This is a genomic window from Streptomyces sp. AMJ-169 (genome assembly GCF_055597585.1).
Genome location: NZ_JBVLTJ010000011.1, coordinates 1 through 57,161, shown reverse-complemented (window position 1 = coordinate 57,161; position 57,161 = coordinate 1). Strand labels below are relative to the sequence as shown.

General features: G+C 71.2%; 48 protein-coding genes, 1 tRNA gene and 2 pseudogenes (1 of these 51 running past the window's edge). 10 read left to right on the top strand and 41 right to left on the bottom strand.

Translation table 11 applies throughout. The annotated features are described in order from the left end of the window. Nucleotides 1-1,482 carry the 5' portion of a phage tail sheath family protein gene (locus tag ACYUD3_RS25905; protein ID WP_470974352.1) on the bottom strand. Its footprint begins 54 nt before the window's first position, so only the first 1,482 of its 1,536 coding nucleotides appear in the window; the start codon lies at nucleotides 1,480-1,482; its stop codon lies beyond the left edge, outside the window. A gap of 443 nt (nucleotides 1,483-1,925) precedes the next feature. Here ACYUD3_RS25905 and ACYUD3_RS25900 point away from each other — a divergent pair. After that, nucleotides 1,926-2,430: pseudogene (locus ACYUD3_RS25900) on the top strand (eCIS core domain-containing protein); the annotation flags it as partial. Nucleotides 2,431-4,340: 1,910 nt separating this feature from the next. Here the strand turns inward: ACYUD3_RS25900 and ACYUD3_RS25895 are convergent. The 4 genes from ACYUD3_RS25895 to ACYUD3_RS25880 all read right to left on the bottom strand — a co-directional run bounded on the left by ACYUD3_RS25895 (nucleotide 4,341) and on the right by ACYUD3_RS25880 (nucleotide 11,180). Then, the gene (locus ACYUD3_RS25895; protein WP_470974349.1) at nucleotides 4,341-6,437 is read right to left on the bottom strand and encodes an ATP-binding protein; all 2,097 of its coding nucleotides are present in this window, start codon (nucleotides 6,435-6,437) and stop codon (nucleotides 4,341-4,343) included. Between the two features lie 128 nt (nucleotides 6,438-6,565). Continuing rightward, nucleotides 6,566-7,255: a Pvc16 family protein gene (locus tag ACYUD3_RS25890; protein ID WP_470974346.1), complete on the bottom strand. Its 690-nt coding sequence runs from the start codon at nucleotides 7,253-7,255 to the stop codon at nucleotides 6,566-6,568. Next, nucleotides 7,252-10,329: a hypothetical protein gene (locus ACYUD3_RS25885; protein ID WP_470974954.1), complete on the bottom strand. Its 3,078-nt coding sequence runs from the start codon at nucleotides 10,327-10,329 to the stop codon at nucleotides 7,252-7,254. The genes ACYUD3_RS25890 and ACYUD3_RS25885 overlap by 4 nt, the downstream gene beginning before the upstream one ends. 194 nt (nucleotides 10,330-10,523) lie before the next feature. Continuing rightward, nucleotides 10,524-11,180 carry a helix-turn-helix transcriptional regulator gene (locus ACYUD3_RS25880; RefSeq protein ID WP_470974343.1) on the bottom strand — a complete coding sequence of 219 codons (657 nt, stop codon included), beginning with the start codon at nucleotides 11,178-11,180 and terminating at the stop codon, nucleotides 10,524-10,526. A gap of 254 nt (nucleotides 11,181-11,434) precedes the next feature. On the opposite strand from ACYUD3_RS25880, the gene ACYUD3_RS25875 reads away from it, so the two are divergent. Next, the gene (locus tag ACYUD3_RS25875; protein WP_470974340.1) at nucleotides 11,435-12,778 is read left to right on the top strand and encodes a COG1470 family protein; all 1,344 of its coding nucleotides are present in this window, start codon (nucleotides 11,435-11,437) and stop codon (nucleotides 12,776-12,778) included. A gap of 290 nt (nucleotides 12,779-13,068) precedes the next feature. On the opposite strand, the gene nucS is transcribed toward ACYUD3_RS25875, so the two are convergent. Next, a complete protein-coding gene (nucS, locus tag ACYUD3_RS25870) occupies nucleotides 13,069-13,740 on the bottom strand; it encodes an endonuclease NucS (protein WP_470974337.1) in 672 nt (223 codons plus the stop codon). Nucleotides 13,741-14,080: 340 nt separating this feature from the next. On the opposite strand from nucS, the gene ACYUD3_RS25865 reads away from it, so the two are divergent. Beyond that, entirely contained in the window at nucleotides 14,081-14,473 is a 393-nt protein-coding gene (locus tag ACYUD3_RS25865; protein ID WP_470974334.1) for an SCO5389 family protein, read from the top strand. 124 nt (nucleotides 14,474-14,597) lie between these two features. Here the strand turns inward: ACYUD3_RS25865 and ACYUD3_RS25860 are convergent, their stop codons facing one another. Next, complete coding sequence (locus ACYUD3_RS25860) at nucleotides 14,598-15,626, bottom strand: LLM class flavin-dependent oxidoreductase (protein ID WP_470974331.1); 1,029 nt, start codon at nucleotides 15,624-15,626, stop codon at nucleotides 14,598-14,600. A 391-nt stretch (nucleotides 15,627-16,017) separates the two neighbouring features. Here ACYUD3_RS25860 and ACYUD3_RS25855 point away from each other — a divergent pair, with 391 nt between their 5' ends. Next, nucleotides 16,018-16,350 carry an ATP/GTP-binding protein gene (locus ACYUD3_RS25855; RefSeq protein ID WP_470974329.1) on the top strand — a complete coding sequence of 111 codons (333 nt, stop codon included), beginning with the start codon at nucleotides 16,018-16,020 and terminating at the stop codon, nucleotides 16,348-16,350. 59 nt (nucleotides 16,351-16,409) lie between these two features. Here ACYUD3_RS25855 and ACYUD3_RS25850 read toward each other — a convergent pair whose 3' ends face one another. The 6 genes from ACYUD3_RS25850 to ACYUD3_RS25825 form a co-directional block, all read right to left on the bottom strand. After that, a complete protein-coding gene (locus ACYUD3_RS25850; protein WP_470974327.1) occupies nucleotides 16,410-17,291 on the bottom strand; it encodes an ABC transporter permease in 882 nt (293 codons plus the stop codon). Beyond that, nucleotides 17,288-18,475: an ABC transporter ATP-binding protein gene (locus tag ACYUD3_RS25845; protein ID WP_470974325.1), complete on the bottom strand. Its 1,188-nt coding sequence runs from the start codon at nucleotides 18,473-18,475 to the stop codon at nucleotides 17,288-17,290. The genes ACYUD3_RS25850 and ACYUD3_RS25845 overlap by 4 nt, the downstream gene beginning before the upstream one ends. A gap of 141 nt (nucleotides 18,476-18,616) precedes the next feature. After that, a complete protein-coding gene (locus tag ACYUD3_RS25840) occupies nucleotides 18,617-19,387 on the bottom strand; it encodes an ABC transporter permease (protein WP_470974322.1) in 771 nt (256 codons plus the stop codon). Between the two features lies 1 nt (nucleotide 19,388). Beyond that, a complete protein-coding gene (locus tag ACYUD3_RS25835) occupies nucleotides 19,389-20,351 on the bottom strand; it encodes an ABC transporter ATP-binding protein (protein ID WP_470974319.1) in 963 nt (320 codons plus the stop codon). A 77-nt stretch (nucleotides 20,352-20,428) separates the two neighbouring features. Further along, on the bottom strand, nucleotides 20,429-22,888 hold the full coding sequence (locus tag ACYUD3_RS25830; protein WP_470974951.1) for an ATP-binding protein: 2,460 nt from the start codon (nucleotides 22,886-22,888) through the stop codon (nucleotides 20,429-20,431). Between the two features lie 161 nt (nucleotides 22,889-23,049). Further along, a complete protein-coding gene (locus ACYUD3_RS25825; RefSeq protein WP_470974316.1) occupies nucleotides 23,050-23,373 on the bottom strand; it encodes an STAS domain-containing protein in 324 nt (107 codons plus the stop codon). A gap of 341 nt (nucleotides 23,374-23,714) precedes the next feature. On the opposite strand from ACYUD3_RS25825, the gene ACYUD3_RS25820 reads away from it, so the two are divergent. Continuing rightward, complete coding sequence (locus ACYUD3_RS25820) at nucleotides 23,715-24,287, top strand: cob(I)yrinic acid a,c-diamide adenosyltransferase (RefSeq protein ID WP_470974313.1); 573 nt, start codon at nucleotides 23,715-23,717, stop codon at nucleotides 24,285-24,287. Here ACYUD3_RS25820 and ACYUD3_RS25815 read toward each other — a convergent pair whose 3' ends face one another. Continuing rightward, on the bottom strand, nucleotides 24,288-24,857 hold the full coding sequence (locus ACYUD3_RS25815) for a hypothetical protein (RefSeq protein ID WP_470974310.1): 570 nt from the start codon (nucleotides 24,855-24,857) through the stop codon (nucleotides 24,288-24,290). Between the two features lie 157 nt (nucleotides 24,858-25,014). On the opposite strand from ACYUD3_RS25815, the gene ACYUD3_RS25810 reads away from it, so the two are divergent. The 3 genes from ACYUD3_RS25810 (at nucleotide 25,015) to ACYUD3_RS25800 (ending at nucleotide 28,609) form a co-directional block, all read left to right on the top strand. Continuing rightward, nucleotides 25,015-26,190: a sensor histidine kinase gene (locus tag ACYUD3_RS25810; protein WP_470974307.1), complete on the top strand. Its 1,176-nt coding sequence runs from the start codon at nucleotides 25,015-25,017 to the stop codon at nucleotides 26,188-26,190. 13 nt (nucleotides 26,191-26,203) lie between these two features. Beyond that, complete coding sequence (locus ACYUD3_RS25805) at nucleotides 26,204-26,845, top strand: response regulator (protein WP_470974305.1); 642 nt, start codon at nucleotides 26,204-26,206, stop codon at nucleotides 26,843-26,845. A gap of 99 nt (nucleotides 26,846-26,944) precedes the next feature. Beyond that, on the top strand, nucleotides 26,945-28,609 hold the full coding sequence (locus ACYUD3_RS25800) for a glycosyl hydrolase family 18 protein (protein WP_470974302.1): 1,665 nt from the start codon (nucleotides 26,945-26,947) through the stop codon (nucleotides 28,607-28,609). 28 nt (nucleotides 28,610-28,637) lie between these two features. Here the strand turns inward: ACYUD3_RS25800 and ACYUD3_RS25795 are convergent, their stop codons facing one another. From ACYUD3_RS25795 to ACYUD3_RS25675, 25 genes are all read right to left on the bottom strand, one after another. Beyond that, on the bottom strand, nucleotides 28,638-29,084 hold the full coding sequence (locus ACYUD3_RS25795; RefSeq protein WP_470974299.1) for a DUF2550 domain-containing protein: 447 nt from the start codon (nucleotides 29,082-29,084) through the stop codon (nucleotides 28,638-28,640). A gap of 141 nt (nucleotides 29,085-29,225) precedes the next feature. After that, complete coding sequence (locus tag ACYUD3_RS25790; protein WP_470974296.1) at nucleotides 29,226-29,600, bottom strand: F0F1 ATP synthase subunit epsilon; 375 nt, start codon at nucleotides 29,598-29,600, stop codon at nucleotides 29,226-29,228. Nucleotides 29,601-29,718: 118 nt separating this feature from the next. After that, on the bottom strand, nucleotides 29,719-31,155 hold the full coding sequence (gene atpD / locus ACYUD3_RS25785) for a F0F1 ATP synthase subunit beta (protein WP_470974293.1): 1,437 nt from the start codon (nucleotides 31,153-31,155) through the stop codon (nucleotides 29,719-29,721). Continuing rightward, nucleotides 31,155-32,072: a F0F1 ATP synthase subunit gamma gene (locus tag ACYUD3_RS25780; RefSeq protein WP_470974290.1), complete on the bottom strand. Its 918-nt coding sequence runs from the start codon at nucleotides 32,070-32,072 to the stop codon at nucleotides 31,155-31,157. The genes atpD and ACYUD3_RS25780 overlap by 1 nt, the downstream gene beginning before the upstream one ends. Nucleotides 32,073-32,093: 21 nt before the next feature. Next, nucleotides 32,094-33,683: a F0F1 ATP synthase subunit alpha gene (gene atpA / locus ACYUD3_RS25775; protein ID WP_470974288.1), complete on the bottom strand. Its 1,590-nt coding sequence runs from the start codon at nucleotides 33,681-33,683 to the stop codon at nucleotides 32,094-32,096. 124 nt (nucleotides 33,684-33,807) lie between these two features. Continuing rightward, a complete protein-coding gene (locus ACYUD3_RS25770) occupies nucleotides 33,808-34,623 on the bottom strand; it encodes a F0F1 ATP synthase subunit delta (RefSeq protein ID WP_470974285.1) in 816 nt (271 codons plus the stop codon). Beyond that, nucleotides 34,620-35,168 carry a F0F1 ATP synthase subunit B gene (locus ACYUD3_RS25765; protein ID WP_470974282.1) on the bottom strand — a complete coding sequence of 183 codons (549 nt, stop codon included), beginning with the start codon at nucleotides 35,166-35,168 and terminating at the stop codon, nucleotides 34,620-34,622. The genes ACYUD3_RS25770 and ACYUD3_RS25765 overlap by 4 nt, the downstream gene beginning before the upstream one ends. A gap of 46 nt (nucleotides 35,169-35,214) precedes the next feature. After that, nucleotides 35,215-35,445 carry an ATP synthase F0 subunit C gene (atpE, locus tag ACYUD3_RS25760; protein WP_073889576.1) on the bottom strand — a complete coding sequence of 77 codons (231 nt, stop codon included), beginning with the start codon at nucleotides 35,443-35,445 and terminating at the stop codon, nucleotides 35,215-35,217. Between the two features lie 74 nt (nucleotides 35,446-35,519). Further along, nucleotides 35,520-36,341, bottom strand: coding sequence for a F0F1 ATP synthase subunit A (gene atpB / locus ACYUD3_RS25755; protein WP_470974279.1), 822 nt, complete (start codon nucleotides 36,339-36,341; stop codon nucleotides 35,520-35,522). Between the two features lie 225 nt (nucleotides 36,342-36,566). Continuing rightward, complete coding sequence (locus ACYUD3_RS25750) at nucleotides 36,567-36,980, bottom strand: hypothetical protein (RefSeq protein WP_470974276.1); 414 nt, start codon at nucleotides 36,978-36,980, stop codon at nucleotides 36,567-36,569. 319 nt (nucleotides 36,981-37,299) lie between these two features. Next, nucleotides 37,300-38,586, bottom strand: a complete 1,287-nt coding sequence (locus ACYUD3_RS25745; RefSeq protein WP_470974273.1) for an MraY family glycosyltransferase — start codon at nucleotides 38,584-38,586, stop codon at nucleotides 37,300-37,302. Between the two features lie 148 nt (nucleotides 38,587-38,734). Beyond that, complete coding sequence (locus ACYUD3_RS25740) at nucleotides 38,735-39,985, bottom strand: serine hydroxymethyltransferase (protein WP_470974269.1); 1,251 nt, start codon at nucleotides 39,983-39,985, stop codon at nucleotides 38,735-38,737. A gap of 58 nt (nucleotides 39,986-40,043) precedes the next feature. After that, on the bottom strand, nucleotides 40,044-40,703 hold the full coding sequence (locus tag ACYUD3_RS25735; RefSeq protein WP_470974267.1) for an arsenate reductase/protein-tyrosine-phosphatase family protein: 660 nt from the start codon (nucleotides 40,701-40,703) through the stop codon (nucleotides 40,044-40,046). A gap of 43 nt (nucleotides 40,704-40,746) precedes the next feature. Beyond that, nucleotides 40,747-41,394 (bottom strand): L-threonylcarbamoyladenylate synthase, encoded by a 648-nt coding sequence (locus ACYUD3_RS25730; RefSeq protein WP_470974264.1) that lies wholly within the window; start codon nucleotides 41,392-41,394, stop codon nucleotides 40,747-40,749. A gap of 40 nt (nucleotides 41,395-41,434) precedes the next feature. Further along, the gene (prmC, locus tag ACYUD3_RS25725) at nucleotides 41,435-42,274 is read right to left on the bottom strand and encodes a peptide chain release factor N(5)-glutamine methyltransferase (RefSeq protein WP_470974948.1); all 840 of its coding nucleotides are present in this window, start codon (nucleotides 42,272-42,274) and stop codon (nucleotides 41,435-41,437) included. A gap of 78 nt (nucleotides 42,275-42,352) precedes the next feature. After that, nucleotides 42,353-43,429 carry a peptide chain release factor 1 gene (gene prfA, locus ACYUD3_RS25720; RefSeq protein WP_470974261.1) on the bottom strand — a complete coding sequence of 359 codons (1,077 nt, stop codon included), beginning with the start codon at nucleotides 43,427-43,429 and terminating at the stop codon, nucleotides 42,353-42,355. A gap of 105 nt (nucleotides 43,430-43,534) precedes the next feature. Then, nucleotides 43,535-43,759: a 50S ribosomal protein L31 gene (rpmE, locus tag ACYUD3_RS25715; protein ID WP_079659527.1), complete on the bottom strand. Its 225-nt coding sequence runs from the start codon at nucleotides 43,757-43,759 to the stop codon at nucleotides 43,535-43,537. Nucleotides 43,760-43,907: 148 nt separating this feature from the next. Further along, nucleotides 43,908-44,972 (bottom strand): LCP family protein, encoded by a 1,065-nt coding sequence (locus tag ACYUD3_RS25710; protein WP_470974258.1) that lies wholly within the window; start codon nucleotides 44,970-44,972, stop codon nucleotides 43,908-43,910. 129 nt (nucleotides 44,973-45,101) lie between these two features. Further along, nucleotides 45,102-47,123, bottom strand: coding sequence for a transcription termination factor Rho (rho, locus tag ACYUD3_RS25705; protein ID WP_470974256.1), 2,022 nt, complete (start codon nucleotides 47,121-47,123; stop codon nucleotides 45,102-45,104). A gap of 451 nt (nucleotides 47,124-47,574) precedes the next feature. Next, entirely contained in the window at nucleotides 47,575-48,504 is a 930-nt protein-coding gene (thrB, locus tag ACYUD3_RS25700) for a homoserine kinase (RefSeq protein ID WP_470974253.1), read from the bottom strand. A gap of 241 nt (nucleotides 48,505-48,745) precedes the next feature. Further along, entirely contained in the window at nucleotides 48,746-49,804 is a 1,059-nt protein-coding gene (gene thrC / locus ACYUD3_RS25695; protein ID WP_470974251.1) for a threonine synthase, read from the bottom strand. Between the two features lie 6 nt (nucleotides 49,805-49,810). After that, on the bottom strand, nucleotides 49,811-51,103 hold the full coding sequence (locus ACYUD3_RS25690) for a homoserine dehydrogenase (protein ID WP_470974249.1): 1,293 nt from the start codon (nucleotides 51,101-51,103) through the stop codon (nucleotides 49,811-49,813). A 146-nt stretch (nucleotides 51,104-51,249) separates the two neighbouring features. Continuing rightward, a complete protein-coding gene (gene lysA, locus ACYUD3_RS25685; RefSeq protein WP_470974246.1) occupies nucleotides 51,250-52,641 on the bottom strand; it encodes a diaminopimelate decarboxylase in 1,392 nt (463 codons plus the stop codon). A gap of 346 nt (nucleotides 52,642-52,987) precedes the next feature. Further along, on the bottom strand, nucleotides 52,988-54,313 hold the full coding sequence (gene nrtL, locus ACYUD3_RS25680) for an ArgS-related anticodon-binding protein NrtL (RefSeq protein ID WP_470974243.1): 1,326 nt from the start codon (nucleotides 54,311-54,313) through the stop codon (nucleotides 52,988-52,990). Between the two features lie 123 nt (nucleotides 54,314-54,436). Then, nucleotides 54,437-54,943, bottom strand: a complete 507-nt coding sequence (locus ACYUD3_RS25675) for a response regulator (RefSeq protein ID WP_470974241.1) — start codon at nucleotides 54,941-54,943, stop codon at nucleotides 54,437-54,439. 108 nt (nucleotides 54,944-55,051) lie between these two features. On the opposite strand from ACYUD3_RS25675, the gene ACYUD3_RS25670 reads away from it, so the two are divergent. Then, a tRNA-Arg gene (locus tag ACYUD3_RS25670) sits at nucleotides 55,052-55,123 on the top strand. Between the two features lie 133 nt (nucleotides 55,124-55,256). On the opposite strand, the gene ACYUD3_RS25665 is transcribed toward ACYUD3_RS25670, so the two are convergent. After that, on the bottom strand, nucleotides 55,257-55,712 hold the full coding sequence (locus tag ACYUD3_RS25665) for a hypothetical protein (protein WP_470974239.1): 456 nt from the start codon (nucleotides 55,710-55,712) through the stop codon (nucleotides 55,257-55,259). A gap of 14 nt (nucleotides 55,713-55,726) precedes the next feature. Between ACYUD3_RS25665 and ACYUD3_RS25660 the strand changes: the two genes are divergently transcribed. Continuing rightward, nucleotides 55,727-56,122 (top strand): contact-dependent growth inhibition system immunity protein, encoded by a 396-nt coding sequence (locus ACYUD3_RS25660; protein ID WP_470974236.1) that lies wholly within the window; start codon nucleotides 55,727-55,729, stop codon nucleotides 56,120-56,122. A 97-nt stretch (nucleotides 56,123-56,219) separates the two neighbouring features. Here ACYUD3_RS25660 and ACYUD3_RS25655 read toward each other — a convergent pair. Next, nucleotides 56,220-56,808, bottom strand: a pseudogene (locus ACYUD3_RS25655) (transposase); the annotation flags it as partial. Nucleotides 56,809-57,161: the final 353 nt, after the last annotated feature.

Genomic DNA, 57,161 nt, shown 5'->3' with positions numbered 1-57,161 from the left:
GAACTCCGCAGGCTTCACCGGCGAAACCCCGATCTCACAGACGACCCGCCCCTGATCGATGGACTCCTGCGGATTGTTGCTGCGATCACACTTCACATAGAAAGCCTCTTCGGCGGTCCGCCCGAACAGCGCCCCCCGCCGCCACTCCTCGGTGAGAAACGCGGTGACATTGCGCCGGATACTGGACCACAACCGGTCGTCGTTCGGCTCGAACACCACCCACTGGGTCCCCAACAGAATGGATTCCTCAAGGTAATTGAAAAGCCGCCGCACATTGAGATAGCGCCACGCCGGATCCGAGGAGAGCGTCCGCGCACCCCAGATCCGGATCCCCCGCCCGGGAAACGCCCGGACGCAGTTCACCCCGATCGGGTTCAGCAGATCCTGCTCCCCTTTGCTGAGCCGCAGTTCGAGATCGACGGCCCCCCGGATCACCTCGTTCGCCGGCGCCTTGTGCACCCCGCGCTCGGCGTCGCTGCGCGCCCACACCCCGGCGACATGCCCGCTCGGCGGCACGGTCGTATTGCGCCCGACGGCCGGATCGAAGACCCGCACCCACGGGTAGTAGAGGGCCGCGTACCGGGAGTCGTACCCCGCCTCGTCGTTGCGCCAGGCGCGTACCTGCTGGGCGTTGAGGCCCGGCGGGGTGTCGAGGACGGCGACCCGGTCACCCATCTGCTCGCAGTGCGAGATCACCGCCAGCTGCACGGTCCGCACCCCCTCGGCGTCGATGTCCCCGCGCTGATAGGCGCTCATCAGATCCGGTACGGCGACCATGGTGATCTCGTCGATCGCCTCCAGCCCCCCGAACCCCGTCCGCGCGCCCGCGTCCCCGACGTACTCCGCCGGATCGAGGCGTACGACCGTCCCGGCGGCGGGCGCGGCCGGGGCGTCGGGGACCGCCAGGGTCTGGCTCGCGGGCCGGGTCTGCGGGGCGCCGCGCTGTTCGGTGACCTCGATCAGCGCGGAGGTACGGGCCTGGGTGACGAGGTAGCCCTTGACGTTGCGGCGCGCGGAGGCCTCGTACGTCTCCGTCACCTGGTCGCCCTGGCGGACCAGCAGTTTGAAGCGGTCCTCGGGCGGGTTCTCGCCGTCCGCGTCGGCGACCTCCACCGAGACCCCGCTCACCCCGGGCTTGGCTGCGACCAGGAAGCCGCCGACCTCGACGGGGGCAACGGCCTTCGGCGCGGCGGGAGTTGATGTATCGGCCGCCTCCGCCGCGCCGCCGATGCGGACGACGTACGCGGCGGCGCCGCCGTTGGAGAAGTAGCCGAAGACCGCGAGGGCCAGGTACGTCCCGTCGGTGAAGCCGCCGAAGAGCTGGGTGTACTGGTCCCAGCTGGTGACCAGCGTCGGCGTGTGGAAGGGGCCCTGTCCGGCGAATCCGACGAACGCGGCGACGGCAGTGCCGACCCCTTCGATGGGCCGGGCACCGGACTGCACCTCCTCCACGTACACGCCCGGGGTGAGGTACGTCGGCATGCTCGCTCCTTCGCGTCCTGCGGGGCACCTGTGTCCAGGCCGAGTCTGCGGCTGGGGCGGGTGGGACGGCAGGGACGCCGGGCCATGCCCGGGGGCAGACCCGACTGCCTTTCCGTACGCCCCCGATGCCCTCCCGTCCTGACCCCGCAACTGCCCTCCCGCCCCTGGACGCCCCCGCCCGCACGCGTTCCACTGGGGGCCGGCCGGAACAGGGGCGCGGCGAGGGGGCAGCGAGGATGGGGAGTTCTGCGGCGCGTGCCGGGCGGGCGGAGGAGCTGGGGGCGGCACGGACGCCCGCGCGGGGGGTGGCGGGCGCGGCGGGTGGTGCCCAGGGGGCGTACGCGGCGGGCGGCGATCAGGGGGCGTACGCCGTCGGCGCTCGGCAGGAGTCGTACGAGGGCGGCGCGCGGGGGGAGTCGTACGAGAGCCCTGCCGGAGCCGCCGTGCCTCCGCCGCTCAGCGTCGGTGGGCTGCGGGCCGCGCAGAGCGGGGTCGGGAACGCGGCCGTGAGCGCGATGATCGCCCGTCGGATGCGGCCGGCCGAGCCTGTCGTGGAGGAGCCGGCGCCGGATCACGAGGTGCACAAGGAACCCGGCGTGCACAAAGTGCTCAGCTCCCCCGGTCGGCCGCTGGACGCGCCCCTCCGGTCCGAGATGGAGACCCGGCTCGGGGCGGACTTCGGGGACGTCCGGGTGCATTCGGGGGCCGCCGCCCGGCGTTCGGCGGCGGAGATCGGCGCGCGGGCGTACACCTCGGGGAGTCATGTGGTGATCGGCGCGGGGGGCACGGACAAGCACACCCTCGCGCATGAGCTGACCCATGTCGTGCAGCAACGGCAGGGCCCGGTCGCGGGCACCGACGACGGATCGGGGCTACGACTGTCCGACCCGTCGGACCGCTTCGAGCGAGCGGCGGAGGAGAACGCGCGACGGGTGATGGCGGGGCCGGTGGCGGGGCGGGAGGAGAGCGAGGGGGCGGGGGGAGGGGGTGCGCGGCGGGCGGGGGCGGTGCAGCGGGCGGAAGAAGCAGTGCAGCGGGCGGGGACCGTGCAGCGGGCGGAAGCCGCACAGCGAACGGAAGCCGTACATCAGGCGGGGACCGTGCAGCGGGCAGGAGCAGTGCAACAGGCGGAGGCGGTACAGCGAGCGGAGGCCGTGCAACAGACGGAAGCCGTACAGCGAGCGGAAGCCGTGCAACAGACAGAAGCCGTATATCAGGCGGAAGCCGTCCAGCAGACGGAATCGGTACAGCGGGCGGAAGCCGTGCAGCGGATGGTGTCGGAAGAGGAGGAGGCCGTGGCGGAGGCGGCGCCCGTACCGGCGCCTGCGCCCGGGCCCTCGCTCGCCTCCACATCCGCGTCCGTAGAAGCACCGGCACCCGCACCGGCGCCCGCGCCCTCACTCACGTCCGCATCCGTAGAAGCACCGGCGGAAGCGTCGGCGTCAGCCACTCCCGCCCCCGCCCCAACCACCGCGCCCGCCCCAACCACCGGCCCACCCCAACCCGCCCAGATCGCGAACGCCAAACGTGTCGGTCTGGAGATCGAGATCACCGTCAAGCTGGAGGAGACGGCCGCGAGCGGGCCCACGAACCGGGCGACCCGGAATCAGACCGTCCGGAACGGGGACCTGCTGGCCGAGTCGGCGGCGAGGGAGCTGGAGCTGCCCGTGGTGAAGCTGGAAGTCGAGGGCATGGACCGGGGCGGCGGGGAGCCCACGGCGGAGGTGATCTACGGTCCGCTGCCGCGCGACGAGTACACGACCCCCGCGTTCGTCATGGCCCGCAAGAGCCTGATCGACCAGTTCAGCGCGGTGGCGGGGAAGTCGGTGCCGTTCGCCGAGGTCATCGCCGCGTACAACAGGTCCCTCAAGGGGGCCGCGAGACGCTACCAGTTGACGGTGCGGGACATGGGCAACCGGATGCGGACGCTGCGCTCGGGGCGGATCAACGAGAACACGCAGACCAACGTCTCCCTGCCGTACGCGAAGGTCGGCGACGCGCCGCCCCTCCCGGTGCGGGGCGCTCCCTCGGCGCGCGGCGGCCGGCTCGCGGCCGGCGGGCGGGGCGGGCGGGCCCGGGGCGGGGCCACGCGCGGGGGGTTCACCGGGCGGCAGCCGGCGGGGTGGCCCGAGGGGCGGGACTTCGCCGATCTGTTCCGGGACAACCAGCAGAAGATGTTCACGACCGCCCGCGCGACGGCGGGTGCCGTCGCGGACGCCAGGGTCAGCGGCCGGCGCCGCGTCGTCTCGCTGCTCACCCAGGTCGTCTTCCAGGAGGCGATGTACGCGGCCCACAACATCACGCGGGGCAGCGAGGGTGAGGTGGCCAAGCAGCACTTCCACGTGATGATGAAGACGAGCCCCCAGGACGTCGTGATGACCGTCCTCACCGACGAGGAGGCGGTGGATCTGCTGGCGTGGCTGGAGGACGCCGGGGCCGGGGCGGCGGCGGAGCTGAACACGGGGGCGACGGCCGCCGCCGCGCAGCACGGCGGGGCGCGGCAGGAGGTCACGGTCGACGTGGAGGACCTGAAGACGGCCCTGCGCAAGCGGGTCAGCGCGGGCAAGCAGCGGCTGGGGGTGCGGAGGAAGGGCACCGAGAACGACCACTCCTCCCCGGTGTTCGACCGCGACAACAACCCTGCCGGCGAGCTGCGGCACTTCCACCCGAGGGCCAGCAACCGGCTGCCGATCACGGAACAGGACGGGGAGGCGCACTTCGTGGTGGAGGAGCGGTCGTCGAAACACCTGCTGAACGATCCGAGTGTGGGGGCGGCGGAGAAGCAGAGGTATGTGCGGGAGTTGCAGGAGGGGTAGGGCCTGTCCGGCGGATCTTGCCGGGGTCGCGGGCCCTGGCCCCTACGCCCGTACCGCCACCCCCACATGCACCCCGAACTCGCTCTCCAGCACCAGCCGCCCCAGCTTCCGGTACTCCCGGGCCACCGCCGTCACGACCTGGGTCATCCCCAGCGGTTCGGCCGACTCCGCCGCGAGGTAGGCCGCCGTCACCGCGCACGCCCGGATCGAACCGCCGGCCAGCTCGAACCGCTCGGCGCAGAACGGGAGGTCGAGGTCGCCGGCCCGGGGCAGCCGGGTCCCCAGGCACCGTTCCCACAGCGCGAGCCGCTGCCCGGCGTCGGGCAGCGGGAAGTCGGCGACCACGTCCAGCCGGCGGGTGAACGCCTCGTCGAGGTTGGCGCGGAGATTGGTGGTCAGTACGGCGATCCCGTCGAAGGACTCCATCCGCTGGAGCAGGTACGCGGACTCGATGTTGGCGTGCCGGTCGTGCGCGTCCTTGACCTCGGACCGCTTGCCGAAGATGGCGTCGGCCTCGTCGAAGAGGAGCACGGCGTTGACGGCGGAGGCCTCGGTGAAGATGCGTTCCAGGTTCTTCTCGGTCTCGCCGATGTACTTGTCGACGACGGTGGACAGGTCGACGACGTACAGATCCATCCCCAGATCGGCGGCGACGACTTCGGCGGACATGGTCTTCCCGGTCCCCGACTCCCCGGCGAACAGCGCGATGACCCCCCGCCCGCGCCCGCCCCCCGGCCGCATCCCCCACTCCCCCAGCACCTGCTGCCGATGCCGCGCCCGCACGGCCAGCTCCCGCAACCGCCGAGAGGTCCCGTCCGGCAACACGAGATCCTCCCACCCGACCCCGGGCTCAACTCTCCGCGCCAGCCGCTCCAGCCCGGCCCCGTTCTGCGCCCGCACGGCACGACGCAGATCATCGGGCCCGACGGCACGCCCGTCGAGCGCGGCGGTACGTACGGCGACGTCGGCGGCGCGCCGGAGTTGCCCGGCGTCGAGGCGGTGGGCGGATACGGCGTGGGCCAGGGAGGTGAGGTCGGGGGTGCTGGGGGTGAGGTCGGGGGTGTTCGGGGCGAGGGGGGCGAGGTCAAGGGGGGCGCCGAAGGGACCGACTCCCCGCACCGCCCCCTCCAACGCCCCCCTCCACCGCTCCACCTGCCGCTCCACCCCCGCCGCAGGCACCTCCAGCACAACAGGCGTGTCCGCAGCCCACCCCGGGTCCCAGCCCCCGCTGCCGTGCACCAACACCGGCACCCCCCGCAGCGCCCCGCACAACTCCCGCAGTACACGCGTCCGTTCGGCGGGCTCGTCAGGAAGGGACTCCAGGGGGCCGAGTACTACGCCCGACCCTGTCAGCCGTGCCTCGCGGGCCAGCACCCGGGCCAGGTCCCGTACCTCCCCGGTCCGCCGGCCCAGCGCCCCCGCGTCGACTACCAGCACCCCCAACTCGGCCGCACTCAGCGCGGAAACGGCCAGCCCCTGCGCATCCCCGCCCCGACTGCGCAGCTGTACGAGCCCAGTTCGGACCGCATCCGCAGCGCGCCGCACCAAGTCCCGGTCAGCGGTGGGATCTTCGGCCGCCTCCTCCAGCACCCCACCCAGCCGCACATCAGGCACCGAACTCCCCAGCAGATGCCCGGTGACCCGGTCGGGCACCACCAACACCCGTGACAGCGGCGGTCGTTCAGCCTCCCGTACCTCCACCAACCCGCCCTCGACCAACGGCGCTCCCGGCCCCAGCCGGAACCGCGCGGCCGACGCCCCCGGCAACCCGCACAGCTCCAGCGCGAGCCCGACGGTCGGCCGGCGCCGGGTCAGATCGTCGTTGAGATACCCGTACAGCCGCTCGAACCGCGCGTCGAGATCAGGCGCGACGGCGACGAGCAGCAGATCGAGATCCAGCGCGGACAGCCCGAACGCCGAGGCGAGCCCCCCGAGCACGGACCCCCGGTCAGGCACCCACGCCTCATGCCCGACCGCCCCGAGCCCCCCACCCCCGTCAAGAATCCGCCCCACGGCCTCGGGCGTGAGGTACTGCCCCCGATACGGATCACCAGGATCAGGATCAGCCCCCCGCCGCACAGCGACAGCCTCCCGAACCCGCCCCTCAACAAGCCGCAGCCGTGACCACAACTCCGGCACGGCCGGGGAAAGTTCACGCCCAAAGCCACCGGAACCACCGAAGCCCTCGGATGCCCCGGCACCCTCGAAGCCGACACCCCCCTCACCCCTCTCCAACCCCCCACCCTCCCGCTCCCCCAACACATACCTCACGGCTGCCGATCCCCCCTCCGACGCCGCCCCGGCGCACCCCCCCGCTCCCGCGGCCCGGAGAACCCCTCGCTCCCCGCATCCCCCACCTCCCGATACCGCAGCCGCCTCCCCGGCACCCCCTCAGCAGCCGACCGCACGACCAACCCCTCCGTCACCGGCGGCGCCGACGCCCGTACCGCCCCCGCCAGCGGCGCCTGTACCCGCAGTCCGAGGGACGCCTTCATCTCGCCCCCGAACGCCGACCAGACATCCGACACCGACGGCCCGTCGGTCCAAGTCCCCGCCGTCTCGAGGCTGATCGTCAGGCCCAGCTCCGCCAGCGTCCCCGTGAGCAGCCGGGACGGCAGCACATCGGTGGCCGCGAGAGTCGTCAACACCTGTGACAGCAACCGGTGTTCATCGGTGGGACGGCTCGCCCAGGCCGTCACGAGGTACGTCAGGTCGAACCACCGCGCGGGCGAGCGCCGAGCGACCAGGTGGCCCTCGTCGTCGTACATCTCCCCCGCCCCCGTCCCCCGCCGCGCCGCGTCCTCGCGGATGTCGTAGAGGAAGACGCAGACGGTGGGGGCGCTGCGGCGGGCGGCCCAGTCGCGGGTGGGGGCGTCGAAGGCGACCTCGACGCCGGACGTCTCCAGGCCGGACTCGGTGAGCAGCCGCCGCAGGCCCTCGTCGACTTCGTGGATCACCGGCGGTACACCTCGTCGGGCGGCTGGATGGTGCCGAGGACGACGAGGAAGCCGGTCGTCACCGGCGAGAACCCGGGCCCGCTCGCGGTGATGATCCGGGGGCCGGTCTGATCCTTGGGGAGGATCAGCAGCTGCCCGGTGAAGGTGCCGTCGGGCAGCGGGACGGTCGGCGCGGCGGCGGCCGTGATCCCCGGTTTCCAGGTGAGCTTCACCGGCGCCCCGGGCGGAAAGTCCGTACCCCGCACCGAAGTCACGAACCCCGGCTTGCCGATGTCCGGTACGGCCACGATCTTCGGCTGGAGGATCCGCAGCCGCTGCCGCGCGAAGTTGTCGTTCGGGTTCGCGTCCGTCCCGGTGGTGGTCAGCGTCCCGGTGAGGGTCGCGGTGAGCGCCTTGTCGGGACTGAGGACCACCGTGACGACCGTACGCGCGCCCTGCGCCAGATCGGGCAGCGCACAGCTCCAGTTGGCGTCGCACCCGGCCGGCGGTCCGTTGTTCGGTATCCCGGCGGGCAGCCCGATCCGCAGCCGCAGCCCGGTCGCGAGGGCGTTGCGCCCGTTGCGGACGGTGTAGGTCACCACGACCCGCCCGCCGACGTACCCGGGGTTGGGCTGCGCGGTCAGGCTCAGCCCGGGTCCGGCCTGGGGCGCGGGAGGTGTGGGTGGAACAGGGGGAGCAGAAGAAGCCGGCGGCGCAGGGGGCGAACTCGTAGGCGTCGGCGTCCCAGAGGGAGAAGGAGACGGCGACGACGCCTCCCCCACCGGCACCACCGTCCGCCCCGTATTGTCGCTGGGCTGCGGATCCACGACCGCCCCCGCCACCGACCAGTCAATAGCCGTGTCCCCGACCGTCACCCCCACCACAGTGACCGTCACCGGCACCGTCTCCCCCGCCTGCACCACCCCCACATCGCACTGGAGCGAGGCGGCGTCACAACTCCCCCCGGGATACGTCAGCCCCGTGATCCGCACCCCCGGCGACGGCGCGACCGTGAGAGTCGTCCCCGGCGAGGCGGCGGGCCCGTTGTTCACCACGTCGACGCGGATCGTCGTGGACGTCCCGACGGTCACCGTGGGAACGCTCCCCGGCGCCCGCACCGCGAGATCCACCGACTGCTGGACGCTCGGCTCCTTCTGCCGCCCCGCCAACTCGGCGGTCAGCGGCGTGACTTCACCGGTCGCGACGTCCACCGTGCGCAGTTTCTCCGGGCTGTTGGCGGCGACCGCCTCGCGTGAGGAGAAGACGATGCTCTTGCCGTCCGCCGACCAGGCCGCGTCGCGCGGCTGGAACGGGCCGGTGAGGGTGGTGTCGGGGAGCTGGGCGGCGCAGCCCCCGGCGCCGGCCGGCAGCAGGACACGGCAGCCGGCGCCCGAAAGGGACGTCAGCAGCAGGCCGTTGCGCTGGTCCACCGCGCCGCCGCCGTTCTTGCGGTTGAAGGCGATGGTGAGGCCGTCGGGGGAGAACGCGGGGCTGTCGTCGATGACTTGGCAGTTGCCGGGGCAGCTGGCGGCGCTCAAGTCCCGTTGCTGGGCGAGGTTGTTGACGGGCACGGTCCAGATGTGTTTGTTGCCGCCGTTGCCGTCGATGGTCTCGCTGCGGGTGAAGGCGAGGGTGGTGCCGTCGGAGGACCAGGTGGGCTGGGCGTCGCGGCCGGTCTGTTCGCCGGCCGGCGGGGTGATCTGGCCGGTGATCGCGCCGGTGGCGACGTCCGCGATGAGGATGCGGGTCGGCTGGCCCACGCCGCCGGGTGAAGTGCGGGTGAAGGCAAGGGACTTGCCGTCGGGGGAGAACGTCGGGTCGGTGTCCCAGTCGTTCGGTCCGCGCCCGGCCAGCGGCATGGGCTGGGCGTCGGTGCCGTCCGCGTCGGCGGTCCAGATGCGTTCGATGCGGCCCGCGGCGGAGTCCTCGAAGCGGGTGACGACGAGCCGCCGGCCGTCGGGCGTGTAGTTCTGGCGTTCGGTCCACGGGTCGAAGGTGTCGCCGGGCTGGAACAGCGGGTCTCTGCTCGGATCGGTGTTGGTGTCGGCGGCCGGGTCCTCCTTGAGGATCGTCAGGCCGAGGTCGCGCGGGTCGACGCCGTCGGCGCGGACGTCCTGGAGGGTCACGGTGTGCGGGGAGTCGGCGGTGGTGCGCTCGACGATGGCGTGGCCGCCGTCCGTGGGGCCGTACCAGGTCGGGGTGGCCAGCTCGCGGTCCTCCTGGTCGATGACCGAGGGTTCCTGGGCGGAGTGGACCTGGGAGCCGAACAGGTGGTCGCGGTCGCCCTCGCAGGAGCAGGTGATCTCGGGGCTGAGGAAGATGATGTTGTTCCCGTCGGGTTTCCAGGCCACCGAGTGCGCCCGCCACTGCGCGTAGCCGCCCCCGAGCAGCGGTTCGTCGCCCGCGCCCTCGGGGGTGACGGCCCGCAGCCGGGGCGCGTCCGTCGTCGCGGTGTACGCGATCCACTCCTGGCCCGCCGCGTCCGGCACCGGCTTCCACGCGGGCTCGCTCGCCGTCCCGTTCGCCGGGGACGTGATCATCGTCGCGGGGCCGCCGCTCAGCGCCCGTACGTAGATCTGGTTCCCGGCAAGGGGATCGGCGTCGCTGACGTACGCGATGCGCTGCCCGTCCGGGGAGAGGGTCGGGGACGTCTCGTTCGCGGGGGTGTCGGTGAGCTGGGTCAGTCCGGTGCCGTCGGTGCGGATCAGCCACAGGTCGCGCTGCGTCGTCCCCGCGTCGAAGACGACCGAGCCGCCGTCCGGGGTGAGCCGGGGGTGGGCGGCGTCCATGCCGGTGGTGAGGCGGCGGACGGAGCCGTCGGCGGCGCGCAGGTAGATCTGCGGGGTCTTCTCGTCGCGCAGGCTCGCGAACACCAACTCCTGGCCCAGCGCGGAGGGTTGGGTGTCGTAGTGGGTGGCGCCCGCGCCGAACACCGGGGTGCTGGACGTCGTGCTCGCCACGTCGCCGAGGCTGCGGTGCCGGGTCCCGGCGTACGCGACCCGGGTGTCCCCGGCGACGGCCGGGCGCAGCTGCGGTTCGGCGCTGCCCTGGCCCGAGGCGGCCGTCAGTGTGAGCAGCGGGACCATCAGCAGCAGTGCCGCGCCGAGTCTGCCCAGGCGCCACCGCCCGCCCCGGTCAGCGGTACTCGTCACGGTCCACCTCACAGTTCGCCACGGCACGCGGTTCTCCCCCCGCCACCCTGCGCCCGCCGCCCGCGCGGACGGCAGGGCGGCGGGTCCGTACCCGGGGGAAGCGCGCCTTGCGCTTTCGGGCAGCGCCGACTCCCTTGTCAGATCAGCCCGTTGCGCAGCGCGTACCCCACCGCGTGGGCCCGGTTGCGCAGTTGCAGCCGGGTGGTGATCTCGTGCAGCACGTTCTTGACGGTCCGTTCGGAGTACGACGTCTTGCGGGCGATCTCGGCGGTGTCCAGCCCTTCCGCCACCAGCCGCAGCATGTCCGCCTCGCGGGTGGTGAGCGTGGACAGCGACACCCCCCGCGGATCGAGCGCCGCGCGCTGCAAACTGCCGACGTGGGCGAGGAGTTCGCCGAGCAGATCGCCGGGGAGCACCCCTTCGCCCCGGTCCAGCGCGAGGACGAGGTGGACGAGCCGGTCCTGGTCGGCCTGGGTGCGGCGCAGTACTGCGGTCACGCCGCACTCGACGACGCGTTGCAGCGCGCCGGAGCCGAGGGTGCCGATGACGAGGCCGGTGTGGGTGGCGGTGTTGTGGCGCAGCCGCTGGAGGAGGGCGGTGACGTCGTCGTCGACGTTGTCCACCACCACCAGGGACACCTGGGCTCGCTCCGCGTCCGCGTCGTCGAGGAGGGTGGTCTCGGGGCGCTGGCGTAACTGCTGGACTACTCCGACGCGCAGGACCGGGTCGGCGGCGTAGACGGCCACCGTCACCGGCTCATGGGGTGGGGCGGCGGGCATGGCGGTGCTGGTCATGGCAGTGCTGTTCTCCTCTGCGCCGGGCGGTGGGGAGGGACGAGTTCACTGGTACATGGGGAGAGGCGGGGGCCGCTTCACAGGGGAAGCCGCTTCACGGGGGGAGCCGCTTCACAGGGGAAGCCGCTTCACGGGGGAGCGCGAAGAAGGGAAGGGAGGGGGAAGGGGGGAGGGCGGGAAGGGGCACCGCGACTGCACGGACACTGCCCTCGTGCCCCTCGCGGCTCGCACGTACACGTCCCTAGCGTGCTGGTGTGACCCCTTCCGCAGCCTCTTCTGGTCCCGTGCCGGGCCTCGACCTCCCGGCTGTGACGGTGGCGCCCGGCGCCGTCGCCACCACCACGCTGACCGTCCGCAACGACAGCGACATCGTCGAGGCGTACGGGCTGGAGGTCGTCGGGGAGTGCGCCGCCTGGAGCACGGTGGAGCCCGCGCGGGTCTCCCTGTTCCCGGGGACGTCCGAGACGGTGACGATCACGCTGGCGCCGCCCCGCTCCCCCGAGCTCCGGGCCGGTGAACGGCCTTTCGCCGTACGGGTGTTGCCCGTCGAGCACCCCGAGTCGGTGCGGGTCCCCGAGGGGACGGTGACCGTCGAGGCGTTCCACGAGCTCCAGACCGAGCTGGCGCCCCGGCGGCGGCGCGGCTGGCTGCGCGGGCGCTACCGGCTGGCGGTGCGCAACCAGGGCAACACCCCGGTGCGGGTGGGCTGTACGCCGGGGCAGCCCGGCGAGGAGCTGGCGTTCGCGTTCAGCCCGGAGCGGCCGGCGCTGGAGCCCGGGGAGTCGGCGGAGGTGGGCCTGAAGGTCCGCACGGGCAAGCCGGTGTGGTTCGGCTCGCCGGTGGTGTGGCCGTTCACCCTGACGACGGCCGAGCTGACCGAGGAGGGCGAGCCGCGCCCCGAGGAGGACATCCCGCGCTCTCAGCTGGACGCGGAGTTCGTCCAGATACCGGTCTTCCCGAAGTGGCTGCTGGCCGTCCTCGCGGTGCTGCTCGCGCTGCTGCTGGCCTGGTTCACGCTGGTGCGCCCGGCGGTGCGCAGCGCGGCGAAGGCGGCCGCGAAGGAGGAGGTCCAGCAGCAGCGCACGCTGCCGTCCTCGGGCCCCGGCGCGGGCACGGGCGGCGGCACGGCGGGCACCGGCGGCGCCTCTGCCCAGCCGGGCACCGGCCAGGGCGGTACGGCGGCCCCGGGCGCCGGCGGCACCGGCGGAAGCGGCGGGACCGGCGCGGGCGGGGCCGGCGCACAGAGTTCGCAGACCATCGAGGTGCGCTCGACGGCCGGCCAGACCAACGCGACCGGTACCTACACGGTCCCCGCGAACACGGTCTTCGGCGTCACGGACGTCGTCCTCGCCAACTTCCAGGGCGACGAGGGGACGCTGACGTTCTCCTTCGGGGACCGCAAGATCACCACGATCGCGCTGGAGACGTTCCGCAACCAGGACTATCACTGGGTCACCCCCATCGAGATCCCCGCGAACGGCACCGTGACCGTCCAGGTGACCTGCGCCCAGCCCGGCACCCCGGCCACCGGCCAGCGCGCGCAGGGGTGTTACGAGGTCCTGAATGTCAGCGGTGTCACGCGCACGACGACCCCATGACCGAAGCCCCCGTACGTTCCCGTCCATTCTCGATCGGTCTAGGCCAGATCCGTAAGCTCGATGTCGCCCTCAGTCCGGAAATCAACAACCCTGGTCCGAAAAGTGACGTCTGACGGTCACTGGGACCCCTGATGCGCAGCGGGAGCGGGGCGGTGGGCACCGTGCGATCTCGGACGAAGTTGCGTGATGCCCGAGGCAAGTTGCCGGACGGGACCGCCGGACGGAAACCGCCCGCGCCGAGGAGGTTCCCCGGGCGCGGGCGCTGGTCAAAAACGACTGATGCGGAAGGCTCAGAACAGCCGCAGCTTGTCGTCCTCGATGCCGCGCAGGGCGTCGTAGTCGAGGACGGCGCAGCCGATGCCCCGGTCCGTCGCGAGCACGCGGGCCTGGGGCTTGATCTCCTGAGCGGCGAAGACACCGCGCACGGGAGCGAGGTGCGGATCGCGGTTGAGCAGCTCCAGATAGCGGGTCAGCTGCTCGACGCCGTCGATCTCCCCGCGCCGCTTGATCTCCACCGCGACCGTCTGGCCTTCGGCGTCCCGGCAGAGGATGTCGACGGGTCCGATCGCCGTCATGTACTCGCGGCGGATCAGCGTGTAGCCCTCGCCGAGGGTCTCGATGCGGTCCGCCAGCAGCTCCTGGAGGTGCGCTTCGACGCCGTCCTTGATGAGACCGGGGTCGACCCCGAGTTCATGGGAGGAGTCGTGGAGGATCTCCTCCATCGTGATGATGAGCTTCTCGCCCCCCTTGTTGACGACCGTCCAGGTGCCTTCCTCCTCGCCGGTGCCCTCCTTGAGGGTGCAGGGCGGAGACATCCAGTTCAGGGGCTTGTACGCCCGGTCGTCCGCGTGGATGGAGACGCTGCCGTCGGCCTTCACCAGGATCAGGCGGGGCGCGGAGGGCAGATGGGCGGTGAGCCGGCCCGCGTAGTCGACGGAGCAGCGGGCAATGACGAGACGCATGGTCGGCAACGCTACTCGACACCCCGCCGCCGACGCGATTCGACCACCCCGCCACCGTGGACGCCACCCGCCCCACCGACCCCGGCCGCCCCGCGCGTCCCGTCAACCCCGAGAGAAATCAGCACAATTCAGCTGTTCGCCGCTGGCCGATTGTCTCCCCATCCATTACCCCCTAAGTAGGCAATGTCCTGGTGCCGCTCCCGCCAGCTGCCTACGGTAGTGACCGGGAGGTCGCCGTACGTGTACTCAGAGTGTGCGGGATCGTCGAACAACAGGCACGGCGGCTTCCTTTTCCCTGTCCGGCAACCCCTGCTGCATCAGGGGTGCGAGAGGAGTACCCATGTCGCTCGACGTCTCACCGGCCCTACTGGAACAGGCCGAGCGAGGCGAGGTCGACGAAGCCGAATTCGTCGACTGCGTCCGGACTTCCCTGCCTTTCGCATGGGAGATGATCAGTTCCCTGGTGGCCCAGCTGAAGGTCGACGGCGGTGAGTTCGCCGACAACCAGACGCCCCCGCCGGACGAGCAGGCGCGCGGGCAGCTGCTGCGCGCGCTGGCGAGTGACGCGATACGCGGTGCGCTGCAACGCCACTTCGGGGTGCGGCTGGCCTTCCAGAACTGCCACCGGGTCGCGGTCTTCCCGCTCGACCCGTCGGTCGACGAAAGGCTCGCCCGCTTCACCTCGGTCCGCGCCCAACTGCTGAACCAGTCCCCGGAGTTGCGGGACTGCTGAGGTCCGGTCGGTCCACCGTCCCGGATGCGGGAGATCGCGCAGGCGATGTCCGGGGCGGCGGACGCCGACGGGGTCAGCCGACGGGCCCCGTCAACCGGTCCACCCACACTCGACTCCCTTTCCCTCAACCCAAGTTGGTGATCACCTCAGCCCCCAGCCGGCGTACGTTCTCCTCGGTCGCCGCCAGATCCCCCGAGCCCTCCACCAGGAGCGCGAAGCGGGTGATGCCGGTGCGCTCCGAGGTCGCCGCGAGCCGGTCCGCGCACAGTCTCGGCGTGCCCACCGGATGGATGCCGCAGAGCAGTTCGGTGTAGGCGACGGGGTCGCGCATCTTGCGCTGCCGCCCGTCGACGGTGACATGCGCGTCCAGCCCCTGCTTCAGCCACCCCGGCATCGCCTTCACCAGCGTCTCGACGGCGTCGGTGCGCCGGTCGGCGATCTGGCAGACCCCGGCGGAGACGTGCGCGGCCCCGGCGATCTCCGCCGCCGTCCGCCCGTACTCGCGCGCGCGGCGCCGCCACAGCGCGACCATCTCCGCCTTCTCCTCGTCCCCGATGTGCATCCCGAGCAGCATCGGCAGCCCCCGCTCGGCGGCCAGCCGCACACTCCCCGGCGAGGTGCACGCGAGCACCACCTCCGGCCCCTCCGCGCCCCCGATCGACTCCGAGGGCCGCGGTACGACGGCCACCTCGCGGAACCGGTACCGCTCGCCGTCCGCGTCCACCGCCCCCGAGCCCAGCCAGCGCAGCAGCAGATCGAGCGACTCCGGGAACTTCTCCTCGTACGCCGCGAGCCCGGCGCCGAAGACCTCCAGGTCGACCCAGGGCCCGCCGCGGCCGACGCCCAGGGAGAACCGCCCGCCGGTGGTGAGGTGGAGCAGCGCGGCCTGCTCGCCGAGGGCGACGGGGTGGGCGGTGGGCAGCACGCTGACCGCCGTACCGACCCGGATCCGCTCGGTGCGGCCGAGCAGCAGGGCGGCGAGGGTGACCGCGGAGGGGCAGGTGCCGTACGGCACGAAGTGGTGCTCCGCGAGCCACACCGTGTCCAGGCCCGCCTCCTCGGCGGCCAGGGCGGAGCGGACCGCGCGGTGCAGCGCCTCCCCCTGGCCCTGCCCGGGGAACTGGGCCGCCAAAACGAAACTTCCAACGCGCATGGGACTTTCCTGCTTCCTGGCTTACGACACCAAGCTCCCCCGTGCGGCATAACCGCCTGACACGTGCCCAGGACACGGCATCGGCGGGGAGATTTGCGGATTGTCGGGAGAATCGCTCCCCTGACGCCACCCGACGCCAGGGCGAACGCCACCCCCACGCGCCCCTCACGCCCCCCGGTCACCCCCTTCACGCCCCCGAAAGAGTGACCCGGCGGACTCCCCCGCGCACGTCCGCCGAACCTCCCGGCGGACCAGGGAAAACCCCTCCGGACCCCAGTGAACTCCTTTCCCTCTGGGCGACTTATGCGGATACACCGTTCTTCGCCTACCCCGCTTCGGGCCGCGTAGGCTGACCCACAGCCATGCCCGCCGCTCCCTGATGAGGTGTCCCGTGTCTCCGCGCCGCAACCGCCCCAAGGGCGCCGATCCGTCCGACCGGAGCGCGGAGGAGGACCGCGCGAGCCGATACGGCGGCTGGGAGTCGGCGACCGACTGGCAGGGCGAGTCGTGGAACGTACGGCATGTGGCGGGCTCCAGCGCGCAGGGCAAGTCGTACCGCTGCCCGGGCTGCGACCAGCTGATCCCCGACGGCGTCCCGCACGTCGTCGCCTGGCCGGAGCACGCGGGCGTCGACGACCGCCGGCACTGGCACAAGGCCTGCTGGAACGCGAGAGACCGCCGCAACCCGGGGGTACGACGGTCCCGCAACGCGCCCCGCTTCTGAGCGAGCCGGCGGCAAAAGGGGCTCACCAAAAAAACGGGGGGCTTACCCTCAGAAGGGGCTCACACGTCCCGCCGCTCCAGCAGCGCGACGGCCGCCGCGAACACCCCGGCGGTCACCAGCACCGCGATCAGCAGGGCGTCCCCGGCGGAGGGGCCCGTGGCGGTGAGGGTCTGGGCGTAGAAGGTGCTCAGCAGGTTCGGGATGGAGTACTCGAAGAGCGCGTCCCGGACCGCCGACAGCGAGTCCGCGAACATGAACATGCCGATCACGAGCGGCGCGAGCAGCAGCCCGATCATCGAGGTGATGGCACCCGCCGAGTGCCGCACGACCGAGCCGACGGCCAGCGAGAGCAGCCCGAGCAGGGCGACGAACAGGGACACCCCGAAGGTCCCCTTCAGCCAGTCCTCGGTGCTCGGCACCCTGGCCGAGTCGAGCAGCGTGACGTCGACCATCGCGACGAGCACCGTCGAGACGAACGTGACGACGAACGCGATCGAGAAGAACACGATCCCCTTGGCCGCGAGCACCCGCCCGCGCGAGGGGCACGCCACCGTCGTCGTACGGATCATCCCGGTCCCGTACTCGGAGGCCGTCGTCAGCACCCCCAGCGTCATCAGGCACATGCTGCCCATCAGCAGCCCGAAGACGCCGTACGACAGGGGGTTCTGGCCCAGGGTCTCGTCGCCCGCGTTCGCGGCGATCACCGCGGCGACCAGCAGGCCGATGCCGACGTCGAGCACCACGAACAGCCCGAGCGTCCACATCGTGGACCGCACCGACCGGATCTTGGTCCACTCGGAGGTGAGGGCGTGCCCGAGGTGGGTGCGCACGACCGGGATGGGCGAGGTGTAGCCGCCGTGCAGGGGGGCGGTCGCCGGCTGCTCCCACGCCCGCGCGGCGGCCTGCGGCGACGGGGTCGGCGGCTGGAGGGGGCTGCTCATCGGGCTTCCTCGGACTTCTGGAGCGCGGCGGACTTTTCGAGGGACGTGGGCTGCTCGGCGGGCGCCGACTTTTCGAGGAAGGCGGGCTGCTCGGCAGGTTCCTCCGGCGCGGCGGACGGCGGGAGAGGCGGCGAGACAGGCACCGGCGGCGCGGCGGACGGCGGCGGTGGCGCGTACCACCCCTCCTGCCCCTGCCCCGGAACCGGCACCGGGACCGGCGGCAGCGCCCCCGGCGGCAGCGGCTGCTGGAGCCCCTCCTTCAGATCGCTGGTGGACCGGTAGTCGACGGCCCCCTGCGTCATCCGCATGTACGCCTCCTCCAGCGAGGCCTGGTGCGGCGAGAGCTCCCACAGGCGTACGCCGGTGTCGTGCGCGATGTCGCTGACGCGCGGCAGCGCAAGACCCGTCACTCTCAGCGCGCCGTCCTGCTCGGGCAGCACATGCCCGCCCGCCTCGGTCAGCGCGGCCGTCAACTTTTCGCGCAGCTGGAGTTCGCCGTCAGGGGTGCGCACGCGCGCGAACCCGGCGGAGTTGGCCTGGATGAAGTCCCGCACGCTCATGTCGGCGAGCAGCTGCCCCCGCCCGATGACGATCAGGTGATCGGCGGTGAGCGCCATCTCGCTCATCAGGTGCGAGGAGACGAAGACGGTACGCCCCTCGGCGGCGAGCGCCTTCATCAGGTTGCGCACCCACAGGATGCCCTCGGGGTCGAGCCCGTTGACGGGTTCGTCGAAGAGCAGCACCTGAGGGTCGCCGAGCAGCGCGGCGGCGATCCCGAGCCGCTGCCCCATGCCGAGCGAGAACCCTTTGGAGCGCCGCCCGGCGACGTCCTGGAGCCCGACGACCCCCAGCACCTCGTCGACCCGCCGCGCCGGGATCCCGGACAGCTGGGCGAGGGAGAGCAGGTGATTGCGGGCGGAGCGGCCCCCGTGGACGGCCTTGGCGTCCAGCAGCGCGCCGACGTGCCGGGCGGCGTTGGGCAGCTCGCGGTAGGGGTAGCCGCCGATGGTGACGGTCCCGGCGGTGGGGTTGTCCAGGCCGAGGATCATCCGCATGGTCGTCGACTTACCCGAACCGTTCGGCCCGAGGAACCCGGTCACCGAGCCCGGCCGTACCTGGAAGGACAGGTCGCTCACGGCGGTCTTGTCGCCGTAGCGCTTGGTCAGGCCGACTGCCTCGATCATGCTCCGCACCCATCGCGAGGTTCAGGACAACAGGGGCGGACCCGCCCCCTCTTCTCAGGGCACATGCCCCCCGTAAGGGTTAGGAGCTTATCCGGGTGCTGACGGTTGCGGCCAAGGGCGAGCAAAGTCGGCGGCCCCCGCTCAGGCGTCCCGTTCCTTCAGCAGCAGATACCCGCCGGCGAGCGCCGCGACCACCCACAGCACCATGATCCCGAACCCGCCCCAGGGCCCGTACGGGGTGTCGTCGTTGACCGGCGACACCACCTGCACGATCTTCCGGCCGGCCTGGTCGGGCAGGTACTGGCCGATCTTCTTCGTCGCCGAGACGCTCCCGAGGATGTTGGAGATCAGGAAGAAGAACGGCATCAGGATGCCCAGCGACAGCATCGGCGAGCGCAGCATCGTGGCGACGCCCATCGAGAAGACCGCGATCAGCGTCATGTACAGCGCGCCGCCGATGACCGCCCGCAGCACCCCGGAGTCCCCGATGTGCGCGCGGTGCGAGCCCAGCACGGCCTGCCCGAGGAAGAACGTGGCGAAGCTCGTGACGAGCCCGACGGCGAGCGCGAGCCCGGCGGCCACCACGATCTTGCTGAAGTAGAACGTCGCGCGCTGCGGCACGGCGGCCAGCGAGGTGCGGATCATGCCGGTGCTGTACTCGTTGGAGACGACGAGCACCCCGAACACGATCATCGCGAGCTGGCCGAGGCTCATCCCGGCGAAGCTCGTGTAGGTCGGGTCGAAGGAGATCTGGTCGTCGCGGCTGAGCTTGTCGAACTGGCTCCTCGACAGCGCCGAGATCAGGATGCCGAGCGCGATGGTGACGACCACGGCGAGGGACAGCGTCCAGACCGTGGACGCGACGGAGCGGATCTTCGTCCACTCCGAGCGGATGACCTGGGCCTGCGCCATGTCAGTCCTTCCTCCAGCCGTCGCCCCAGCCCTGTGCCTGCGCCGGGGCCGGCACGTCGTCGCTGTGCGCGTGGTACTCGACCGACTCGGCGGTCAGCTGCATGAACGCCTCCTCCAGGGAGGCCTGTTGGGGGGACAGCTCGTGCAGCGTGAGGTGGTGCCGCGCGGCGAGGTCGCCGAGCTGCTCGGCCGGCACCCCGTCGATCTCCAGCACCCCGCTGCCCGCCTCGACGACCGTCACCCCCGCCTGGTGCAGCACGTCGAGGAGCCGTTCGCGCTGCGGGGTGCGGATACGGACGTAGGCGCGGGAGTTGCGGGCGATGAAGTCGGCCATGGAGGTGTCCGCGAGCAGCCGCCCCTGGCCGATGACGACCAGGTGGTCGGCGGTCAGGGCCATCTCGCTCATCAGGTGCGAGGACACGAAGACCGTGCGGCCCTGTGCGGCCAGCGACTTCATCAGGTTGCGGATCCAGTGGATGCCCTCGGGGTCGAGGCCGTTGACCGGTTCGTCGAACATCAGGATGCGGGGGTCGCCGAGGAGGGCGGCGGCGATGCCGAGCCGCTGGCCCATGCCGAGCGAGAACCCCTTGGCCTTCTTGCGGGCGACGGCGGTGAGGCCGACGGTGTCGAGCACCTCGTCGACCCGGCTGCTGGGGATGCCGTTGCTCTGCGCGAGACAGAGCAGGTGGTTGAAGGCGCTGCGCCCGCCGTGCGTCGCCTTCGCGTCGAGCAGGGCGCCGATGTACTTGAGCGGTTCCTTCAGCCGGTCGTAGTGCTGCCCGTCGATCAGCACATCGCCGGCCGTCGGCCGGTCCAGGCCCAGCATCATCCGCATCGTCGTGGACTTCCCGGCACCGTTGGGCCCGAGAAACCCGGTGACGATGCCCGGGCGGACGGCGAAGGTGAGGTTGTCGACCGCCACCTTCTCGCCGTACCGCTTGGTGAGGCCGGATAGCTCGATCATGCGGCCACGCTAAGGGGTGACTGTGGCGTAGGCCACCCGATAAAGCCAACAAAGGTGTACGGACTGGCCAAGTCCGGTTAGATCGTCGGGCTCCCGGAATCCGGTGTGCTCGGGCTGCTGCTGGCCGGGCCGCTGGCCGAGGTGGAAGTAGAGGGCGAGTCGTCCGGGGACGGGCTCTCAGGGGGCGACGGGGATTCCTCCGTGGGCGGGGGTGAACTCTCCGTCGGCGTCGGCGAAGGCGACCCCTTCGTCGGCGAGGCCGAGGGCGTCGGCGACGAACCCGTACCGCCGCCTGTCGTACCCCCCGTCCCCGTCCCGCCGGTCGGCGACGGCGAAGGCTGCTCCCCCGGGGCCGTCGGGCTCGGGTCGCCCGACGAAGTGCCCGGGCTTGCGCTCGCGCCCGGGCTCGTCGCCCTGCTCGTCGGGTCGCCCACCCCCGCCGAACCGCCGACCAGACCGCCGCCGGGTTCGCCGGAGCCCCGCCCGTCGTCGCCGGTCCCCGTCGAGATCGACGGGGTGATGTCGGCCGGCGCGGGCGGGTTGCCGGAGCCCTTGCCGGAGGTCGCGCCGAGGCCGACGACCGTCCCGAGCACCGCCACCAGCAGCGCGCCGGCGCCGGCCGCGACGAGGTTGCGGCGGGCCACCCCCTTGAGGGTGCGCCGGTGCTGCTGGACGGGCACGGGCTGGGTGACCACGGGGTGCTGCTGCGTGGCCAGGGTGTCGGGGTAGCGCACGGGCGGCGGCGCCGACTCCTCGTGCCGCGCCTCGGTCATCTCCTCGGCGGCCGTCGTCGCGGCGACGCCCGCGCGGTCGGAGACGAGCGCGAGCGCCCGGCGGCCGTGGAGCGTGCCGCGCTTGTCGGCGAGGGCGCCGCGCAGCGAGATGGACGTCTCCAGCTCCGCGCGGGCCCGGTCGAGGTGCCCGCCCAGGAGGGCGAGGACGCCGAGTTCATGGTGGAAGTAGGCCTGGTCGGCGCTCTCCCCGGTGAGCCGGGACGCCTCCGCGCCGGCCCGCAGGGCCCGTTCCCAGGCCCCGAAGTGCAGCCCCGCCGCGAAGGCGGGCACGGCGGTACGGGCGAGGCGGACGGCCGCCGACTGCTCGCCCTCGCCGGGCGGGAGCGCGGCGGGCCCGACGACGGCCAGGGCGGCGAGGATCGCGTCGGCCTCGGCGCAGACGCGTTCGGGGGTGACCGAGGGATGCCCGGCCCACCAGGCGTAGTGGGCGGCGGCGGTGGCGGCGCGGACGTCGGTGTCGTCGCCGTACCCGGCCGCTTCGAGCTGGGCCTGGATGCCGGCGGCGAGCCGGTAGCGGGGGCCGACGGGGGTGACGAGCCCGCAGGCCGCGAGTTCGCCGAGGGCCGCGTCGGCGTGGGTGTCGCCGACCAGCGCGGGCAGATGGGCCTGGTGCGGGACCTCGCCGGAGAGGGCGACGGCGAAGCGGAGGGTGGCGCGGGCGGAGGCGCTGAGGCGGGCGGCGAGGAGGGGGGCGGGCCCTGCGGCCTCGCCGAGGGAGGGGAGGGGGATGTCCTCCTCGGGCTGAGCGGCACGGCCGGAACCGGAACCGAGGCCGGGCCCGGAAAGGGCGGCGTCGGCCGAGGGGCGGGCGTCCGCGAAGACCCCGTACTCGTCCACCGCCTCCGCGCTGTGCCGCAGCTGGTCGCGCTGCCGCAGCAGCGCCCCCGCCTGCACGAACCGCAGCGGCAGCCCCTCGGACTCGAACCAGAGGTCACCGGCCCAGTTGGCCTCCTCCTCGCCGAGGACACGCCCGACGGCCCGCTCCAGCAGGTCGACGCCGCCCGCGCGGTCGAGCCCGCCGAGGGTGACCTCCTCGACGGTCGAGTCGGCCGACGGCAGCGGCGTCTCCCCGGTCGCGGCGAACAGGAACGCGCACTCGGGGGTGGCCCGCAGCAGCTCGTCCAGCGCGCTCCCGCCGAACTCCAGGTCGTCGACGACGACAACGGCCCCTATGTCCCGCACCAGCGCCCGCAGTTCACCGCCCCCGGGCCGCAGCAGCGGCGCGTCGTACACGGCGTGGAAGAGCTCGTGCAGCAGCTCCTCGCCGCTACGGCCGTAGCCGCTGAGGCGGACGACGCCGTCGGGGGCGAGGTCCGAGCAGTCGTCGGCGACGAGGTCGAGGAGGCGGGTGCGGCCGGAGCCGGCGGGTCCGGTGAGGCGGACGGAGCGGCCCCGGGCGATGAGGCGGACGAGCTGTTCGCGCTCCTCCTGACGGCCCAGCAGCGGGGGCGCGGCCTGGACGGGCCCCGCGGGGACGGGCGGGCGGGCGGCGCGGTCGGCGTCGGCGCGGGCCTCAAGAGTGCGGCGGGCCGGGGGGTCGGGGCGCAGGGTGGGCGGGCAGAGCACTATTTCGCTGCCGTCGACCGGGTTGACGGTGAGGAGGTGTTCACCGGCGTGGACGTCGACCGTGCGCACCGGGGCCGGGGCCGCGTGCTGGCCGAAGTCGGGTGCGAGCGGGTCCCTGGCGGGGCGCGGGCGCTGGGCGCGCGCGTCGTCCTCGGGCCCCATGCTGTCCGGGTCCATCGTCAAGCCCCCAAAAGCGTCGTCGTGCGGCGGTCAGCCCCTCCCGGCCGTGTCCCCACGCTTCTGTCCGGTACCCGCCGAAGGGCAGCGGGCGGCGGGCAGTCGAACCGTAAACCGTTCCCCAGTATCTCCGACAGTCCGGGGTGGTGGGAGCCCCTGAGTCACACGCGCGGAAGGCTCTCCGCGGCGAGCCCGCCCTCGACGGCGAGGATGCGGTGCAGCCGGGTCGCGACGAGCAGCCGCTGCATCTGGGGCGGCACCCCGCGCAGCACCAGCCGCCGTCCGCAGCGCCCCGCCCTGCGGTGGACGCCCATGATGACGCCGAGTCCGGTGGCGTCCCAGAAGTCGAGTTCGGAGAGGTCGAGCAGGAGGTCGCCGACCCCGTCGTCCACGGCGGCGTGCAGGACCGTACGGGCGTCCGCCGCGCTGTGCACGTCGAGGCGGCCCCCGACGACCACCTCTCTGTGGTCGCCCCTGATGTGCATATGCGCTCCCCTGGGGTTGCTGTCGTGTGCTCCGCGGTGCGATGTCCGGTATTGCATCCTCTGACTGCGTGAGCGGGTCCGAGGTTGCCGTCTGTGAGCGAACCGATACCGAATTCACTCGCAGGGGTGAGGTTCAGGTGGGCTGTGCGGTTTTACGTGCCTGAGGTGACCGATGCCCGCCCGGGCAGCGGACATCACCGGCGTCAGCCGTACGGCGCAGCCCTTGGCCCTGGAGATTAGCGGGGCCGGGGCGCTGTGTGACCGCTTAGTAACGCGCATCACGTGCGGCCTGGCGCACATCACACGGGACCTCTGTCGGAGACCGCAACTACCCTGTCCCCATGGTCAATCTGACGCGCATCTACACCCGGACCGGCGACCAGGGCACCACCAGCCTGGGCGACATGAGCCGCGTCCCGAAGACGGATCCCCGCATCGCGGCGTACGCCGACGTCAATGAGGCGAACGCGGCCATCGGGACGGCGATCGCGCTGGGGTCCCTGGAGAAGAACGTGCTGAAGGTCCTGACGCGCGTTCAGAACGACCTCTTCGACGTGGGCGCCGACCTGTCGACCCCGGTGAAGGAGAACCCCGAGTTCCCGCCCCTGAGGGTGGAGCAGTTCTACATCGACCGCCTGGAGTCGGACTGCGACGACTTCAACGCCCGCCTCCCCAAACTCCGCTCCTTCATCCTCCCCGGCGGCACCCCCGGCGCGGCCCTCCTCCACCAGGCCTGCACGGTGACCCGCCGCGCGGAACGCTCGACATGGTCGGCCCTGGAGTCCCACGCGGAAACGATGAACCCCTTGACGGCCACGTACCTGAACCGCCTCTCCGACCTCCTCTTCATCCTCGCCCGCACAGCCAACGGATCGGCCGGCGATGTGCTGTGGGTGCCGGGCGGGGAGCGGTAGTCAGCGCTTGTCCGAGAAGCTCGGTTCCCGGTCGGGCAGTTCGGGGGCCCGTTTCGGGAACAGCGTGTAGCCCAGCGCGATCACCACGTTCAGGCCCGCCACGAAGTACGCCTTCTGCTGCCAGGCGTGCAGGGTGCTGACGTCTCCGTCGCCGACGTACCAGATCGCCGCCTGGAGGAGGCCGGCGGTGACCGCGCAGGCCAGGAGCCAGCGGGCGGCGACCTTCCATTCGTGGACCGCTCGGGGGGTGCCGTATTTGGGGGGCTTGACCGGTGGGGGTCCGGCGAACCAGCGGTGGTACACCCGCTGGTCGATCCATTGGATCGTGGAGTGGCCCAGGCCGACCGTGAAGCCGATGTACGCCGCCGCCAGACCGTGATGCCAGCTCGGCACGGCCCCGTTGCGCAGATCGATCGCCGTGACGGCGAACAGCACCAGCTCCAGCAGCGGCTCGCACAGCAGCAGCGCGGCCCCGGTCCGCGGCATCCGCAGCGCGTACCGGAACAGCAGCCCCACGGCCAGCAGCACCCAGAACGCCACCTCACAGGCGATGACCAACGCGACGATCACTTTCGTCGCCCCCTTTCCGACTCCCCTCCACCCTCCCGCCCCGCCCCCACGGCCGCCTCGTCAGGAGTGACGACATCCGGCTACATCGAAAGATGCAGCCCAGGACCCACCCCGAAGACCACGCGCACAGCCGAGCGACCCGGGTTGGATGGTCCCCATGCCCGTACGACTCCCCCGCCCCCACCCCTTCGACCTGGCCGTCGCCGCCGCCGGCCTCCTCGGCGGACTCGCGATGTGGGCGCTGGGGATGTACATGTCCGGCACCCGGGTCCTCGGCCCCGACTGGCAGCTCCCCGCCCTGGCGGCGATGGCGGCCCTGGAACTCCTGCGCCGCTCCACCCCCGGCCTCGCCCTGCTGGCCGGCACCGCCGCCCTCCTCCTCGACCAGTTCACCCCGGGCAACGCGGCGACGGTCCTGATGTACACGGACCTGGCGTACGCGGCCGTCTTCTACGGCCCCCCGTCGGCCGTGCGCCGCATCCCGGCGCTCACCGGACTCGCGAGCCTCGCCGTCGGCCTGGCCTGCCTGATCTGGCTGCGCACCCCCGCCGCCCTGTTCCTCGGCCTCGCCGCGGCGGTCGTCTCGTTCAGCCCCGCCCTCACCGGCGCCCTCGTCCGCAACCACCGCACGGCCGCCGAGACCGCCCGCCTGCGCGCCGAACAGACAGCCCTGCTCGCGGAGTTCGACCGCACCCAGGCCGTCACCGCCGAACGCGCCCGGATGGCAAGGGAGTTGCACGACCTGGTCGCCGGCCACCTCTCCGCGATCGCCATCCACTCCACCGCCGCCCTCTCCCTCGACGACCCCGCGACCTCCCGCGACGCCCTGACGGTGATCCGCGAGAACAGCGTCGACGGCCTCACCGAGATGCGCCGCCTGATCGGCCTGCTGCGGGACAGGTCCCTCCCGGAGACCCCCGAGCCCACCCCGACCCTGGACGGCCTCACCTCCCTGATCGCCACGGCCAGGTCCAACGGCCTGGACGTCACCCTCGACACCGCCCCCACCCACCGCGTCCCGGCCCCGGTCAGCCTCGCCGCCTACCGCATCGTCCAGGAATCCCTGACCAACGCCCTCAAACACGCGGCCCCCGGCCCGGTCACGGTCCGCCTCCACCGCGAGCACACCCACCTCACCCTCACCGTCACCAGCCCCTACGACCCCGTCGAGACCCCCCGCGCCCCCGGCTCCGGCGCGGGCCTGACCGGAATGCGCGAACGGACGGCCCTGCTGGGCGGCACGTTCACCGCGGGCCCCGTCCCAGCGGCCCCCGGAGCGCACCACTGGACCGTCCACGCCACCCTCCCCCTCACCGAAGGAGACCCCGCATGAAAGGAGACCCCGCATGATCCGCGTCCTCGTCGCCGAGGACCAGTCGGCCGTCCGCGCCGGCCTGATCCTCATCCTCCGCAGCGCCCCCGACATCGAGGTGATCGCCGAGGCGGCGGACGGCGAGCAAGCCCTGGCCCTGGCAAGGGAGTTGCGGCCCGACCTGATCCTGATGGACATTCAGATGCCGCGCCTGGACGGGGTGTCGGCGACCCGAGCGGCCGTCGCGGAAGGCCTCGCGGACGTCCTCGTCCTCACCACCTTCGACCTCGACGAGTACGTCTTCGGCGCCCTGCGCGCGGGCGCCGCAGGCTTCCTCCTCAAGAACACCGAGGCCCGCCAACTCCTGGACGCGGTAAGGACGGTGGCCCGGGGCGAGGGACTGATCGCGCCCGCCGTGACCCGCCGCCTCATCGCCGAGTTCGCCGCCGGACCCGCCCGCCGCGAACCGGGGGACCACCCGGCCCTGGACACCCTGACCCGGCGTGAGCGAGAGGTGCTGTCCCGGCTCGGCGAGGGCCTCTCCAACGCGGAGATCGCCGCCCGGCTCGACATGGCGGAGGCGACGGTGAAGACCCACGTGAGCCGGCTGCTGGCCAAGCTGGAGCTGCGCAGCCGGGTCCAAGCGGCCGTACTGGCACAGGAGTTGGGGATCTAGGACGATCAACTCCTCATTGGTACAGACCTATTGACGAATGGTCCAGACCATTTATATGCTCACAGGCGCCACCAGACCCCCACATCAAGGAGGCCGCCCATGCGCATCGCACTCGGCAGGACCCCGAGACAGAAGGTGGCGACCCTCGTCGTCGCCGCGCTGATCCCGCTGGCCGCCGTGGCCGTACCGGCGCTGGCCACGGACACCTCGTCCGGCCGCACGAGCCTGGTCGCCGACCAGAACACGCCCTCCGCGTCCTACACCAGAACGCAGGACTGGGGCACAGGGTTCGAAGGAAAGTGGAAAATCACCAACACCGGTTCCACACCACTGACTTCATGGTCGGTGGAGTGGGACTTCCCGGCGGGCGCGGCGGTGACCACCGCGTGGGACGCGGACGTCACCGCCAACGGCACCCGCTTCACCGCGAAGAACAAGAGCTACAACGGAGACCTCGCCCCCGGCGCCTCCGTGACCTTCGGCTTCAACGGCACGGGCGACGGCGCGAACGCGGCCAACTGCGCGATGAACGGCGCCAGTTGTGACGGCAGCGGCCCGGGCAACCCGGACCCGACGCCGGACCCGTCCCCGACGAACCCCGACCCCGAGCCGACCGGCACCGATCCCACGGACCCGCCTCCGGTGAACAACTCCGCGGTGAAACTCGGCTACTTCGCCGAATGGGGCGTCTACGGCCGCAACTACCAGGTGAAGAACCTCGTCACCTCCGGCTCCGCCGAGAAGATCACCCACATCAACTACGCGTTCGGCAACGTCACCGGCGGCAAGTGCGCGGTCGGCGACTCCTGGGCCGCCTACGAGAAGCCCTACACCGCCGACCAGTCCGTCAGCGGCGCCGCCGACAGCCAGGACCAGCCGCTGCGCGGCAACTTCAACCAGCTGCTCCAGCTGAAGGCCAAGTACCCGCACCTCAAGATACTTTGGTCGTTCGGCGGCTGGACCTGGTCCGGCGGCTTCGGCGACGCGGCGAAGGACCCGGCCGCCTTCGCCCAGTCCTGCTACGACCTCGTCAAGGACCCCCGCTGGGCGGGCGTCTTCGACGGGATCGACATCGACTGGGAGTACCCCAATGCCTGCGGCAACACCTGTGACACCTCGGGCCCGGACGCCTTCAAGAACGTGATGGCCGCCCTGCGCGCCAAGTTCGGCGCCGGCTCCCTGGTCACCGCGGCCACCACCGCCGACGGCACCGGCGGCGGCAAGGCCGACGCCGCCGACTACGCGGGCGCCGCCCAGTACGTCGACTGGTACAACGTGATGACGTACGACTTCTTCGGCGCCTTCACCCCCCAGGGCCCCACCGCCCCGCACTCCGCGCTGAACACCTACCAGGGCATCCCCCAGCAGGGCTTCACCAGCGAGGACGCGATCGCCAAATACAAGTCCAAGGGCGTCCCCGCCGACAAACTCCTGCTCGGCATCGGCTTCTACGGCCGCGGCTGGACCGGCGTCACCCAGGAGGCCCCGGGTGGCACGGCGACGGGCCCGGCGCCGGGGACGTACGAGGCGGGCATCGAGGACTACAAGGTCCTCAAGACGAGCTGCCCCGCGACCGGCACCGTCGGCGGCACCGCCTACGCCTACTGCGGCAACGACTGGTGGTCCTACGACACCCCGCAGACCATCGCCGGAAAGATGGCGTGGGCCAAGTCCCAGGGCCTGAAGGGCGCGTTCTTCTGGGAGTTCAGCGGCGACACCCCCGACGGCGAACTGGTGAGCGCCCTCAGCGACGGCCTGTCGTAGACATCAACTGAAATAGGTCGCCGCAGTATTACGCGACGTTGACGCGCTGACCGGGCGGGGCTGCCTCCAGCCACGCGAGGAAACCGGTCAGCGCGTCCTCGCTCATGGCCAGTTCGAGCCGCGTGCCCCGGTGGACGCAGGCGAGGACGACGGCGTCGGACAGCAGCGCCAGCTCCTCCTCGCCCTCGGGCAGCCGGCGGCCCGCGACCTCGATCGCGGAGCGCTCCAGGACCCGGCGCGGCCGGTAGGCGTAGGAGAAGACGCGGTACCACTCGACGCTGTCGCCGTTGTACCGGGCCACCCCGTACGACCAGCCTTTTCCGCTGGGGTCGGGTTTCTCGGGGACGTCCCAGCGCAGCGAGCAGTCGAACGTGCCGCCCGAGCGCTGGATGAGTCTGCGCCGCAGGCCGAACACGAACAGCCCGAGCAGCACGAACACGACGACAATCGCGCACACAGTCAGAGCGAGGACCATCGACACCGACCTCCTCGTCTCCTAGGTACCGACTTCAGGTAACGGAACGGAAAAAACATCCAGATCTGCCTCAGCCGCGACCGGCACCGGATCGCTCCGGGCCGGCCGCGGCTGAGTGACGTCACCGCAGATTAGCTGGGATCAATGCGTGGTCGCCGCGCGCAGGCGGACCTCCGCGCGCCGCTCGGCAGCCGCGTCGCCCTCCGCCTTCGCCCGCTCCAGCTCACGCTCGACGCGCTGGACGTCGATCTCGTCCGACAGCTCGGCGACCTCGGCCAGCAGGGACAGCTTGTCGTCCGCGAACGAGATGAAACCGCCGTGCACAGCGGCGACGACCGTCCCGCCGTCGCTCGTGCGGATGGTCACCGGGCCCGACTCCAGCACACCGAGCAGCGGCTGGTGACCGGGCATGACGCCGATGTCGCCGGACGTGGTGCGCGCGACGACCAGGGTGGCCTCGCCGGACCAGACCTCTCGGTCGGCCGCGACCAGCGCGACGTGCAGCTCAGCAGCCAAGGTGGCTCCTCGGGTCACCACCCGGCGGGTGTGCCGGGTGTTGGTTACAAGTCTAATGGGCGTGCAGAAGGGGGCGGGACGTACCCCGCCCCCTCCGTCGGTCAAGCTCTGCCGGGTGTCAGGAGACGCCCAGCTCCTTGGCGTTGGCCTTCAGGTCCTCGATACCGCCGCAGAGGAAGAACGCCTGCTCCGGGAAGTGGTCGTACTCGCCGTCGATGATCGAGTTGAACGCCGCGATCGACTCGTCGAGGGGCACGTCCGAACCGTCGACGCCGGTGAACTGCTTGGCGACGTGGGTGTTCTGGGAGAGGAAGCGCTCCACGCGACGGGCGCGGTGGACGGTGAGCTTGTCCTCCTCGCCGAGCTCGTCGATGCCGAGGATCGCGATGATGTCCTGGAGGTCCTTGTACTTCTGGAGGACCGTCTTGACGCGCATCGCGGTGTTGTAGTGGTCCGCCGCGATGTAGCGGGGGTCCAGGATCCGGGACGTGGAGTCCAGCGGGTCCACGGCCGGGTAGATGCCCTTCTCGGAGATCGGACGGGAGAGCACCGTCGTCGCGTCGAGGTGGGCGAAGGTGGTGGCCGGGGCCGGGTCGGTCAGGTCGTCCGCGGGGACGTAGATCGCCTGCATGGAGGTGATCGAGTGACCGCGGGTCGAGGTGATGCGCTCCTGGAGGAGGCCCATCTCGTCGGCCAGGTTCGGCTGGTAGCCCACCGCGGACGGCATCCGGCCGAGCAGCGTGGAGACCTCGGAGCCGGCCTGCGTGAAGCGGAAGATGTTGTCGATGAAGAACAGCACGTCCTGCTTCTGGACGTCACGGAAGTACTCGGCCATGGTGAGGCCGGCCAGCGCGACGCGCAGACGGGTGCCCGGGGGCTCGTCCATCTGGCCGAAGACCAGGGCGGTCTTGTCGATGACGCCCGAGTCGGCCATCTCCTCGATGAGGTCGTTGCCCTCACGGGTGCGCTCACCGACACCGGCGAACACCGACACACCGTCGTGGTTGTTGGCGACGCGGTAGATCATCTCCTGGATGAGCACCGTCTTGCCGACGCCGGCGCCGCCGAACAGACCGATCTTGCCGCCCTTGACGTACGGGGTCAGCAGGTCGATGACCTTGACGCCGGTCTCGAACATCTCGGTCTTCGACTCGAGCTCGTCGAAGCGGGGGGCCTTGCGGTGGATGGACCAGCGCTCGCCCTCGTACTTCTCGTCGACGTTCAGGACCTCGCCGAGGGTGTTGAAGACCTTGCCCTTGGTGAAGTCGCCGACGGGGACGGTGATGCCCGTGCCCGTGTCGGTCACCGGGGACTGGCGGACCAGGCCGTCGGTGGGCTGCATGGAGATGGTGCGGACCAGGCCGTCACCCAGGTGCTGGGCGACCTCCAGGGTCAGCGTCTTCTTCGCGCCGTCCTGCGCCGGGTCGGCGACCTCGACGTGAAGGGCGTTGTAGATGTCGGGCATGGCGTCGACGGGGAACTCCACGTCGACGACCGGGCCGATGACCCGGGCGACGCGGCCCGTGGCAACGGCCGTCTCAACTGTCGTCGTCATTACCTGTCACTCCCCGCGGTCGCGTCGGCCAGGGCTGCGGAGCCACCGACGATCTCGCTGATTTCCTGGGTGATTTCGGCCTGGCGGGCCGCGTTGGCAAGGCGGGAGAGCGTCTCGATCAGCTCACCCGCGTTGTCGGTCGCCGACTTCATCGCGCGCCGGGTGGCGGCGTGCTTCGAAGCGGCCGACTGGAGCAGCGCGTTGTAGATACGGCTCTCCACGTAGCGCGGCAGCAGGGCGTCGAGGACGTCCTCCGCCGAGGGCTCGAAGTCGTAGAGCGGAAGGATCTCGCCCTGCGGCTTCGCCTCGGCCGCCACCGCGTCGAGGCTGAGCGGCAGCAGCCGGTCGTCGAGCGCCGTCTGCGTCATCATCGAGACGAACTCGGTGAAGACGATGTGGAGTTCGTCCACGCCGCCGGCCGCGGTGTCCTTCTCGATGGCCTCGATCAGGGGTGCCGCGACCTGCTTGGCGTCCGCGTACGTCGGCTCGTCCGTGAAGCCCGACCAGGACTCCACGATGTGCCGCTCACGGAAGTTGTAGTGAGCGACGCCGCGCCGGCCGACGATGTACGTGTCGACCTGCTTGCCCTCCGCCTCCAGGCGGGCCGTCAGCTGCTCGGCCGCCTTGATGGCGTTGGAGTTGAACGCGCCGGCGAGGCCGCGGTCACTGGTCAGCAGCAGCACCGCGGACCGGGTGACCGTCTCGGCCTGGGTGGTCAGCGGGTGCCGGGTGTTGGAACCGGTGCCGACCGCCGTGACCGCGCGGGTCAGTTCCTGCGCGTACGGCGTGGAGGCCGCCACCTTGCGCTGCGCCTTGACGACGCGCGAGGCGGCGATCATCTCCATCGCCTTGGTGATCTTCTTGGTCGCGGTGACGGATCGGATGCGACGCTTGTAGACCCGGAGCTGGGCTCCCATGAGTCAGGTCCCTTCCTTACGTCACTTGGCCGCGGCCGGGGCGTCCTCGCCGAGAAGCTTGCCGTCCGCGGTCTCGAACTGCTTCTTGAAGTCGGCGATCGCGTCGGCGACGGCGGTGAGGGTGTCGTCCGACATCTTGCCGCCCTCCTTGATGGAGGTCATGAGGCCCTGCTCCTTGCGGTGCAGGAACTCAAGCAGCTCCTTCTCGAAGCAGCGGATGTCGGCGACGGGGACGTCGTCCATCTTGCCGGTGGTGCCGGCCCACACGGAGACGACCTGGTCCTCGGTCGGCATCGGCTGGTACTGGGCCTGCTTCAGCAGCTCGACCAGGCGCTGGCCGCGCTCCAGCTGGGCCTTCGACGCGGCGTCCAGGTCGGAACCGAAGGCGGCGAACGCCTCCAGCTCGCGGTACTGGGCGAGGTCGAGGCGCAGGCGGCCGGAGACCTGCTTCATCGCCTTGTGCTGTGCGGAACCGCCGACTCGGGAGACGGAGATACCGACGTTCAGCGCGGGGCGCTGACCGGCGTTGAAGAGGTCCGACTCCAGGAAGCACTGGCCGTCGGTGATGGAGATGACGTTGGTCGGGATGAACGCCGAGACGTCGTTGGCCTTGGTCTCGACGATCGGCAGACCGGTCATCGAGCCGGCGCCGAGCTCGTCGGAGAGCTTGGCGCAGCGCTCCAGCAGCCGGGAGTGCAGGTAGAAGACGTCACCCGGGTAGGCCTCGCGGCCCGGCGGACGGCGCAGCAGGAGGGAGACGGCGCGGTAGGCGTCGGCCTGCTTGGAGAGGTCGTCGAAGATGATGAGGACGTGCTTGCCGTCGTACATCCACTGCTGGCCGATGGCCGAACCGGTGTACGGCGCCAGGTACTTGAAGCCGGCCGGGTCGGACGCGGGGGCGGCGACGATGGTCGTGTACTCCAGCGCGCCGGCCTCTTCGAGCGCGCCGCGCACGGAGGCGATCGTCGAGCCCTTCTGGCCGATGGCGACGTAGACGCAGCGGACCTGCTTCTTCGGGTCGCCGGAGCGCCAGTTGTCGCGCTGGTTGATGATCGTGTCGACGGCCAGCGCGGTCTTGCCGGTCTGGCGGTCGCCGATGATCAGCTGACGCTGGCCGCGGCCGACCGGGGTCATGGCGTCGACGGCCTTGTAGCCGGTCTCCATCGGCTCGTGCACCGACTTACGGGCCATGACGCCGGGAGCCTGAAGCTCCAGGGCGCGGCGGCCGGACGTCTCGATCTCGCCGAGGCCGTCGATCGGGTTGCCGAGCGGGTCGACGACGCGGCCGAGGTAGCCCTCGCCGACCGCGACGGAGAGGACCTCTCCGGTGCGGTGCACCGGCTGGCCCTCCTCGATGCCGCTGAACTCGCCGAGGACGATGGCGCCGATCTCGCGCTCTTCCAGGTTCAGCGCGAGGCCGAGGGTGCCGTCCTCGAACTTCAGCAGTTCGTTGGCCATGGCCGAGGGAAGGCCCTCGACCTTCGCGATGCCGTCACCGGCAAGGGTGACCGTACCGACCTCCTCGCGCGAGGCCGCGTCCGGCTGGTACGACTGGACGAAGTTCTCCAGCGCGTCCCGGATCTCCTCCGGCCGGATCGTGAGCTCCGCCATCTGGGTTCCCTGCTCTCCTTGTTGGGCCCGAAGTTTCACTTGGGGGGATGGGGACTCCCCCCTGAAAGAGGTGAATCCTCTGCACGGCCCAACCAGGGCCGTATTTCTACGTCTTGTGGTGCTGCTAGCTCGCCATGCGGCGGGCGGCGTCGTCGATGCGGTCCGCGACGGAGCCGTTGATGACCTCGTCGCCGACCTGCACCCGGATCCCGCCGAGGACCGCGGGGTCCACGTCGAGGTTGAGGTGCATGGTGCGGCCGTAGAGCTTCGCCAGCGAGGCGCCGAGGCGCTGCTTCTGGCCGTCGCTCAGCGGGACCGCCGAGGTGACGACGGCGACGATCCGGTCGCGGCGCTCGGCGGCGAGCTTGGAGAGGGACTCCAGGCCCGCTTCCAGGCTACGTCCGCGCGGTGCGGTGACCAGCCGGGTCACCAGCCGTTCGGTGGCCGCGTCGGCCCGGCCGCCGAGCAGGCTGTGCAGCAGCTCGCTCTTGGCCGAGGCGGTGGCCTTCCGATCGGTCAGCGCGGAGCGCAGTCCGGTGCTGGAGGCGACGATCCGGCCGAAGCGGAACAGTTCGTCCTCGACGCCGTCGAGCCGGCCGAGCTTCTGGGCGGCCGTCAGGTCGGCGGTGTCCGCCAGCTCCTCCAGCGCGTCCACCAGGTCGCGCGACTGCGACCAGCGGCTGCGGACCAGTCCGGACACGAGGTCGAGGGTCTCCCCGCCGACCTGGCCGGTGAGCAGTCGCCGGGCCAGTTCGGCCTTGGCCTCGCCGGACTGCGCCGGGTCGGTGAGGACCCGACGCAGGCTGACCTCGCGGTCGAGCAGCGCGGTGACGGCGGCCAGCTCGCCGGCGAGCGCGGCGGCGTCGACGGACGTGGAGTCCGTCAGCGCGTCCAGGCGCTCGCGGGCGGCGGCCAGTGCCTCGCGGCTCGCTCCGTTCATCGCGCCGCCTCGGCCTTCTCCTCAAGGTCATCGAGGAAGCGGTCGATCACGCGGCTCTGGCGGGCGTGGTCCTCGAGGGACTCCCCGACGAGCTTGCCGGCCAGTTCGGTGGCGAGCTTGCCGACGTCCTGACGCAGCGCGGAGGAGGCGGCCTTGCGGTCGGCCTCGATCTGCGCGTGTCCGGCGGCGACGATCTCCTCGCGCTGGCGCTGGCCTTCGGCGCGCATCTCGGAGATCAGCGCGGCGCCCTGCTCCTGGGCCTCCTGGCGCAGCCGGGCGGCCTCGTGCCGGGCTTCGGCGAGCTGGGCCTTGTACTGCTCCAGGACGCTCTGGGCCTCCTGCTGCATGGCCTGCGCGTCTTCGATACCGCCTTCGATGGCCTCGCGGCGCTCTTCCAGAACCTTGTTGATGTTCGGGAGGAGCTTCTTGGCGAGGAAGCCGAAGACGATGACGAAGGCGATGAGGCCGATGACGAGCTCGGGGATCGGCGGGACGAGGGGGTTTTCCGCCTCCCCACTCGCCGCCAGGATGAGCATCTGGCTCATGTCGTTGCCTTTCGTCGGATCAGCTGTCGGTCAGCCTGAGGGTGAATCAGGTGCCGTAGACGAACGGCATGACCAGACCGATCAGGGCGAGCGCCTCACAGAAGGCGAAGCCGAGGATCTGGTTGGCGCGGATCAGGCCGGCAGCTTCGGGCTGACGGGCGAGCGCCTGGGTGCCGTTACCGAAGATGATGCCGACGCCGACGCCGGGGCCGATGGCCGCAAGGCCGTAACCGACGGAACCGAGCGAGCCGGAGACAGCGGCAAGGGTCTGGGACATGCCAGTTCTTCCTTCTTCTTTACGGACCGGTGGGGGTTGGCCACCGGACGATCAGGGGGTGGTGGCAGGGTGACTCAGTGGTGTTCGGCGAGCGCGCCCTGAATGAAGCTGCACGTCAGCAGAACGAAGACGTACGCCTGAAGGGCCTGGACGAAGAGCTCGAAGGCCGTCATCACCAGGACCATGATGAACGAGACGCCGGCGTAGGCGATGCCGATGCCGTTCAGCAGGTACCAGCTGGCGATCGTGAAGAGCAGCAGCAGGGTGTGGCCGGCGAACATGTTCGCGAAGAGCCGGACCGCGTGCGTGAACGGACGGACGATCAGGTTCGACAGCAGCTCGATCGCCATCGACAGCGGCAGCACCGCGCCGAGCGACTTGTCGTAGCCGGTGAAGTTCTTGAAGGCGCCGACGAAGCCGTGCCGCTTGAAGGTCAGCGAGACCCACGTGATGTACACGATGAGCGCGAGGACCAGCGGGTACGAGATGATCGACGTCACCGGGAACTGGGCCAGCGGGACGATCGACCAGAGGTTCATCATCCAGATGAAGAAGAACAGCGAGACGACCAGCGGTACGTACTTCTCGCCCTCCTTCTTGCCGATGGTCTCGTAGACGACACCGCGGCGGATGAAGTCGTAGCCGGCCTCGGCGACCATCTGGAGCTTGCCCGGGACGACCTTGGGCTTGCGGAAGGCGGCCCAGAAGAAGCCGACGACGATGATCGAGCCGAGCAGCGCCAGCAGCATCGTCTTGTTGAAGTACACGTTGCTGTCACCGTCGCCCCACAGGGGCTGGAACAGGAACGAGTGCAGGCCGGGAGCCGGGAAGCCACAGCCGTCGAAAATGTGGCAGTCGGTCTCGAAGGCGAGCACCTGCGTCGGGTCAGCACTCACCGCGGGCTCCTTCAGCGTGGCGCATAGGTACGGCAACCTCGTTGTGTCGGCGCGGCGCTTCGCCGCAGTTCGGCACGGGACTGGTGGTTCGGATGTGGGGGCGGCTCGGGGGCATCTCGCCTCGCGATGGAGCAGGCGTCAGCTCGGATGCCCGCGCCCGCGATGCCGCAGTTGGCACCGGACGATAGCAGGATCTCTCAGACGTCTTTATCCCGGCCCTACCCCTCACGACGAATGCCCTGATTTCTCGGGCTCGACGTAGAGGATCTTGGCCTTCATGTGGGCACGCGTCTGCGCCCCGATCCAGGCCAGGGTGGCCACGAGCAGGGTGACGGCGAAGGCCTTGGGATTGAACAGCGTCGTGTTCTTGAACGCGGCCATGAAGATGAACAACAGGAGAATCTGCGCCGCGTACAGCATCAGGCCCATGGCCTGGAAGAGATGCGGAAGCGTTTTCGCGGTGCGCTGGAGCACGTACAGCCCGATGCCCATGAAGAGCATCACGATGACGGTCGCCACACCGGCCCCGATCGCCCCCTTGCCGCCGGCCACGACGCCACCGACGACGGCGGCGATCACGCCGACGGCCGCGGTGGGCACGGCGGCCTGGGCCAGGTTCCGGACGTCGTTGGACGGCATGGCGGCAGCTCCGCTTTTCAAATCAAAAGGAGGAAGGGGTGTCGTCATGGACGAGCGTAGACCCGGTTCGAGGGGGCGAGTCCTCGGGACTTCGGACCGTCGCACTTGGGTCCTTCGGCTCTGTCCGGGTTCTCGTGAACCGTATCACAAACTATTTGATGAGGTCTTTACCTCGAAGGGGTGCTGACTGTCACACGTGAGAGTGACAGTGCCCGCGTGAGCGAGAACCAGGGGGAGATGTCTGGTATTAGGGCGCTTCGCACCCTCCCGGTTCCCCCACGAGTTGGCAATGCTCTCGTCAGATTCTTACCTTGGGGTCTCACCTTTGAGGGATCCGCGAACGGGGTCCCACGGCGGTCGCCCCGTTGACGCCGGCCCCCACAGGTGTACGCGATTGCGTGGTCTCCGCCGGGAGTTCGGCCGGCGCCGGCGCGACCTTGCGGCGGCGGTAGCGGGGCGGGACGAAGGACTGGGCCCACAGCGGGGCGCGCGGGGTGAAGCGGGGCAGGAGCAGCAGCACCAGGCCGACCGCGCTCAGGAAGACGACGCCGAGGACGATCCACATCGAGGCCGAGTTCACCGAGTAGCCGAGGGCGCCGAAGGCGATGAGCGCCGACCAGAAGTACATGATCAGCACGGCCCGGCTGTGCGAGTGCCCGACCTCCAGGAGCCGGTGGTGCAGATGCCCCCGGTCCGCGGCGAACGGCGACTGCCCGCGCCAGGTGCGGCGCACGATCGCCAGGATCAGGTCGGCCGCCGGGATCGCGATGATCGTCAGCGGCATCAGCAGCGGGATGTAGACCGGCACCATCTGGTGGACGGTGTTGCGCTCGGACCCGGCGAACAGCTTCATCACGTCCGGGTCGACCTGCCCGGTCACCGAGATCGCCGCCGCCGCGAGCACCAGCCCGATCAGCATCGACCCCGAGTCGCCCATGAAGATCCGCGCCGGGTGCATGTTGTGCGGCAGGAACCCGACGCACATCCCCATCAGGATCGCCGCGAACAGCGTGGCGGGAGCGGCGGCCTCGATGCCGTACGAGTACCAGATCCGGTAGGCGTACATGAAGAACGCGGCGGCGGCGATGCAGACCATGCCGGCCGCGAGCCCGTCCAGGCCGTCCACGAAGTTCACCGCGTTGATGGTGATCACCACCAGCGCGACCGTCAGCAGCGTCCCCTGCCACTGGGTCAGCGCGACCGTCCCGACCCCGGGGATCGGCAGCCACAGGATGGTCAGGCCCTGGACGACCATGACGCCCGCGGCGATCATCTGCGCGCCCAGCTTGATGAGGGCGTCGATCTCGAACTTGTCGTCCAGGACGCCGATCAGCCAGATCACCGCGGCCCCCGACAGCAGCGCGCGCGGCTCGTTCGACTTCTCGAAGACCTCGTTGAGGTTGGTGAGGTGATCGGCGACGAGCAGGCCCGCGCACAGGCCGAAGAACATGGCGATCCCGCCGAGCCGCGGAGTGGGTTCCCGGTGCACGTCACGCGCCCGGATCTCCGGCATCGCCCCGGCCACGATCGCGAACTTCCGCACCGGCCCGGTCAGCAGATACGTCACCGCGGCCGTGATGCAGAGCGTCAGCAGGTATTCACGCACGGGCTTCCCCACAGGTCTCGCTGGCCATCTCAGCCCCACACCCTAGCGATGAGCGCATACGGATGGAGACATCCGGGTAGCCACGATGGTTGCACGTCCGGCTGTGCGCCCATGCAATACGGTCCCCGGGCCGCGTCCGTTCACCGCGTCACGGGCGCCGATCGCCCCGGTACGGGGCGAACGCCCGCCCCAGCTCCGCCACCTCCTCACGCACTCTTCGCACCGCCACCTCATCCCGGACCACCCCCGCCATCAGCGCCGCGATCCGCGCCATCTCCCGCTCCCCCATCCCCTGCGTGGTCACCGCGGCGCTCCCCAGGCGCAGCCCGCGCGCACCCCCGCCGGGCAGCGCGCAGCAGTCCAGCACCAGGCCCGCGGCGGCGAGCCGGCCCCGCGCGGCCCGTCCGTCCATGCCCAGCGGCGCGGGGTCGACGGTGATCAGATGGGTGTCCGTGCCGCCCGTGGAGAGCGCCATCCCCTCCGCCGCGAGCCCGGCGGCGAGCACCTTCGCGTTGGCGACGACCTGCCGCGCGTACCCGGCGAACGCGGGCGCCGCCGCCTCCCCGAACGCCACCGCCTTCGCGGCGATCGTGTGCATCTGCGCCCCGCCCTGCGTGAACGGGAAAACCGCCCGGTCGACCCGTTCCGCGAGCTCCTTGCCGCACAGGATCATCCCGCCGCGCGGCCCGCGCAGCACCTTGTGCGTGGTCGCGCAGACGACGTCGGCGTACGGCACCGGGTTCGGGGCCGCTCCCCCGGCGACCAGGCCGATCGGGTGCGCGGCGTCGGCGATGAGGTAGGCGCCGGCCTCGTCGGCGGCCTCCCGGAACGCCGCGTAGTCGAGGTGGCGGGGGTAGGCGATCGAGCCGCACACGATGGCCTTGGGGCGGTGTTCGCGGGCCAGGGCGCGCATCCCGGCGTAGTCGATCAGGCCGGTGTCGGGGTCGAGCCCGTAGGGGACGAAGTCGAACCAGCGGCCGGAGAAGTTCGCGGGCGAACCGTGCGTGAGGTGGCCGCCGTGCGGGAGGCCGAGGGCGAGGACGGTGTCGCCGGGCCGCAGCAGGGCCGCGTATGCCGCCAGCACCGCCGAAGAGCCGGAGTGGGGCTGGACGTTGGCGTGTTCGGCGCCGAACAGCGCGCGGGCGCGGGCGGCGGCGATCCGCTCGGCCATGTCGACGATCTCGCAGCCCCCGTGGTGGCGCGCCCCCGGATACCCCTCGGCGTATTTGTTGGCGAGCGGGGAGCCGAGCGCGGCGAGGACGGCGGGCGAGCAGAAGTTCTCCGCCGCGATCAGCTGGAGCGAGGCCGTCTGCCGGCGGACCTCGGCGAGCAGCACCTCCGCCAGCTCGGGGTCCTGCCGGCGCAGGGCATCACTCTCAAGGGCGGGCGTGACCGACATCGTGGACTCCGGTGCGTCGAAAAGGACGTACCCCCAATGTAGGACCGCCCGCCCCGCGTCACATCTGGGCCGGGACCCCCGTCAGGGCCGTGACGACGGGGTCGAGGGCCTGGTGTATCTCGCCGCCGACGGAACGGAAGTACGGCAGGGGCGCCCCGTAGGGGTCGTGGACCTCGTCCGCCTCCGCCGTGGGCGCCAGCAGCCAGCCGCGCAGCGCGGCGGCGGCGCGGACCAGGGCGCGGGCGCGCATCACCAGGCCCTCTTCCAGCGGGGGCAGGGTGGCGGGGTCTATGGCCCGCACCAGGCGGGTGAACTCCTTCAGCGTGAAGGTGCGCAGGCCCGCCGAGTGGCCCATGGAGATGACCTGGGCGCGGTGGTCGCGGGTCGCGGTGAGCACGAGGTCGGCGCGGATGACGTGCTCGTCGAGCAGCTCCCGCCCGGTGAACCCGGTCGCGTCCGCGCCGAACTCGGCCAGCACCGCCTCGGCGTTGGCCTCCATCGGCGCGCCCTCGTGCCCCCACGTCCCGGCGCTCTCCACGATCAGCCCGCCGCCCAGGATGCCGAGCCGCTCGGTCACGAAGTGCCGGGTCAGCCGCTCGGTGATGGGGGAACGGCAGACGTTGCCGGTGCTGACGTGCAGGATGCGAAAGCTGTCGCGCGGAAAGCCGAAGGTGGTCGTCACCTCCGCGAGCGACTCCCCGCCGCCTATGCCCGGCATGGGGTGTCCCCCCGGGGGGTGCGGCGGGCGCGGGCAGGGCCCCTCAATTCGCCACCTCAAGATCGGGGACGACCTTGCGCAGCTCCTCCGCCGAGATCGCCCCGGCCCGCAGCAGCACCGGCACCTCGCGCGTCACGTCGACGATCGAGGAGGGCAGGTTGCCGGGGGTCGGGCCGCCGTCGAGGTAGACGGAGACGGAGTCGCCCAGCATGTTCTGCGCGGCGTCGCAGGTCTCCGGCGCCGGGTGCCCGGTGAGGTTGCCGGAGGAGACGGCCATCGGGCCGACCTCGGTGAGCAGTTCGATGGCGACGGGGTGCAGCGGCATGCGGATCGCGACGGTGCCCCGGGTGTCGCCGAGGTCCCACTGGAGGGACGGCTGGTGTTTGGCGACCAGCGTCAGGGCGCCCGGCCAGAACGCGTCGACGAGCTCCCAGGCCAGCTCGGAGAAGTCGGTGACCAGGCCGTGCAGGGTGTTCGGGGAGCCGATCAGGACGGGCGTGGGCATGTTGCGGCCCCGCCCCTTGGCGGCGAGCAGATCGACGACGGCCTCCGAGGAGAACGCGTCGGCGCCGATGCCGTACACCGTGTCCGTCGGCAGGACGACCAGCTCGCCCCGGCGGACGGCGGACGCGGCCTCGCGCAGACCGGTCATGCGGTCGGTCGCGTCGTTGGTGTCGTAGCGCCGTGCCATGTCTAACAAGCCTCCTGCTGGAATCCGGAAACAGCCGTCGTCACGGCATCGCCTTGCGCGCGGTCGCGAACCTCGGGCGGTTGTTGAGGTCGGGGTGGTCGGCCGCGTCGGCCCAGCCGAGCTCCTCGGTGAAGATCCACGGGACCTGGCCGCCCTGGGTGTCGGCGTGCTCGACGACGACGACGCCGCCGGGCCGCAGCAGCCGGTGCGCGGTGCGCTCCAGGCCCCGGATCAGGTCGAGCCCGTCCTCACCGGAGAACAGCGCCAGCTCGGGGTCGTAGTCGCGGGCCTCGGGGGCGACGTACTCCCACTCGGTGAGCGGGATGTACGGCGGGTTGGAGACGACCAGGTCGACCTGGCCGTCGAGGTCGCGGAAGGCGTCCAGCGCGTTGCCCTGGCGCAGGTCGACGCGGGAGTCCGCCATGTTCCTGCGGGTCCACACCAGCGCGTCCTCGGACAGTTCCACGGCGTGCACCTTGGAGCGCGGCACCTCCTGCGCGAGGGCGAGCGCGATCGCGCCGGAGCCGGTGCACAGATCGACGATGGTGGGCTCGACGACGTCCATGGCGCGCACGGCGTCTATGGCCCAGCCGACGACCGACTCGGTCTCCGGGCGGGGTACGAACACGCCGGGGCCGACCTGGAGTTCCAGGTAGCGGAAGTAGGCCCGGCCGGTGATGTGCTGGAGCGGCTCGCGCTGCTCGCGCCGGGCGATGACCTCCCAGTAGCGGGCGTCGAAGTCGGCGTCCTTCACGGTGTGCAGATGGCCGCGCTTCACGCCGTGCACGAACGCGGCGAGCTCCTCCGCGTCGGTGCGCGGCGAGGGCACTCCGGCGTCGGCGAGCCGCTGGGTGGCCTGCGCCACCTCCGCGAGCAGCACGCTGCGGGGGTTGGGGGTCCGCCCCCCGGGGTCTTGCCGCACGCTCGTCCTCCGTCGTCCCTCGTGTCGCTTGCTGGCTTACGCGGCGGCGAGCTTCGCCGCCGAGTCCGCGTCGACGCACGCCTGGATCACCGCGTCCAGCTCGCCGTCCAGGACCTGGTCCAGGTTGTACGCCTTGAAACCGACGCGGTGGTCCGAGATGCGGTTCTCCGGGAAGTTGTACGTACGGATCTTCTCGGAGCGGTCGACGGTGCGGACCTGGCTGCGCCGGGCGTCGGCGGCCTCCCGCTCCGCCTCCTCCTGCGCCGCGGCGAGCAGCCTGGAGCGCAGGATACGCATCGCCTGCTCCTTGTTCTGCAACTGGCTCTTCTCGTTCTGGCAGGAGGCGACGACTCCGGTGGGCAGGTGCGTGATGCGCACCGCGGAGTCGGTGGTGTTGACGGACTGCCCGCCGGGCCCGGAGGAGCGGTAGACGTCGATGCGCAGATCATTGGGGTTGACCTCGACCTCGACCTCCTCCGCCTCGGGCGTGACCAGCACACCGGCGGCGGAGGTGTGGATACGGCCCTGCGACTCGGTGGCCGGCACCCGCTGCACGCGGTGCACCCCGCCCTCGTACTTCAGCCGCGCCCAGACGCCCTGCCCGGGCTCGGTGGCGCCCTGTCCGCCCTTGGTCTTGACGGCGACCTGGACGTCCTTGTAGCCGCCGAGTTCGGACTCGGTGGAGTCGATGATCTCGGTCTTCCAGCCGACGCGCTCGGCGTAGCGCAGATACATGCGCAGCAGGTCCCCGGCGAACAGGGCCGACTCGTCGCCGCCGGCGCCGGCCTTGATCTCCAGGATGACGTCCTTGTCGTCGGACGGGTCCCGGGGCACGAGCAGCAGCCGCAGCTTCTCGGTGAGTTCGTCGCGCTGTTTGTCGAGCACCTTGACCTCGGCGGCGAACTCCGGCTCCTCGGCGGCGAGTTCACGCGCGGTCTCGATGTCCTCGCCGGTCTGCTTCCAGGACCGGAACGTCGCGACGATGGGGGTCAGCTCGGCGTAGCGCTTGTTCAGCCTGCGCGCATTGGCCTGGTCGGCGAAGACCGACGGGTCGGCGAGCTTCTTCTCCAGGTCGGCGTGTTCCGTGACCAGTTCTTCGACGGCCTCGAACATCTCGGTGCTCCTGTGTACGTGGGTGAAGTGGGCGGCGACCAAAAACGCCGGTCCCGGCCTGTCCCTGGGCGGGGACACGGCCGTGGACCGGCGGTAAGGGGCTCGCTACTTCTTGGAGCCGGCGGCAGCCTTGCCGAAGCGGGCCTCGAAGCGGGCCACGCGGCCACCGGTGTCGAGGATCTTCTGCTTGCCCGTGTAGAACGGGTGGCACTCGGAGCACACATCGGCGCGGATGGCGCCGGACTCGATGGTGCTACGGGTGGTGAACGAGGCGCCACAGGTGCAGCTGACCTGCGTCTCGACGTACTCGGGGTGGATGTCGCGCTTCAAGGTGTCTCCTAGTTTCACGGGAGGGCGCCGGGTCGCTGCCGCGGATGCGGGGCGTGAACCGGAGCCGACGTCCCAGTCTGCCAGGACTGGGGTCATACGCCCAAACCGGGGGGTGAGGGGTTCTATTCCCCGGGCCCGCCGGGAGCGCCTAGGCGGCGCTGACGACTCCGCCGGCCTCTCCCGTGGCGTTCCCCTCGGTGGCCGTCTTCGGCACGGCCTGGTCGTTCCTGAGCGCCGTCCAGACCTGTGCGGCCTTGGTCTCGGAGACGATGACGCGGTTGGGGTTGGCCGGGTCGTACTGGACGGGCATCGTGACCATCGTCATGCCCGCCGGGCTGATGCTCTTGAGGCCGTCGGCGAAGGACATCAGCGAGTTGACCGAGCCGAGCCCGGAGTCGGTGGTGACGGCCTTGGTGGCGGTGTCGGCGAGGCCGTAGAGCTTGGTGGGGCTGGTGAACAGGCCGATCGACCTGACCTGGCCGGCCAGGGCCTTGATGAAGGCCTGCTGGAGCTGGATGCGGCCGAGGTCGGAGCCGTCGCCGACGCCGTGCCGGGTGCGGACGAGGCCGAGGGCCTGCTGGCCGTCGAGGGTGTGGGTGCCGGCCGCGAGGTCGAGGTGGCTGTCGGAGTCCTTGATGGCCTTGGTGGTGGTGACCTGGACCCCGCCCAGCTCGTCGATGAGCTTCTGGAAGCCGGAGAAGTCGACCTCCAGGTAGTGGTCCATCCGCAGGTCCGTCAGCGCCTCGACGGTCTTGACCGCGCAGGTGGCGCCGCCGGTGGAGTACGCGGAGTTGAACATCACGCCGGAGGCCGCGTCATGGGTGACGCCCTTGGCGTCGGTGCAGGCGGGCCGCTCGACGAGGGTGTCGCGGGGGATCGAGACGACGGTGGCCTTCTTGTGGCCCTGGTAGACATGGACGATCATCGCCGTGTCCGAGCGGGCGCTGCCGTCGTCGCTGCCGCCGCCGAGGCTCTTGTTGGCCCCCGAGCGCGAGTCCGAGCCGAGCACCAGGATGTTCTCCGAGCCGTTGTCGGCCTTCGCGGGCCGCGCGCTGCCGAGGGCCTGGTCGATGTCGACGCTCTTGATGTTGCCGTTGAGCTTGACGTACAGGTACCCCGCACCGGTCCCGCCGAGAACGACGACGCCGGCGGCGACCCAGGCCGCGATCAGCAGCCCCCGGCGCTTCGGTTTGCGGTGGTTCGGTATGGACATAGAAGCCAGGGTTACATAAGTCGCCACACCCGATCAAAAACGTAAGGAAAATCAAAGAAAGCGGCCACCCCCTCGCGAAGAGGGGACGGCCGCTTCCTTGAGATCCGCTTCCGCGGAACCGAGGGACGATCAGTCGCCGTTGCCCGGCGTCGGCGTCGTCTTCTGGATCTGGAGCAGGAACTCGGCGTTCGACTTCGTCTGCTTCATCTTGTCCAGCAGCAGCTCGATCGCCTGCTGCGAGTCGAGCGCGTGCAGCACCCGGCGCAGCTTCCAGACGATGCCCAGCTCCTCGGCACCGAGCAGGATCTCCTCCTTGCGGGTACCGGACGCGTCGACGTCGACAGCCGGGAAGATCCGCTTGTCGGCGAGCTTGCGGTCGAGCTTGAGCTCCATGTTGCCGGTGCCCTTGAACTCCTCGAAGATCACCTCGTCCATGCGGGAGCCGGTGTCGACGAGCGCGGTGGCGAGGATGGTCAGCGAACCGCCGTCCTCGATGTTGCGCGCGGCACCGAAGAACCGCTTCGGCGGGTAGAGGGCCGTCGAGTCGACACCACCGGACAGGATGCGCCCGGACGCCGGGGCGGCCAGGTTGTAGGCACGGCCCAGACGCGTGATCGAGTCGAGCAGCACGACGACGTCGTGGCCCAGCTCGACCAGCCGCTTGGCGCGCTCGATGGCCAGCTCGGCGACCGTGGTGTGGTCCTCGGCCGGGCGGTCGAAGGTCGAGGAGATGACCTCGCCCTTCACCGACCGCTGCATGTCGGTGACCTCTTCCGGACGCTCGTCGACCAGGACGACCATCAGGTGGCACTCGGGGTTGTTGTGCGTGATCGCGTTGGCGATCGCCTGCATGATCATGGTCTTGCCGGTCTTCGGCGGGGCCACGATCAGACCGCGCTGGCCCTTGCCGATCGGCGAGACCAGGTCGATGATCCGGGTCGTCAGGACGCCCGGGTCGGTCTCCAGGCGCAGCCGGTCCTGCGGGTACAGCGGCGTCAGCTTGTTGAACTCCGGGCGGCCGCGGCCGTGTTCGGGCGCCATGCCGTTGACGGAGTCGAGACGGACGAGCGCGTTGAACTTCTCGCGCCGCTCGCCGTCCTTGGGCTGGCGGACCGCGCCGGTGACGTGGTCGCCCTTGCGCAGGCCGTTCTTGCGGACCTGGGCGAGGGAGACGTACACGTCGTTGGGGCCCGGCAGGTAGCCGGAGGTCCGGATGAACGCGTAGTTGTCGAGGATGTCGAGGATGCCCGCGACGGGGATCAGGACGTCGTCGTCGGCGATCTGCGGCTCGCTGGTGCCGATCTCGTCCCGGCCGCGCCGGCCCCGGCGGTCCCGGTAGCGCCCGCGCCGGCCGCGCCGGCCGCCGTCGAAGTCGTCGTCCTCGTCCAGGCGCGGACCGTTGTCGCGCGGGCCGCTCTGCTGCTGGCGCTCCTGACGGCCGCCCTGCTGCTCCTGACGGTCCTGCCGGGGCTGGCGCTCCTGGCGCTCCTGACGGTCCTGGCGACCGCCCTGGCCCTGCTGGTCCTCGGCCTTGCCGCGGCGGTCACGGCCGCGCTCACGGCGGCCCTGGCGGCGGCCGTCGGCGTCGTCGGCCTGCGCCGCGTCGGCCTTGGCGGGCTCGCCGCGCACCTCGGCGACGGCCGGCTCGGCGGCGGTCGCGGCGGGGGCGCCGGCCTCGGCGGTGGCGCGGCGGCGGCCCCGGCGCTCGGCGGGGGCGTCACCGGCGGGCTGGCCGGGGATCTCGATCTGCTGCTGGGCCACGGCCTGCTCGGCGGCGGGCGCGGCCTCCTCTGCCTTCTTCACCGGGGCGGCGGCCGCGGCGGGCGCCTCTTCGGCGGTGCGGGTGCGGGCGGCACGGCGCTTGGGCTTGGTCTCGGCGGCGTCGCCGGCGGGGGCAGCGGCGGTGGCCTGGGGAGCGGCGCCCCCCTGGGCCTCCTTGATGACCTCGATCAGCTGGCTCTTGCGCATCCGCGCAGTGCCCTTGATGCCGAGGCCGGAGGCGACCTGCTGAAGCTCGGCCAGCACCATGCCCTCGAGGCCGCTGCCGCGGCGCCGCCGGGAGCCGGCACCGGCAGGCGCGGCAGCGTCCGTGGCGGGCGCGGCAGCGGTCTCCTCGACACGCGCGCCCATCAGATCGGTGGTGTCGCTCACGAAGGGTCCTTCCCTGGAGCGGGCGTCGGCCTGTCTGGCTCGGCGACCGGTTGTGCTGTCCGGTTCCGGTCCTTTTGGTGGGGACGGAGCCGGGGCGGTGGTCCGCCAAAACGGCGGAAGAGTTTTCTGGAGATGGCGCTACCCCGACCGACCGTGGCACCCGGTGTCGGTGTCACGAGGCGTGGTCGCACCGATTCCGCAGCTCCCCCAGAGGGGGTACCCCCGACTGGTGACCACTCGGCGTCGATGTGCGGCGTACTGCCCAGGTACGACGTACGAGACGCGAGTGGGCTCGGGGAGCTCCCGGAAGAAAGTCTGTCCCGGACGGGGACACGAAGCACCTCGCCATGGTGGGGTCGGGTGCAGACTTGAGATTAACACTACCGGGTCCAACAAACATTCCCCCTCTCGAAATCCGGCGCCGATTCCCGTTCACGGATCGCCGGAGGGTCTACAGGTCGCCGGAGGGTGCCAGGGGCAGCACGCTCGCCCCTCGCTGGTCCAGGCCGAGCCGGTTGGCGGCCCAGTGCGGGCCGGCCAGTGCCTCGACCTTGTCGGCCGTGTCCGCGTCGGCCAGCGCCATCACGGTGGGTCCGGCGCCGGAGATCACGGCGGGGATGCCGTCGGCGCGCAGCCGTTCCACGAGGGCGGCGCTCTCCGGCATCGCGGGGGCGCGGTACTCCTGGTGCAGCCGGTCCTCGGTGGCCGGCAGCAGCAGGTCGGGGCGGCGGGTGAGGGCCTCGACGAGCAGGGCGGCCCTCCCTGCGTTGGCGGCGGCGTCGACGTGCGGGACGGTGCGCGGGAGCAGTCCGCGCGCGGTCTCGGTGAGGACGGGTTTCCCGGGGACGAAAACCACCGGAACGATGGAATCGGCGGGGTCCATCCTGATGGCGCGGGCGGCGCCGGACTCCATCCAGGAGAGGGTGAACCCGCCGAGCAGGCAGGCCGCGACGTTGTCGGGGTGGCCCTCGATCTCGGTCGCGAGCTCCAGCAGTGCGGCGGTGTCGAGCCGGGACTCGCCGCCTATGGTCACGGCGCGGGCGGCGACGATGCCCGCGCAGATCGCGGCGGAGGAGGAGCCGAGGCCCCGGCCGTGCGGGATGCGGTTGGCGCAGACGATCTCCAGGCCGCGGGGCTGGCCGCCGAGGACGTCGAAGGCGGTGCGCAGGGAGCGCACGAGGAGGTGGCGCTCGTCGCGCGGGAGGGTCTCGCTGCCCTCCCCCGCGATGTCGATGTGCAGACCGGAGTCGGCGACCCTGACGACGACGTCGTCGTAGAGCCCCAGCGCGAGGCCGAAGGCGTCGAAGCCCGGGCCCAGATTGGCGCTGGTGGCGGGGGTGCGCACCCGGACGGCGGCGGCGCGGAAGGCTGGACCGGCCATCGCTCGATGAACTCCTTGAGCTGCGGAACTGTCGAATGACATTCGATGACGTGATGAAGAGGTACCGGAAAGGACCCTCGGGACGCGGCCGAAAAGGCGCGCCGCCCTGCCTGTGCACGGGCATATGCGGCAGGCGGGTTCGGCACAGCTTATCGAAGGAAGGTTCTGTGGCGACATAGGGCGCACAGGAGGCGCACGATGCGTGTCGCAAGCCCCCTGTGCACCCCTGCCGGGGAATTCCCTAGAGCAGCCCGAGCCGTTCGGCGGCGATGGCCGCGTCGACGGGGACGGTGACCGGCTGGGGGGCGCCGGCGACGGCCCAGTCGGGGTCCTTCAGGCCGTTGCCGGTGACCGTGCAGACGATGGTCTGGCCGGGGTCGACCTTGCCCTGCTCGGCGGCCTTCAGCAGACCGGCGACGGAGGCGGCGGAGGCGGGCTCGACGAAGACGCCCTCCTGCGCGGCCAACAGCCGGTAGGCGCGCAGGATTTCGCGGTCGGTGACCTCGTCGATGAAGCCGCCGGACTCGTCGCGCGCGGCGATGGCGTAGTTCCAGGAGGCCGGGTTGCCGATGCGGATGGCCGTCGCGATCGTCGAGGGGTCCTTGACGACCTCACCGCGCACGAGGGGCGCGGAGCCGGACGCCTGGAACCCCCACATGCGGGGCGTGCGCGTGGCGGTCTTGTCGGCGGCGTACTCCTGGTAGCCCTTCCAGTAGGCCGTGATGTTGCCGGCGTTGCCGACGGGCAGGACGTGGATGTCGGGGGCGTCGCCGAGCATGTCGACGATCTCGAAGGCGGCCGTCTTCTGGCCCTCGATGCGCACCGGGTTGACCGAATTGACCAGCGCGACAGGGTAGTTGTCGCTGAGGCCGCGGGCGAGGGTGAGGCAGTCGTCGAAGTTCCCGTCGACCTGGAGGATCTTCGCGCCGTGGACGAGGGCCTGCCCCATCTTGCCGAGCGCGATCTTGCCGCGCGGGACAAGGACGGCGCAGACCATCCCCGCGCGCACGGCGTAGGCGGCGGCGGACGCGGAGGTGTTGCCGGTGGAGGCGCAGATGACGGCCTGCGCGCCCTCCTCCTTGGCCCGGGTGATGGCCATGGTCATGCCGCGGTCCTTGAAGGACCCGGTCGGGTTGGCGCCCTCCACCTTGAGGTGGACCTCGCAGCCGGTGCGCTCGGAGAGCACCTGCGCGGGGACGAGGGGGGTACCGCCCTCGCGGAGCGTCACGACGGGCGTCGTGTCCGACACCGGCAGCCGGTCCCGGTACTCCTCGATGATTCCGCGCCACTGGTGGGTCATTGCTGGTTACTCTCCTTCAACCCGCATGATGCTGGCGACACCGCGGACAGTGTCGAGCTTGCGCAGCGCCTCGACGGTCCCGGACAGGGCGGCGTCGGAGGCTCGGTGGGTGACGACGACCAGAGAAGCCTCGCCGTCCTTGCCCTGCTGGCGAACGGTATCGATAGAAACCCCGTGTTCGGCGAACACGGTGGCGACCTGGGCGAGAACACCCGGTTTGTCCGCCACGTCGAGGCTGATGTGATACCGCGTGACGACATCGCCCATGGGCGACACCGGCAGGGCCGCGTACGCCGACTCGCCGGGCCCCGTCGCCCCGCTGATCCGGTTGCGGCAGACGGCGACGAGGTCGCCGAGCACGGCCGAGGCGGTGGGCGCGCCGCCCGCGCCGGGGCCGTAGAACATGAGCTGTCCGGCCGCGTCGGACTCGACGAAGACGGCGTTGTAGGCGCCGCGCACGGAGGCCAGCGGGTGGGACAGCGGGATCATCGCGGGGTGGACGCGCGCGGTGACCGAGCCGCCGTCGGCGGAGCGCTCGCAGATGGCGAGGAGCTTGATGGTGCAGCCCATGTTCTTCGCGGAGGCGAAGTCGGCGGCGGTCACCTCGGTCATGCCCTCGCGGTGGACGTCGTCGAGGCGGACGCGGGTGTGGAAGGCGATCCCGGCGAGGATGGCGGCCTTGGCGGCGGCGTCGAAGCCCTCGACGTCGGCGGTCGGATCGGCTTCGGCGTATCCGAGGGCGGTCGCCTCGTCGAGGGCCTCCTGGTAGCCGGCGCCCGTGGAGTCCATCTTGTCGAGGATGAAGTTGGTCGTGCCGTTGACGATCCCGAGCACCCGGTTGACCTTGTCGCCGGCCAGCGACTCGCGCAGCGGCCGGATCAGCGGGATCGCGCCGGCGACGGCGGCCTCGTAATAGAGGTCCTTGCCGTGCTCCTGGGCGGCGGCGTGCAGCGCGGCGCCGTCCTGGGCGAGCAGCGCCTTGTTCGCGGAGACGACCGAGGCGCCGTGCTCGAACGCGGCGGTGATGAGGGTGCGGGCCGGCTCGATGCCGCCGATGACCTCGATGACGACGTCGATGTCACCGCGCTTGACCAGGGCGGTGGCGTCGGTGGTGACGAGGGCCGGGTCGATGCCGGCGCGGACCCTGCTCGGCCGGCGGACGGCGACCCCGGCCAGCTCGACGGGGGCCCCGATCCGTTGCGCGAGGTCTTCGGCGTGCGTCGTCATGATGCGCGCCACCTCTGAGCCGACCACTCCACAGCCCAGCAGCGCCACCTTCAGCGGACGCGTACGCATCATGCGACCTCGTTTCCTCATACCGTCACAATGGGACCAGTCTCACTCACCGGACCGCAGTTTCTGCCCCGGGTCCGGATCGTGAGACGTCTATTTCATTTTCTCCGGACGTGCGGACAGGAGATTCTCCCGCCGTTGCGACCCGGGGTCTACCCGACGTCCAGCCGCAGAAGATCCTCTTCCGTCTCCCGCCGCACGATCAGCCGCGCCTGCCCGTCCTTGACCGCGACGACCGGCGGCCGGGGCACGTGGTTGTAGTTGCTCGCCATCGACCGGCAGTACGCGCCCGTCGCCGGCACCGCGAGCAGGTCACCCGGTGCCAGGTCGGCGGGCAGGAACGCGTCCTTCACGACGATGTCACCGCTCTCGCAGTGCTTGCCGACGACGCGGGAGAGCATGGGCGCGGCGTCCGAGGTCCGCGAGACGAGGGCGACGCTGTACTCCGCGTCGTACAGCGCGGTACGGATGTTGTCCGACATGCCGCCGTCGACGGAGACGTAGGTGCGCAGCCCCTCCAGCGGCTTCAGCGTGCCGACCTCGTACAGGGTGAAGGCGGTGGGGCCGACGATCGCGCGGCCCGGCTCGACCGAGATGCGGGGGGTGCGCAGGCGGGCGGCGTCGCAGGCGCGGGTGACGATCTCGTTGAGGGCCTTGGCGATCTCGTGGGGCTCGCGGGGGTCGTCGGCGCTGGTGTAGGCGATGCCGAGGCCGCCGCCGAGGTCGATCTCGGGCAGTTCGACGCCGTGCTCGTCGCGGACCTCCTTCAGCAGGCCGACCACCCGCTGGGCGGCGACCTCGAAGCCGGACATGTCGAAGATCTGCGAGCCGATGTGGCTGTGGATGCCGATGAGTTCGAGGCTGTCGAGCTGGAGCGCGCGGCGGACCGCCTCGGCGGCCTGGCCGCCGGCCAGCGGGATGCCGAACTTCTGGTCCTCGTGGGCGGTGGCGATGAACTCGTGGGTGTGCGCCTCGACGCCGACCGTCACCCGGATCTGCACCCGCTGGCGCCTGCCGAGCTCGCGGGCGATGTGCGCGACACGGACGATCTCCTGGAAGGAGTCGAGGACGATCCGCCCGACGCCGGCCTCCACCGCCCGCCGGATCTCCTGGACGGACTTGTTGTTGCCGTGCAGCGCGATGCGCTCGGGGGGCATGCCGGCGGAGAGGGCGGTGGCGAGTTCGCCGCCGGAGCAGACGTCGAGGTTGAGCCCTTCCTCGTGCAGCCAGCGCACGACGGCGCGGGAGAGGAAGGCCTTGCCGGCGTAGAAGACGTCGGCGTCCGGGCCGAAGGCGGCGCGCCACGCCTGCGCCCGGGCGCGGAAGTCGTCCTCGTCGAGCACGTACACCGGGGTGCCGAACTCCTCGGCGAGCGCCGCGACGTCGACGCCGCCGACCCTGACGGCCCCGTCCTCACCGCGGCCCACCGTCCGGGCCCACACCTTCGGGTCGAGGGCGTTGAGGTCGGCCGGGGGGGCGGCGTAGTGCCCCTCGGGGAGGACATCCGCGTGCCGGGGGCCTGCGGGGTGTGCGGAACGGCTCATGCTTCTGGCTTTCTGGTGAACGTGTCCGAGCGGGGCGGGACTTGGGCCACGGGGGCTTTGGCTCCGCTGAAGAAGCTTGGGCCACTGGGGACTTGGGCTCCGCTGAAGGGGCCTGGGCCGCTGGGGCTTGGGCTTTCGGGGGCGGGGCTTGGGTCTCTGGGGCTTGGGCTTTCGGGGGCGGGGCTTCGGCTGTGGAGTACGGGGCTTGGGCTCTGGGGGCGGCTTGGGCCCTGGTGAAGGGGCTTGGGCCGGGGCCGGGTTCCGGGCGGCGGGGCTTGGGGCCTCGGTCCGGGCTTGGGTCTCGGGTCGGAGCTCGGGTCTCGTACGGGGCTTGGGTCTCGGGTGCTCAGAGGTGGTCGGGTGCGTCTATGCCGAGCAGGGTCAGGCCGCCGGCCAGCACCGTCCCGGCGGCGTCGGCGACCGCGAGCCGGGAGCGGTGGGCGGCCGAGGGTTTCTCCTCGCCGAGGGGGAGGACGTCGGGGAGCAGGGGGAGGGTGGCGTCGGCCAGGGCCAGGAGGTGACGGGTGAGGCGGGAGGGGGTGGAGGGGGTGGGGGTCAGGAGGCGGGGGTAGTCGGTGAGGAGGGGGAGGAGGGGGGTGGGGATGTGGGGGGTTGGGGGGGTGTCGGGGTTCTCGGTGTGCGGGGGGTTCGCGGGGGCCGGAGTGTCGGTGGCCGAAGGGGTTTCGGGGGTCGCCGTGCTGTCCCGGCGGGGCGTCCCGGTGCGGGGCCGGTTCGGGGGCAGCGGGGGGCCGGGGTTCGGGGGCGGGGTCGTCGGAAGCGGGTCGCCTGGGGGCGAGGGCGAGGGCGCCGGTTGCAGGTCACCCGGGGGCGAGGGCGGGGCCGTCGGCAGCGGGTCGCTCGGGTTCGAGTGCGGGGCCGCCGGTTGCAGGTTGTCCGAGGTCGAGCGCGGGGTCGTCGGCAGGTCGCTCGGGGTCGAGGGCGGAGTCGTCGGCAGGTCACCCGGCGTCGAGGGCGGAGTCGTCTGCTGGGTCACCCCCAGTTCCCTCGCCGCTCGCTTCGTCGCCTGGATGCGGGCGTGGGTGTAGCGGATGCGGAAGAGGGGGTTGGTCTCGCGTTGGGCGAGGTGGTCGCCGGTGATGCGGGGGCGGTCGTGCGGGGCCGGGTGGAGGAGGGCCCAGCGGGCGGCGTCCGGGCCCAGCGGGGTGGGGTCCTGCGGGGACGGGACGGGGCGTACGTCGGCGGGTTCGCCGTACGCGATCTCGGCCCGGCCGCCCTGCGCCTCGACGATCCTCACCATCACCTCGGCGATGGCGCGCGCCCTCACCTCGTACGGGATCCGCACCACGGTGACCTGCCCGGCGAGCGCGTCGCTGTGGCCGTAGCGCTCGCCCTCGGCCAGGATGCGGTGGATCAGGGCGGTGCCGGCAGTGTCGTCGAGGGTGATGTTCAGGAAGCCCGGGCCGGTGATCGTCACCTCGGAGATGCCGGGGGCGGCGGTGAGGCGGTCGCGCAGGAGTGCGGCGATCTCCAGGGGCGGGCGGCCGGCGGGCTTGGCCAGCTGGAGGGCGATGCTGGTCGCGTAGTCGCCGTTGCCGCCGGGTCCTGGGGGTGTCACCACGGCCCGCGCCGGCACCTCGACCCGCAGCTCACCGGCGTCGACGGCGTGCCGTACGGCACGCAGGACGGTGTCGGAGAGGTCTGCGGGGGTCACGGGGACAAGCGTATGGGAGGAGGGGGGTGGATATGCGAGCCGGTGGGGGTGAGGTTCCGGTATGTGGACGGGGGTGGGGGATCTGAAGGGGAAAGGGTTCCCCTTCCTGTCGCCGTCCTCTTGTCAGGTGCCCGCCTTCTCCCCCTCCCCTCTCTCGGGGGTCTCCCGGATGTCCTGGGGAGGGAAGCCGGGGACCGGGGGCCGGCGGCTCTGGGTGACGAGTCTGCGGACCACCGCGATCAGCTCGGACGGATCGAACGGCTTGGGGAGGAACGCGTCGACGCCGACGCCGTACCCCGCCTCGATCTCGTACGGGGTGCACGCGCTGATGACGGCCAGCGGGACCGCGCGGGTGCGGGGGTCGGCGCGGAGGCGGGCGGCGGTGCGGATGCCGTCGAGGCGGGGCATGACGACATCGAGGGTCACCGCGTCGGGCCGCACCTCATGGACGACTTCCAGACACTCGGCACCATCGCACGCGGTCACCACCTCGAACCCCTCCAGTTCGAGATTGACCCTGATCAGCTGCCGGATGACCTTGTTGTCGTCCACAACAAGCACCCGCCCCGACGCGCCTGGCACCCCTTGAGGGTAGGTCCGCCCCGGCCACCGCGTCCGGCTTTTCCCCACTTCCGCCCCGTAGGGGCGAGCCCCGGCCCGGAAACCGGGTCCGGACCCACCTGAGTGAGCTGGTAGTGTTCTACCTGTCGCCGCGAGCAACGCCGCAGAGCGATGAAAGCCCCCGTAGCTCAGGGGATAGAGCAACGGCCTCCGGAGCCGTGTGCGCAGGTTCGAATCCTGCCGGGGGCACTCGCCGGTCAATGACCTCAACTCATGGTCTGACCAGCGCGTGTGCCGGTAGAAAAGGGCGGGAGTCAGTCTCACTGACTCCCGCCTTTTCTCGTTGTCTCTCAGTGTCCGCAGCACACCTCCGACACACTTTTCAGGCTGCGCCGCGCTGTTCTTCGCCCGCCCCCATGCTCTCCTCGATCTTCTCGTCGTCCTCTTCCTCGCTGCCGTCGATGAGGCCCGCGTAGTGCCGGTCGATGACCTCCGGGGAGGCACCCGCGCGGCGGCCTGCTTCGGCGATCGCGAGGCCCGCCTTGACCTTGGTCTCGGGAAAGGCGTAATGCCTCGCCTCCACCCACACCCGGTAGTACGACGTCGAACCGACCGGCCCACCACGCTGGTTGTGAAAGACCCGACCATCCTTGGCCGCGCCGAACTCCTTCAGGTGGGCCCGGAGCATCGACACCAGCAGAGGCAGCATCGGCACCGGACGGTCGGCGTCGGGGTCGGGCATCTTCAGCCCTCGCCTGTCGTGCCGCTCCCCCGAATCGGTCCACTTCTTGCCCGAGACGGGGCGTGTTTTCCTCAAACTGCGTTTGAGATCTGACATGGGACGATCGGGCAGTGACTCGACTTGTGAACCGTGATCGCTCCCTTGAGGAGCTCCAGCACGATCGTTGGGCGGTCCCGTCGGGCGGTGAAACCCGGCTGATGGCGACCGTGCGCGAGCTTCGGCGCAAGCCGATCGGTGGCCTGACGGTTGAGGACATGCGGCTATTGATCAGGCAAGACGTGGGCCTTGCCTATCTCCTGCCTCTGGCGGTGGAGGTCCTCCGGATCGACCCACTGGCGGAAGGCGACATGTACGAGGGCGATCTGCTGGCCGCCGTGCTCACCAGAAATGCTGAGGTCTGGAGCGAGTCCCCCGAACTCGAGCGGGATGTCCGCCTGATCGTTGCGGAGTTGACCGACGTGCCGCCTGCGCTGAAACGTGAGGTTGACGGGTTTTTGGCTCTGTAGCCCCACCGACAGCAGCTACCGCGGCGAGGGGCCGGCAGGTTGTCCACGAGGAGTGCCGCACGAGCGGTCGTGGGCCGGGACGCATCGCAGCACGGCCCCGAGTGAGCCAGCGGACCATGACGCCGATCATGGCCCATCGGATCATCGTCTCGGCGTGGGCTGGCCTAGTCTCGTAGTCACGGGCCAGGGTCCGGTGGGCAGTGAGCCACGAAAACGTACGCTCTACCGCCCACCGCTTGGACTGAACCTGGAAGCCGCGCTGGCCAAGGTCCCTTGCGGACGATCTCCAGGTCGCGGCCGAGGATCTGTGCGGTCCACTCCACCAGGCGGCCGGCGAACCAGGTCGGCCCAGACCTTCCTGACGCCGGGATGGTCGAGCCTGGTCCACAGCAAGGGCCGCTTTGCGCCGTCGCGGTCCTGGATGCTCGCCGCGACGACGTGGACGGCCAGGATCAGCCCCAGGGTGTCGGTGACGATGAACCTCTTGCGGCCCTTCACCTTCTTACCCGCATCGAATCTTCTGGTGGCTGCTGGGACCGTACGGCCGTGCGTATGGACTGCGAGTCGATCAGGCCCGCGCTCGACTCCACGTCGCGGTCCGCGATCCGCCGCCGCGGATGCTGCTCCCGACGCCCGCCCTTCGGGCCCACCCGCGTCGGCGGGAGCAAAGGCTCCACCAGCACCCACAGATGCGGTGCTCGTTGAAGCGCAACTGCCATGGTTGCGATCATCCGCGCTTCCCTCACAGAAGAGGAACACCTCAAGACTCTGTGGCCTCAGAGGGAAGACGGGAGTTCAAACTCTGCTGGGGGACTCTTTTAATTTTGACCAGCCACACAAGAAGATCCAAGCTCCGGGAAACGCTCGACCCTTCAGCAGAAAGACAGTCGATCACTGCTTTGACGATACCGAGTTCACCGATCTCGTCGCCTCCGACGACCGGATCGGCACCACAGGTTATGGCACTCACTGAGCTTCTTCAGCGTTGTCGCTCCAGTGCGAGGACGGCTTTGGCGATTGACGTCATGCGGTTTGGACT

Coding starts and splice junctions, on each gene's coding strand:
- ACYUD3_RS25845 (WP_470974325.1), bottom strand. CDS start 18,475: ATGATCGAGGCAGTCGGCCTGACCAAGCGCTACGGCGACAAGACCGCC.
- ACYUD3_RS25740 (WP_470974269.1), bottom strand. CDS start 39,985: ATGTCGGTCACGCCCGCCCTTGAGAGTGATGCCCTGCGCCGGCAGGAC.
- ACYUD3_RS25800 (WP_470974302.1), top strand. CDS start 26,945: ATGCGCATCGCACTCGGCAGGACCCCGAGACAGAAGGTGGCGACCCTC.
- ACYUD3_RS25880 (WP_470974343.1), bottom strand. CDS start 11,180: ATGACCAGCACCGCCATGCCCGCCGCCCCACCCCATGAGCCGGTGACG.
- ACYUD3_RS25810 (WP_470974307.1), top strand. CDS start 25,015: ATGCCCGTACGACTCCCCCGCCCCCACCCCTTCGACCTGGCCGTCGCC.
- thrC (WP_470974251.1), bottom strand. CDS start 49,804: ATGACCCACCAGTGGCGCGGAATCATCGAGGAGTACCGGGACCGGCTG.
- ACYUD3_RS25820 (WP_470974313.1), top strand. CDS start 23,715: ATGGTCAATCTGACGCGCATCTACACCCGGACCGGCGACCAGGGCACC.
- ACYUD3_RS25850 (WP_470974327.1), bottom strand. CDS start 17,291: ATGAGCAGCCCCCTCCAGCCGCCGACCCCGTCGCCGCAGGCCGCCGCG.
- ACYUD3_RS25865 (WP_470974334.1), top strand. CDS start 14,081: ATGTCGCTCGACGTCTCACCGGCCCTACTGGAACAGGCCGAGCGAGGC.
- atpA (WP_470974288.1), bottom strand. CDS start 33,683: ATGGCGGAGCTCACGATCCGGCCGGAGGAGATCCGGGACGCGCTGGAG.
- ACYUD3_RS25710 (WP_470974258.1), bottom strand. CDS start 44,972: ATGTCCATACCGAACCACCGCAAACCGAAGCGCCGGGGGCTGCTGATC.
- atpD (WP_470974293.1), bottom strand. CDS start 31,155: ATGACGACGACAGTTGAGACGGCCGTTGCCACGGGCCGCGTCGCCCGG.
- ACYUD3_RS25840 (WP_470974322.1), bottom strand. CDS start 19,387: ATGGCGCAGGCCCAGGTCATCCGCTCGGAGTGGACGAAGATCCGCTCC.
- ACYUD3_RS25860 (WP_470974331.1), bottom strand. CDS start 15,626: ATGCGCGTTGGAAGTTTCGTTTTGGCGGCCCAGTTCCCCGGGCAGGGC.
- ACYUD3_RS25665 (WP_470974239.1), bottom strand. CDS start 55,712: ATGTCAGATCTCAAACGCAGTTTGAGGAAAACACGCCCCGTCTCGGGC.
- ACYUD3_RS25780 (WP_470974290.1), bottom strand. CDS start 32,072: ATGGGAGCCCAGCTCCGGGTCTACAAGCGTCGCATCCGATCCGTCACC.
- ACYUD3_RS25750 (WP_470974276.1), bottom strand. CDS start 36,980: ATGCCGTCCAACGACGTCCGGAACCTGGCCCAGGCCGCCGTGCCCACC.
- nucS (WP_470974337.1), bottom strand. CDS start 13,740: ATGCGTCTCGTCATTGCCCGCTGCTCCGTCGACTACGCGGGCCGGCTC.
- prfA (WP_470974261.1), bottom strand. CDS start 43,429: ATGTTCGAGGCCGTCGAAGAACTGGTCACGGAACACGCCGACCTGGAG.
- ACYUD3_RS25825 (WP_470974316.1), bottom strand. CDS start 23,373: ATGCACATCAGGGGCGACCACAGAGAGGTGGTCGTCGGGGGCCGCCTC.
- ACYUD3_RS25795 (WP_470974299.1), bottom strand. CDS start 29,084: ATGGTCCTCGCTCTGACTGTGTGCGCGATTGTCGTCGTGTTCGTGCTG.
- thrB (WP_470974253.1), bottom strand. CDS start 48,504: ATGGCCGGTCCAGCCTTCCGCGCCGCCGCCGTCCGGGTGCGCACCCCC.
- atpE (WP_073889576.1), bottom strand. CDS start 35,445: ATGTCCCAGACCCTTGCCGCTGTCTCCGGCTCGCTCGGTTCCGTCGGT.
- ACYUD3_RS25765 (WP_470974282.1), bottom strand. CDS start 35,168: ATGAGCCAGATGCTCATCCTGGCGGCGAGTGGGGAGGCGGAAAACCCC.
- ACYUD3_RS25690 (WP_470974249.1), bottom strand. CDS start 51,103: ATGATGCGTACGCGTCCGCTGAAGGTGGCGCTGCTGGGCTGTGGAGTG.
- ACYUD3_RS25770 (WP_470974285.1), bottom strand. CDS start 34,623: ATGAACGGAGCGAGCCGCGAGGCACTGGCCGCCGCCCGCGAGCGCCTG.
- ACYUD3_RS25735 (WP_470974267.1), bottom strand. CDS start 40,703: ATGCCGGGCATAGGCGGCGGGGAGTCGCTCGCGGAGGTGACGACCACC.
- lysA (WP_470974246.1), bottom strand. CDS start 52,641: ATGAGCCGTTCCGCACACCCCGCAGGCCCCCGGCACGCGGATGTCCTC.
- ACYUD3_RS25805 (WP_470974305.1), top strand. CDS start 26,204: ATGATCCGCGTCCTCGTCGCCGAGGACCAGTCGGCCGTCCGCGCCGGC.
- ACYUD3_RS25835 (WP_470974319.1), bottom strand. CDS start 20,351: ATGATCGAGCTATCCGGCCTCACCAAGCGGTACGGCGAGAAGGTGGCG.
- ACYUD3_RS25830 (WP_470974951.1), bottom strand. CDS start 22,888: ATGGACCCGGACAGCATGGGGCCCGAGGACGACGCGCGCGCCCAGCGC.
- ACYUD3_RS25730 (WP_470974264.1), bottom strand. CDS start 41,394: ATGGCACGGCGCTACGACACCAACGACGCGACCGACCGCATGACCGGT.